This is a genomic window from Massilia aurea (assembly GCF_024753205.1).
Taxonomy (GTDB): Bacteria; Pseudomonadota; Gammaproteobacteria; order Burkholderiales; family Burkholderiaceae_D; genus Telluria; species Telluria aurea.
The window spans coordinates 519045-576715 of record NZ_JANUGZ010000004.1 but is presented as its reverse complement, the minus strand read 5'-3'; the positions used below and the strand labels follow the sequence as shown (position 1 = coordinate 576715).

44 protein-coding genes and 1 pseudogene (2 of these 45 cut by a window edge) are annotated in these 57671 nt (G+C 65.2%); 22 read left to right on the top strand and 23 right to left on the bottom strand.

What is annotated here, in order from left to right:
- Together NX775_RS17575 and NX775_RS17570 are read left to right on the top strand one after the other, a co-directional pair.
- A protein-coding gene (locus NX775_RS17575) for a TonB-dependent receptor (RefSeq protein ID WP_258837159.1) crosses the window boundary here: on the top strand, positions 1 to 1645 show its 3' portion. 857 nt of this gene lie to the left of the window's left edge; the window shows 1645 of its 2502 coding nt (coding positions 858-2502); its start codon lies off the left edge, out of view; it ends in the stop codon at positions 1643 to 1645.
- The gene (locus NX775_RS17570; protein ID WP_258837158.1) at positions 1645 to 3513 is read left to right on the top strand and encodes a phytase; all 1869 of its coding nucleotides are present in this window, start codon (positions 1645 to 1647) and stop codon (positions 3511 to 3513) included. The genes NX775_RS17575 and NX775_RS17570 overlap by 1 nt, the downstream gene beginning before the upstream one ends.
- Before the next feature lie 5 nt (positions 3514 to 3518).
- Here NX775_RS17570 and NX775_RS17565 read toward each other — a convergent pair.
- Positions 3519 to 3650 (bottom strand): annotated as a pseudogene (locus NX775_RS17565) (IS5/IS1182 family transposase); the annotation flags it as partial.
- 75 nt (positions 3651 to 3725) lie between these two features.
- Positions 3726 to 4694 carry a transcriptional regulator FtrA gene (ftrA, locus tag NX775_RS17560; RefSeq protein ID WP_258837157.1) on the bottom strand — a complete coding sequence of 323 codons (969 nt, stop codon included), beginning with the start codon at positions 4692 to 4694 and terminating at the stop codon, positions 3726 to 3728.
- Between the two features lie 95 nt (positions 4695 to 4789).
- On the opposite strand from ftrA, the gene NX775_RS17555 reads away from it, so the two are divergent.
- The gene (locus tag NX775_RS17555) at positions 4790 to 5197 is read left to right on the top strand and encodes a rhodanese-like domain-containing protein (RefSeq protein ID WP_258837156.1); all 408 of its coding nucleotides are present in this window, start codon (positions 4790 to 4792) and stop codon (positions 5195 to 5197) included.
- Positions 5198 to 5203: 6 nt separating this feature from the next.
- Positions 5204 to 5674 (top strand): GNAT family N-acetyltransferase, encoded by a 471-nt coding sequence (locus NX775_RS17550; RefSeq protein WP_258837155.1) that lies wholly within the window; start codon positions 5204 to 5206, stop codon positions 5672 to 5674.
- 41 nt (positions 5675 to 5715) lie between these two features.
- Here NX775_RS17550 and NX775_RS17545 read toward each other — a convergent pair whose 3' ends face one another.
- On the bottom strand, positions 5716 to 6006 hold the full coding sequence (locus NX775_RS17545) for a hypothetical protein (protein ID WP_258837154.1): 291 nt from the start codon (positions 6004 to 6006) through the stop codon (positions 5716 to 5718).
- A 214-nt stretch (positions 6007 to 6220) separates the two neighbouring features.
- On the opposite strand from NX775_RS17545, the gene NX775_RS17540 reads away from it, so the two are divergent.
- Both NX775_RS17540 and NX775_RS17535 read left to right on the top strand, forming a co-directional pair.
- Positions 6221 to 7099: an ABC transporter ATP-binding protein gene (locus NX775_RS17540; RefSeq protein ID WP_258837153.1), complete on the top strand. Its 879-nt coding sequence runs from the start codon at positions 6221 to 6223 to the stop codon at positions 7097 to 7099.
- 13 nt (positions 7100 to 7112) lie between these two features.
- Positions 7113 to 10715 carry an ABC transporter permease/M1 family aminopeptidase gene (locus tag NX775_RS17535; protein WP_258837152.1) on the top strand — a complete coding sequence of 1201 codons (3603 nt, stop codon included), beginning with the start codon at positions 7113 to 7115 and terminating at the stop codon, positions 10713 to 10715.
- Positions 10716 to 10745: 30 nt separating this feature from the next.
- Here NX775_RS17535 and NX775_RS17530 read toward each other — a convergent pair whose 3' ends face one another.
- The 3 genes from NX775_RS17530 to NX775_RS17520 form a co-directional block, all read right to left on the bottom strand.
- Positions 10746 to 11549, bottom strand: coding sequence for a LytR/AlgR family response regulator transcription factor (locus tag NX775_RS17530; protein ID WP_258837151.1), 804 nt, complete (start codon positions 11547 to 11549; stop codon positions 10746 to 10748).
- Entirely contained in the window at positions 11537 to 12526 is a 990-nt protein-coding gene (locus NX775_RS17525) for a sensor histidine kinase (protein ID WP_258837150.1), read from the bottom strand. The genes NX775_RS17530 and NX775_RS17525 overlap by 13 nt, the downstream gene beginning before the upstream one ends.
- A gap of 410 nt (positions 12527 to 12936) precedes the next feature.
- Positions 12937 to 14523 (bottom strand): MutS-related protein, encoded by a 1587-nt coding sequence (locus NX775_RS17520; RefSeq protein ID WP_258837149.1) that lies wholly within the window; start codon positions 14521 to 14523, stop codon positions 12937 to 12939.
- Between the two features lie 222 nt (positions 14524 to 14745).
- Between NX775_RS17520 and NX775_RS17515 the strand changes: the two genes are divergently transcribed.
- The 8 genes from NX775_RS17515 to NX775_RS17480 all read left to right on the top strand — a co-directional run bounded on the left by NX775_RS17515 (position 14746) and on the right by NX775_RS17480 (position 24815).
- Positions 14746 to 16530, top strand: a complete 1785-nt coding sequence (locus NX775_RS17515) for a YbhB/YbcL family Raf kinase inhibitor-like protein (RefSeq protein ID WP_258837148.1) — start codon at positions 14746 to 14748, stop codon at positions 16528 to 16530.
- A 145-nt stretch (positions 16531 to 16675) separates the two neighbouring features.
- The gene (locus NX775_RS17510) at positions 16676 to 17944 is read left to right on the top strand and encodes an efflux RND transporter periplasmic adaptor subunit (RefSeq protein ID WP_258837147.1); all 1269 of its coding nucleotides are present in this window, start codon (positions 16676 to 16678) and stop codon (positions 17942 to 17944) included.
- A gap of 16 nt (positions 17945 to 17960) precedes the next feature.
- Positions 17961 to 18674 (top strand): ABC transporter ATP-binding protein, encoded by a 714-nt coding sequence (locus NX775_RS17505; protein WP_258837146.1) that lies wholly within the window; start codon positions 17961 to 17963, stop codon positions 18672 to 18674.
- A gap of 9 nt (positions 18675 to 18683) precedes the next feature.
- Positions 18684 to 19991 (top strand): ABC transporter permease, encoded by a 1308-nt coding sequence (locus NX775_RS17500; RefSeq protein ID WP_258837145.1) that lies wholly within the window; start codon positions 18684 to 18686, stop codon positions 19989 to 19991.
- 34 nt (positions 19992 to 20025) lie between these two features.
- The gene (locus tag NX775_RS17495; protein WP_258837144.1) at positions 20026 to 21258 is read left to right on the top strand and encodes an ABC transporter permease; all 1233 of its coding nucleotides are present in this window, start codon (positions 20026 to 20028) and stop codon (positions 21256 to 21258) included.
- A 29-nt stretch (positions 21259 to 21287) separates the two neighbouring features.
- Positions 21288 to 22631 (top strand): sigma-54-dependent transcriptional regulator, encoded by a 1344-nt coding sequence (locus tag NX775_RS17490; RefSeq protein WP_258837143.1) that lies wholly within the window; start codon positions 21288 to 21290, stop codon positions 22629 to 22631.
- A complete protein-coding gene (locus tag NX775_RS17485; RefSeq protein WP_258837142.1) occupies positions 22628 to 23977 on the top strand; it encodes a sensor histidine kinase in 1350 nt (449 codons plus the stop codon). Before NX775_RS17490 ends, NX775_RS17485 begins: the two co-directional genes overlap by 4 nt.
- A 55-nt stretch (positions 23978 to 24032) precedes the next feature.
- The gene (locus NX775_RS17480) at positions 24033 to 24815 is read left to right on the top strand and encodes a spermine/spermidine synthase domain-containing protein (protein ID WP_258837141.1); all 783 of its coding nucleotides are present in this window, start codon (positions 24033 to 24035) and stop codon (positions 24813 to 24815) included.
- On the opposite strand, the gene NX775_RS17475 is transcribed toward NX775_RS17480, so the two are convergent.
- Together NX775_RS17475 and NX775_RS17470 are read right to left on the bottom strand one after the other, a co-directional pair.
- The gene (locus NX775_RS17475; protein ID WP_258837140.1) at positions 24784 to 25284 is read right to left on the bottom strand and encodes a hypothetical protein; all 501 of its coding nucleotides are present in this window, start codon (positions 25282 to 25284) and stop codon (positions 24784 to 24786) included. The two genes, NX775_RS17480 and NX775_RS17475, sit on opposite strands and share 32 nt — an antisense overlap.
- A 1-nt stretch (position 25285) precedes the next feature.
- Entirely contained in the window at positions 25286 to 25483 is a 198-nt protein-coding gene (locus NX775_RS17470; protein WP_258837139.1) for a hypothetical protein, read from the bottom strand.
- A 419-nt stretch (positions 25484 to 25902) separates the two neighbouring features.
- On the opposite strand from NX775_RS17470, the gene NX775_RS17465 reads away from it, so the two are divergent.
- Positions 25903 to 28326, top strand: a complete 2424-nt coding sequence (locus NX775_RS17465) for a TonB-dependent receptor plug domain-containing protein (protein WP_258837138.1) — start codon at positions 25903 to 25905, stop codon at positions 28324 to 28326.
- A gap of 403 nt (positions 28327 to 28729) precedes the next feature.
- On the opposite strand, the gene NX775_RS17460 is transcribed toward NX775_RS17465, so the two are convergent.
- The 10 genes from NX775_RS17460 to NX775_RS17415 all read right to left on the bottom strand — a co-directional run bounded on the left by NX775_RS17460 (position 28730) and on the right by NX775_RS17415 (position 41996).
- Entirely contained in the window at positions 28730 to 30265 is a 1536-nt protein-coding gene (locus tag NX775_RS17460) for a hypothetical protein (protein WP_258837137.1), read from the bottom strand.
- A complete protein-coding gene (locus NX775_RS17455) occupies positions 30262 to 32346 on the bottom strand; it encodes a DUF4175 domain-containing protein (protein ID WP_258837136.1) in 2085 nt (694 codons plus the stop codon). The genes NX775_RS17460 and NX775_RS17455 overlap by 4 nt, the downstream gene beginning before the upstream one ends.
- Positions 32330 to 33313, bottom strand: coding sequence for a BatA domain-containing protein (locus tag NX775_RS17450; protein WP_258837135.1), 984 nt, complete (start codon positions 33311 to 33313; stop codon positions 32330 to 32332). The genes NX775_RS17455 and NX775_RS17450 overlap by 17 nt, the downstream gene beginning before the upstream one ends.
- A 6-nt stretch (positions 33314 to 33319) precedes the next feature.
- On the bottom strand, positions 33320 to 34204 hold the full coding sequence (locus NX775_RS17445) for a DUF58 domain-containing protein (protein WP_258837134.1): 885 nt from the start codon (positions 34202 to 34204) through the stop codon (positions 33320 to 33322).
- A gap of 14 nt (positions 34205 to 34218) precedes the next feature.
- Positions 34219 to 35223, bottom strand: a complete 1005-nt coding sequence (locus NX775_RS17440) for an AAA family ATPase (RefSeq protein WP_258837133.1) — start codon at positions 35221 to 35223, stop codon at positions 34219 to 34221.
- Positions 35224 to 35226: 3 nt separating this feature from the next.
- Positions 35227 to 35850: a DUF4159 domain-containing protein gene (locus NX775_RS17435; protein WP_183554362.1), complete on the bottom strand. Its 624-nt coding sequence runs from the start codon at positions 35848 to 35850 to the stop codon at positions 35227 to 35229.
- A gap of 15 nt (positions 35851 to 35865) precedes the next feature.
- A complete protein-coding gene (locus tag NX775_RS17430; RefSeq protein WP_258837132.1) occupies positions 35866 to 37203 on the bottom strand; it encodes a TldD/PmbA family protein in 1338 nt (445 codons plus the stop codon).
- Between the two features lie 10 nt (positions 37204 to 37213).
- Entirely contained in the window at positions 37214 to 38851 is a 1638-nt protein-coding gene (locus tag NX775_RS17425) for a TldD/PmbA family protein (protein ID WP_258837131.1), read from the bottom strand.
- 163 nt (positions 38852 to 39014) lie between these two features.
- Positions 39015 to 40349: a TldD/PmbA family protein gene (locus tag NX775_RS17420; RefSeq protein ID WP_258837130.1), complete on the bottom strand. Its 1335-nt coding sequence runs from the start codon at positions 40347 to 40349 to the stop codon at positions 39015 to 39017.
- A gap of 12 nt (positions 40350 to 40361) precedes the next feature.
- Entirely contained in the window at positions 40362 to 41996 is a 1635-nt protein-coding gene (locus NX775_RS17415) for a TldD/PmbA family protein (protein ID WP_183554370.1), read from the bottom strand.
- Between the two features lie 352 nt (positions 41997 to 42348).
- Here NX775_RS17415 and NX775_RS17410 point away from each other — a divergent pair, with 352 nt between their 5' ends.
- Positions 42349 to 43134 (top strand): class I SAM-dependent methyltransferase, encoded by a 786-nt coding sequence (locus NX775_RS17410; RefSeq protein ID WP_258837129.1) that lies wholly within the window; start codon positions 42349 to 42351, stop codon positions 43132 to 43134.
- Between the two features lie 106 nt (positions 43135 to 43240).
- The gene (locus tag NX775_RS17405; RefSeq protein ID WP_258837128.1) at positions 43241 to 44821 is read left to right on the top strand and encodes a S1C family serine protease; all 1581 of its coding nucleotides are present in this window, start codon (positions 43241 to 43243) and stop codon (positions 44819 to 44821) included.
- 122 nt (positions 44822 to 44943) lie between these two features.
- Here the strand turns inward: NX775_RS17405 and NX775_RS17400 are convergent, their stop codons facing one another.
- The 3 genes from NX775_RS17400 to NX775_RS17390 all read right to left on the bottom strand — a co-directional run bounded on the left by NX775_RS17400 (position 44944) and on the right by NX775_RS17390 (position 50148).
- A complete protein-coding gene (locus NX775_RS17400; protein ID WP_258837127.1) occupies positions 44944 to 46575 on the bottom strand; it encodes a serine hydrolase in 1632 nt (543 codons plus the stop codon).
- The gene (locus tag NX775_RS17395) at positions 46572 to 48428 is read right to left on the bottom strand and encodes a M1 family metallopeptidase (RefSeq protein WP_258837126.1); all 1857 of its coding nucleotides are present in this window, start codon (positions 48426 to 48428) and stop codon (positions 46572 to 46574) included. Before NX775_RS17395 ends, NX775_RS17400 begins: the two co-directional genes overlap by 4 nt.
- A gap of 103 nt (positions 48429 to 48531) precedes the next feature.
- Positions 48532 to 50148, bottom strand: coding sequence for a CehA/McbA family metallohydrolase (locus tag NX775_RS17390; protein ID WP_258837125.1), 1617 nt, complete (start codon positions 50146 to 50148; stop codon positions 48532 to 48534).
- Between the two features lie 261 nt (positions 50149 to 50409).
- On the opposite strand from NX775_RS17390, the gene NX775_RS17385 reads away from it, so the two are divergent.
- The 5 genes from NX775_RS17385 to NX775_RS17365 all read left to right on the top strand — a co-directional run bounded on the left by NX775_RS17385 (position 50410) and on the right by NX775_RS17365 (position 56229).
- Complete coding sequence (locus tag NX775_RS17385; protein ID WP_258837124.1) at positions 50410 to 51303, top strand: LysR family transcriptional regulator; 894 nt, start codon at positions 50410 to 50412, stop codon at positions 51301 to 51303.
- A 93-nt stretch (positions 51304 to 51396) separates the two neighbouring features.
- A complete protein-coding gene (locus NX775_RS17380; RefSeq protein ID WP_258837123.1) occupies positions 51397 to 51801 on the top strand; it encodes a RidA family protein in 405 nt (134 codons plus the stop codon).
- Positions 51802 to 52003: 202 nt separating this feature from the next.
- Entirely contained in the window at positions 52004 to 54334 is a 2331-nt protein-coding gene (locus NX775_RS17375) for a GH92 family glycosyl hydrolase (protein ID WP_258837122.1), read from the top strand.
- A gap of 12 nt (positions 54335 to 54346) precedes the next feature.
- The gene (locus tag NX775_RS17370; RefSeq protein ID WP_258837121.1) at positions 54347 to 55336 is read left to right on the top strand and encodes a LacI family DNA-binding transcriptional regulator; all 990 of its coding nucleotides are present in this window, start codon (positions 54347 to 54349) and stop codon (positions 55334 to 55336) included.
- A complete protein-coding gene (locus NX775_RS17365; RefSeq protein ID WP_258837120.1) occupies positions 55333 to 56229 on the top strand; it encodes a PfkB family carbohydrate kinase in 897 nt (298 codons plus the stop codon). The genes NX775_RS17370 and NX775_RS17365 overlap by 4 nt, the downstream gene beginning before the upstream one ends.
- Positions 56230 to 56247: 18 nt before the next feature.
- Here the strand turns inward: NX775_RS17365 and NX775_RS17360 are convergent, their stop codons facing one another.
- On the bottom strand, positions 56248 to 57402 hold the full coding sequence (locus tag NX775_RS17360) for a sensor histidine kinase (RefSeq protein WP_258837119.1): 1155 nt from the start codon (positions 57400 to 57402) through the stop codon (positions 56248 to 56250).
- 185 nt (positions 57403 to 57587) lie between these two features.
- Positions 57588 to 57671, bottom strand: the final stretch of a protein-coding gene (locus tag NX775_RS17355) for a GH36-type glycosyl hydrolase domain-containing protein (RefSeq protein WP_258837118.1). 8184 nt of this gene lie beyond the right edge of the window; 84 of the gene's 8268 nt are visible here — the last part of the coding sequence; the start codon falls outside the window, past its right edge; its stop codon occupies positions 57588 to 57590.

Here is a 57671-nt window from a genome sequence, read left to right as displayed (position 1 = left end):
GCTCGAAGGTGAAACAGATACTGCCACCGTCGAGCGTCGCCTGCGCCAGCGCAAGTACACGCAAGAGATCCGCTCGCTCACCGCTTCGCTCGATCGCCGCATGGGCCAGTACTGGAAGCTGCATGCCGAAGCGGCGGCCAGCAGCGCCACCGACAAGACGCCGGGCGCGATTGCCGATGCGCGCTTCACCAATCTCGAGAGCTTCGATGGCATCGGCTTTACCAATCCCCGCATGCCGCACCTGATCGCGCCTGCTGGCGTGGCCGACGCCGCCAACTACGAACTCGATTCGTTCGCGCTCGAACGCGCCTCGGCCAAAGACAGCACCCGCCAGCTGCGCCTGGACCTGCAGCGCGACTTCGACGCCGGCGACTGGAACGGCGCCGTCAAGTTCGGCGCCAAGACCACGCGCCGCGACAAGAAGACCGACACCGAGGCCTGGGAATACGGCAGCGACGACCCGACCGACGGCGATTACTTCGGCGCCGGCCCGACCTCGATGAGCGCATTCGTCAATGGCTCGCGCCTGGACTACCCGTTCGGCAATCTCGGTTATGCCATTGATCCGGCCCTGGTGCGTGCGCGCCTGGCCAATCTGGCGCGCGACCCGGCCCGCGTGGCCGTCGATTCGGCGCTGGACGACTTCAAGCTGCAGGAAGACATCGACGCCGCCTACCTGCAAACGAGCCTGCGCCGCGGCGCCTGGTCGCTGCTGGCCGGCGTACGCGCCGAGCACACGCGCTTTAGCGCCGACGGCTCGCAAGTGGCCGACGACGACATCACACCGCGATCAAGCAGCCGTTCATACACCAACTGGCTGCCGGGCGTTCACCTGCGCTTTGACGTCGACCAGGCCACCAGCGTGCGCGCCGCATGGAGCAACTCGGTCGTGCGCGCCAACTTCGCCCAGCTGGCGCCGGGCGTGAGCCTGGACGGCGACGACGAAGCGACGATCGGCAACCCTGACCTGGCGCCGCTGCGCTCGCACAATCTGGACCTGGGCATCGAGCGCGTGATCGGCGGCGATGGCGTGGTTTCGGCCTATGTCTTCACCAAGGCCATCCGCGACTTCACCTACACCACGGATCTCGCCGGCAGTGGCGCCTGGGCCGACTACAGCAGCGCGATCTCGTACAAGAATGGCGACAAGGCCCGCGTGCGCGGCATCGAACTGGCGTGGCAGCAGCCGCTGCGCATGCTGCCCGCACCGTTCAACGGTCTGCTGGTCGGCATCAACGGCAGCATCACCAACTCGCGCGCCACGATCGACAGCGCCGATGGCGACGGTGGCCGCGCCGCGCGTACGATCCGCATGCCGGGCCAGTCGAACCGCGTCGGCAACGTGATGCTCGGCTACGAAGCCGGTCCGTTCAGCGCGCGCCTGGCAATGAACTACAAGTCGCCGTACCTGCTGGAGCTGGGCGAGGATACGCTGGACGCGACACAAGACCGCTTCGTCGATACCCAGAAGCAGCTGGACCTGTCGATGTCGTGGAAGCTGGACAAGCGCTGGCAGGTCACGTTCGACGCCAGCAACCTGAATAACGAACATTACTATGTGTACCTGGGCGACAAGTCGCGCAATGCGCAGCACGAACAATACGGCCGCACCTACAAGATCGGCCTGAAAGCGAGCATCTTCTGATGAACAAGACCGTTTCTCCGATCCTGAACGCCGTCCTGCTGGCCTGCTCCCTGGCCGCGCCGGCATGGGGCGCTGCACCAACGGTGCCGGCCACGCTGAACGACGCCGAAGAACTGGCCGCGCTGCCCGGCGGCGGCTGGCTGGCCTTGGACAAGCGCGCGCTGCGACTGGTCGGTGCCGATGGCCGTGAACGCGCCAGCCTGCCACTGCGTGGCGAACGACTCGACCTGCGCCCGCTGGATGGCGGCGCGCTGGCCATCGTCGTCGATGCCAACGCCGAACGCGCGCTGCCGGTGCGGATCGATGTCAAGGCCGGCACGCTGCGCGCACTGCCCGTGCTGCCGGACACGGGCTTCGGCATCGAAGCGGCCTGCCTGTACCGCGATGCGCAGCAGCTCGACTACGTGTTCCTCGTCGCGAAAGATGGCCAGGCGCAGCAATGGCTGCTGGGTAGCGGCGGTAGCGGGGGTAGTGGCACTAGCAACGAGCACCGTCTGGTGCGCCGCCTGGCGCTGCCATCCGGCGTCGAGGTGTGCCGCGTCGACGATGCGCATGGCACGCTGTTCGCGGCCGAGGAAGGTATGGGCCTGTGGGCGTATGGCGCCGATGCCGAAGGCCCGCCGGCCCGCGCCCCAGTGGCGCTGCAGGCGCCGCACGGTCGCTTGACAGGTGAACTGACGGCGCTGGCGGTGCTGCCGGGCGGCGTTGCCGCGATCGACGACAAGGGCGCACTGCTGACCTGGAAGCGTGACGGCAAGCGCTGGCGCGCGCTGTCGGCCCGCCCGCTCGGCGCGCAGCAACTGGTGGCGCTGGCGCCGGCGTCCGACAAGCTGGCCGTGCGCACGAAGCAAGGCTGGCAAACCCCGGCGCTGGCCTGGAAGGCCGGCAGTGCGCCGCCCAAACGTCTGCCGATCGTACTGCCCCGCATGCAGACCGAACCCGTCGCGCAGCTGGGCGATGCGGCCGACGATCCGGCGATCTGGATTCACCCGACCGATCCTGCAAAGTCGCGCATCCTGGGCACCAACAAGAAACAGGGCATGCTGGTATATGACCTGCAGGGCCGTCAGACGCAACTGCTCGCAGCCGGCCGCCTGAACAACGTCGACCTGCGCCAGGACGTGCGCTTCGGCGCGGAACGCTTTGACCTGGCCGTGGCCACCCAGCGCGACGAGCAGGCGATGGTGCTGTTTGCGATCGATGCACAGGGCGAGCTGCGCGAAGCGGCGCGCCTGCCCACCGGCCTGGGCGACATCTACGGCACCTGCCTGCTGCGCACGCCCGAAGGTGGGCTCGACGCGTTCGTCAACGACAAGGACGGCCGCTACGAGCACTACCAGATCACGCGCAGTGGCGGCCAGTTCGGCGCGCGGCTGGCACGCACGTTCAAGCTCGCATCGCAGCCGGAAGGTTGCGTCGCAGACGACCGCAGCGGTCTGCTGTTCGTGGGCGAAGAAGACCGCGGCCTGTGGGTGACGTCGGCGCGCGCCGACCAGCCGGCTACGCTGAAGATGATCATGCCGGTCGGCGAATGGCTGCACGACGATGTCGAAGGCATGGGCATCTACCACGGCGCAAAACGCAGCTATCTGGTGGTGTCGAGCCAGGGCAACAACAGCTACGTGGTGTTCGATGCGGCGGCGCCGTTTGCCATGCGCGGTGCGTTCCGGGTGGGTCTCGATGCGATCAACGGCATCGATGGCGCGTCCGAGACCGATGGACTCGACGTAACGTCGGCCAATCTGGGCGGCTCGTTCGCGCGCGGCATGCTGGTGGTGCACGACGGCTACAAGCGCATGCCGGACGGGGCGCAGAACTACAAGGCCGTGGCGTGGGACGATATCGCCAGGGCTTTGCAGCTCGACTAATGCTGCTAGACCGAGAACGCCTGACAAAACCGTTCGACATACCGCCAACAGATGAGCGAGCAGGCAAGTGAAAGGAACGCCTGATGGATGTCTGCTCGCCGCTCATGTCGTATGCGCAGTCTGCGAAAGCGGGGTAGTCTCGTATCTATCTCGGAAAGTCACAGGACGTTCTATTTCATAGTGCGTAGTGGGATGTAAGCATCCAATTGCACTTAACGCGACGTGGAAACACTGCTGCAAAACCTTTGCCGATACGCAAGCGGGCTGGTGGATACGAATCGGCGAAAATGCCGACGCAACGATTCTTCTGAGCCGAATCCCGCGAGTTCGGCTACCTGTGCCAGAGGCGTGTCGGGTACCTCCAGCAGGTCTTTGGCAATCGCCACCCGTTCTCGGATCAGCCAGTTGATCGGTCCCAGTCCGGTCGCGTCCTGGAACTGGCGCTGCAAAGTGCGCGGGCTCATCAAAGCACGTTGCGCCATTGAGGTGACCGTATGCGGCAGCGCCGGATGTGCGCGCAGCCAGTCCATCAATTTCGCTAGTCGACCGCCCACATCGTGCGCCATCGGGCGCGGCACAAACTGGGCTTGCCCGCCCTCCCGATGGGGCGCGACGACCAGCCGTTGCGCCACTAGATTGCCAACCTTGGCCCCATAGTCACGGCGTACCAGATGCAACAGCATGTCTAGGCCGGCGGCCGAACCGGCAGAGGTAATGATTTGTCCCGCATCGACATACAATGAGTCCGCCTGTACATCGATGGATGGATGACGTTGTGCCAGACGTTCGGCATAACGCCAATGTGTGGTCGCGCGCTTGCCGTCGAGGACCCCGGCCGCAGCCAGGATAAAGACGCCGGAGCAAATCGAGCACAGACGGGCACCGCGCTGGTAGGCCGCACGAATCTTGTCCAGCAAAGCGGCGGACGGTAATTCATCAGCATCTCGCCAGCCGGGAATGATGATCGTGTCAGCGCGGTCGAGCAAATCCAGAGTAAACGGGGCAAGCACCGAAATGCCGCCAGCAGCACGGATCGGCCCCGATTCAGCCGCGCAGACGGCGAACTCATACCAAGGCACCCCCAGTTCCGGACGATCGAGCGCGAAAAGTTCGACAGTGCACCCGAATTCAAATGTACAGAGCTGGTCATAGGCGAGTGCGACGACAAGATGTTTTTTCATGGCGCGATGTTACCGGATATTGACGTTTGCGCCACTACCGAGACAAGACGATGAGATCGATAATCTTCTTACACTAACTAACCTTGAGTTCGACGATGTCCATAGTCACTGATGTAGCTGCAGCACCAAACGCCATTGCGCTTGCCCACTTTGAATCAATTCTGCAATTCGAAACGGATTGTTGGGACGTCCACCATGCACTCTCCACTGGCACCCATGATTTCGTCCTGCTCGATGTGCGCGGACCAGATCAGTTTGCCGCTGCCCACATTGACGGAGCCAACCATCTTCCGCATGGAAAAATAATTAACGCAAAGCTGGCCCAGTATCCTGCTGAGACGGTCTTCGTTGCGTATTGCGCCGGCCCGCATTGCAACGGTGCAGCGCGCGCGGCAATCCGTTTGGCAAGGCTCGGACGCGCCGTCAAAATTATGCCAGGAGGAATTACAGGCTGGATCGACGAAGGATTTGCGCTGGTAAATTCGTCACCTGCAGCTGCCTGAGCAACGATGGAAGCCATTTACACGGTACGTCATGCGTGCATATCCGATACCACTGAGTTGCTCGTTCTGATGCGCGAGCTGGCACGCTTCGAGGGCTATATAGAGCAATTTTGCGTGACCGAAAATGATTTACTTGAGCGTGGCCTGTGCGACGGATCGAGCCAGCAATTTATTGCGTTTGTTGCAGAAGCTGGCAATGGAGAGATGCTCGGCTATGCATTGGTTTATATGGTGCCATTCACATTTGATTTGCAACCGAACCTCATACTGAAAGAGTTATATGTCAGGGAAACCAGGCGTGGCATAGGTATCGGCCATGCCTTGATGGCAGCGGTGCTAGCCTCTGCAAAAAAACTCGGTTGCGCGCGTTTGAAGTGGGATGTATTGCAAAACAATACGTCGGCGCAAGCCTTCTATCGAAGCATCGGTGGATTACCGGACAGCGATTGGGAAAGCTGGATACGAGTGCTTGCTTGAGGTAATCGCAACATTGCCTACATCCATGCCGCTTTCGGCGCTCAATTGTCAGCGACTCTGTTCCAATTGCGGTGCGAACCTTCTTCGCCATTCCCGACAGCTGATCGCGGTCGTTGCCGATGTTGGTTACCTCGTGTTCGACGATCAAGTGGTGCTTGTGTCAGCCGCGTCAGCTCCACCAAATAGCGGCCAATATTGGCCTCGATTTCAACGCCCATCGGCTCTAGACCCATTTGCAGAGAAATCAACTCTCTTTGTAATGCTGGTTCCGGCTGAAAGACCGCTTCTGGCGAAAGCGGTTGTTCGATAGAAGCAAAGCTCCTCATCGTCATTGTGCACAACCTGCGTTATGCCGTCCTGCGCGTTACCCGGATACCACTCATCCGCTTTTCCCACCGCTCATCCCGCCAACCTGCCATTCATTTCTATCCGCTAGCCGCTCATCCCCTCAATCTCCAAGCTGCTTTACGCAGCGTTTCTACGCTTGCCAAAGCTGCGCTCCGACGCGCGCATTTTTATCGCCACTGAATCAAACCCGGAACCGTCATGCTATCCATAAAAGACCTCGACAAAACCTACGCCAACGGCGTGCATGCGATCGACCACGTCAGCCTGGACATCCCCACCGGCATGTTCGGCCTGCTCGGTCCGAACGGGGCCGGCAAGTCGTCACTGATGCGCACCATCGCCACCCTGCAGGAGCCGGACAGCGGCAGCATCCATTTCGACGGCGTCGACGTCGTCGCCGACAAAGGCAGCCTGCGGCGCCGCCTGGGCTACCTGCCGCAGGACTTCGGCGTGTATCCAAAGGTCAGCGCGCTCGAACTGTTGAATCACTTCGCGGTGCTGAAAGGTTTGGTCGGGCGCGGCGAACGCAAGGAGATGATCGAAGGCCTGCTGCACCAGACCAATCTGTGGGACGCCAGGAAGCGCAGTGTCGCCACCTATTCGGGCGGCATGCGCCAGCGCTTCGGCATCGCCCAAGCCCTGCTCGGCGCGCCGCAGCTGGTGATCGTCGACGAACCTACTGCCGGCCTCGATCCCCATGAACGCAACCGCTTCCTGAACCTGCTGGCGCGTATTAGTGAACAGGTGGTGGTGATTTTGTCGACCCATATCGTCGAGGACGTAACCGACCTCTGCCCGCGCATGGCCATGATCGCCAAAGGCAAGGTGCTAATTCAGGGCCATCCGCAAGACGCGATCTCGCTACTGGGCGCGCGGGTCTGGCGCCGCACCGTCGAGCAAGACCAGCTCGATCACTACAACAGCAAATTCACCGTGCTGTCCACGCGCCTGATCGGCGGCAAGCCGCAAATCAATGTGTTCGCCGCCGAGCAGCCCGACAGCGGCTTCGCCCAGGTCGATCCGAGTCTGGAAGACGTTTATTTCCTGCAGCTGCGCCAGTGCGCGGCGCAGGCGTGAAAAGGAGCCTATCATGTGGCTGGAATTTTTCCGCTTCGACCTACGCTACCATCTGCGCCAGCCGCTGTTCTGGATCGCCGCCGCTGTGTTGGCGGCGCTCGGCTTCATCACTGCAAGCTCGGCCTCAATGCGCGTCGGTGGCTCGATTGGCAACCTCCACCTGAACGCGCCCGTCGTCATCGCCAACCAGCTTGGCTTCCTGAGCCTGATCGCCATGTTCCTGGTCGCCGTGTTCATCGCCGGCGCCATCCTGCGCGACAGCGACGCCGGCATGGCCGACCTGCTGTTCGCTACCCCGGCAAGTAAGCTCGATTACCTGGCGGGACGCTTTCTGGCTGGCTTCGGCGTCTGCCTGGCGGTGTTTGCACTGGTCACGCTGGCGATGATGTTCGGCTCGCGCATGCCGTCAATCGATTCCGAACGCATCGGCGTGTTCACGCTGTACCCGTACGCCTGGGCTTTCGCCGTGCTGGTCGTGCCGAATCTGTTGTTCGTGGCCAGTCTTCTGCTGCTGCTGGCGGCGCTTACCCGGTCGTTAGTGATGGTGTACGCCGGCGTGTTGGGTTTTACGGTGTTGTGGGCAATGGCGGCTACGCTGTCGAGCGGCGGCAACGGCGAATCACTGGGGGTGCTGCTAGACCCGTTTGGAGTGCGGGCTTTGGCCCAAATGACACGCTACTATTCGAGCGCCCAAGCCAACACCGAAATACCCCGGCTGGCCGGTGTGCTACTGCTGAACCGCGTGCTCTGGACGGGCATAGCCATCTGCCTGTTCGCCCTCACCGTGGCCTGCTTCAAGACTGGACGCACTGACGCCGCCAAGCGCCGCTTTGGCATGCGCGCAGCACCCGTTGCAATGGCCGCTCTGCCGGTTACGGCGCCAGCTGCGCTCATGCTCTGCTTTGCGCCCCGCTTCGACCGCGCGGCCCTGGCCGCGCAATGGTGGCAGGTGCTGCGCTTCGAAACGCGTGGTGTGCTGCGCGGGCTGCCATTCCTGATCCTGCTGGCGTTGGCGCTGGCCAACTTCATTGCCAACTACACCATCGGCGGCATGCGCTTCGACAGCGTACCTTACCCACTCACGCGTGTGATCCTGGAGGAGCTGGGCGGCAGCATCAACACGGTGCTGGTGCTGGTGCTGATCTTCTACAGTGGCGAACTGGTGTTCCGCGACCGCCAGGTAAATATCGCCGACATCGGCGACGCCCTGCCGCTGCCCGACTGGCTACTGTTTAGCGCCAGGCTCGGTGCGCTGAGCGCCGTCATCCTCGCCTTCCTGGGCGCGGGCACTACCACCGGCATCGCCATTCAGCTGGTCAAGGGCGGCGCGCCGATCGAGGCGGGGTTGTACCTGAAAGGCCTCATGCTCAACGCCGCTTACTTCGTCATCATGGCCCCGGCCCTGCTGGCGCTGCATATGCTGGCGGGCAACAAATACTTGGGCTACCTGCTCGGCGTCGCGCTCCTGATGAATGGAGCCATTCTGGCCGGCTTCGGCATCGAGCACCCGCTGCTGCGCTTCGCCGCGCTGCCCGAACTGAGCTATTCGGACATGAACGGCTATGGCCACTTTCTGGCCGGCTGGCGCTGGTTCGCGCTGTACTGGATGCTGGGTGCGCTCGCGCTGCTGGTCCTGGCCCAGGCAGCACGCACGCGCGGTCGCGACGACGGCTGGCGCGCGCGCCTGCGCCAGGCCTCACGCTGCTTGCGCGGCAGGGCCGGCGCCGCGCTGGCGCTGTGCCTCGTCGGCTGGGCAGGCTGCGGTGCCTGGATCTTCTATAACACCAATGTGCTCAATCAGACCCTGTCGGCCAAGGCTGAGCTCGACTTGCGCGCCGACTACGAACAGCGCTACCACCGCTTTCTGGCGCTGCCCAATCCCAGCCTGACCAATGTACGCGCCGAGGTCGACATTTTCCCGCAACAACGGCGTGTGGCAATCCACGGACATTACGTGGTGCGCAACACCACCGCGCAACCAATGCGCACACTGCGCTTCCAGCTCGATCCGCGCGCTGCCACCACGCTACTGGCGCTGCCGCCGCACACTGTCACGCTCGACGACGCGCGCCATGGCATGCGCGTGGTCGAACTGCGCCAGGCGCTGGCACCCGGCGCCAGCCTGGCCTTCAGCTTCACAGCCGACGTGCGCCACCAGGGTTTCACGGCGCACGGCAAGCCGGACGGCATCAACCTTAACGGCACCATGTTCACTTCGGAAGACTACTTCCCGAAACTGGGCTACGTGCAGGCCAATCAAATCAGCGACCGCATCGAACGCCGCAAGCGTGGCCTGGGTGAGGCGCAGCGCATGCCGGCGCTGGACGACCCGGCAGCGCGCTCCAGCAACTTCTGGAAGCTGTTCGGCTTTGACACAGGTTTGATCGACTTCGAAACCATCATTTCGACCAGCGCCGACCAGACCGCAATCGCACCAGGTCGGCTGGAGCGCAGTTGGGAACACGATGGCCGTCGCTGGTTCCACTACAAGATGGACAAGCAGATCCTGCCGTTCTTCTCGTTCCAGTCAGCGCGCTATCAGTTGCGCAAGGCCCACTGGCGTGGCGTGCCGATCGAGGTGTATCACGACCCCAAGCATCCGTGGAACGTGGATACCATGATCAACGGCAGCCGGCGCGCGCTCGACTATTTCACCGAGCACTTCGGCTCCTATCCGCACCAGGCGTTACGCATCACCGAATTCCCGCTGTACCTGGCGTATGCACGCAGCTTCCCGAACACGATCCCGTTCTCGGAGTCGCTCGGTTTCGTCAACGACCTGCGCGGCGCCGGCAAGGACGGCGACGATGTGGACCACGTGTTCTACGTGACAGCGCATGAAGTAGCGCACCAGTGGTGGGGCGAACAGCTGATCCCGGCCAACGCCCAGGGCAGCGCGATGCTGGTCGAGTCGTTGGCCGAGTACTCGGCGCTGATGGTGCTTGAGAAAGAATTCGGCGCCGAAAAGACGCGCCGCATCCTGCGCTTTGACCTCGACCAGTATTTCTCGGGCCGCGGCAAGGAGCTGCTGGAAGAGCAGCCTCTGTTCAAGGTCGAGGATGGGCTGTACATCCCCTACCGCAAGGGCAGCCTGGTGTTCTATCGGCTGAGCAAGGAGCTCGGCGAAGCCACGCTCAACGCAGTGCTGCGCGACTTCCTCGAACGCCATCGCTACCAGCAAGCGCCGTATGTCACCAGCCGTGACCTGCTGGTCGCGATCCGCGCCGCCGCACCGCCGGAAAAGCAGGACCTGATTACCGACCTGTTCGAGCGCATCGTGTTCTACGATAACCGCATGCGCGCCGCCAGCGCGGTGCGCCGCGCCGACGGCAAGTGGGACGTCACGATGACACTGCAGCTGGCCAAGATCGAGGCCGACGGCAAGGGCAGGGAAACGCCGCGCGCCTATGACGAGCCGGTTGACCTGGCCTTGTTTGGCGCCGCTGTTGGCGGCAAGGAACGCGTGCTATGGCGCTCCGGGCGGAAGCTGGCAGCGGGCGAATCGACGCTGACCGTGACGGTCAACGAGAAGCCGCTCGAGGCCGGCGTCGATCCCTGGCACCTGCTGATCGACCGTGATACGGGCGACAACCGCAAGGCGGTCAGCCTGCCGTGAGGCGCGATGCGGCCGGACTCACAGGCCGCATCATAGTCCGTTCAGTTGCCTGAACTGAGCCGCGCGGCGGCGCGACATCGCCACCTTGAGGTCGCCCGTCAGGGTCAACACCATTCCGGCGCCGGGACCGGGCGCGATGCCCTGCACGAAGTCGAGGTTGACGATTTGGCGCCGGCTGGTGCGCAGGAAGCGCTCTGGATCAAGGCGCGCTTCGAGCTGGTTCAGGGAGCGCAGCAACAGGGGACGGTTCCCATCAAAGTACACGCGCGTGTAGTTGCCTTCGGACTCGAACAGCATGATCTGCTCGAGCGCCACAAACCAGCAGCGCTCGCCATCCTTGATGAACACCTTGCCGTCAGCCGCGCCCCGCTCGTGGACCGGCTGCGCCTTGTCCTCTGCGTTGTCCTCTGCCTTGTCCTCTGCCTTGTCCCGTGCGTTATTCTGCGTCTGTGCCTGTTCCTGTTCCGTCACCGCCGCCCGCGTCTCCAGGCGTGTGCCAAGTTTGCGCAAAGCATGCGCCAGGCGTGCCGGCTCGATCGGCTTGAGCAGGTAGTCGAGGGCACTGACGTCAAAGGCGCGCAGCGCATAGCCGTCGAAGGCCGTGGTGAAGATCACGGCCGGCGCCGTGTCGAGCGACGCCAGTATGTCGAAGCCGCTCCCGCCAGGCATCTGCACGTCGAGGAACACCAGGGCCGGCGCCAGCGTCTCAATTGCTGCGCGTGCCTCGCGCGGATTCGCCGCTTCGCCAACGATCACCAGCCCCGGATGCGCCGCCAGGAGGCGCCGCATCTCGTTGCGCGCCAGGCGCTCGTCGTCGACGATCAGCGTGCGCATGAGCTTCCCTGCGGCAACACGACCTGCGCTACCACCCAGCCATCTTCTTCGCTTAGCGTACAACTGGCGCCGGGACCGAACAGCAGCGCCAGGCGCTTGGAGGTATTGGCCAGTCCAAGCTTGGTGGAGGCGCTGGCCTCCTGCAAACTGCCCTCGTTGGCCACGGTCAGGATCACCTGCTGTCCGCGGCGGCGCGCCGTGACGTTCAGGCGGCAGGGGCCGAGGGCCAGTTCGACGCCATGCTTGACGGCGTTCTCCACCAGGGTCTGCAGCGCCATCGGCGGCAGCATCTCGTCGTACAGTCCAGGGGCAATGTCCACCTCAGCCTGCAGGCGCTCTTCGAAGCGGTAGCGTTCAATGGCGAGATAGGCGTGCACCGCCGCCACCTCGTCGGCCAGGCGCACTGTCGGTGCCTGGCCGCTGCGCAGGCTGTGGCGCATCAGGCTGGCTAGTTGGCTTATCGCTTGCGCCGCGGTGTTATGGTCCTGATAGATCAGTGCACGGATGCTGTTCAGGCTATTGAAGAAGAAATGGGGATTGACCTGTGCCTGCAGCGCGCGCAGTTCGGCATCCTTGACACTCACCTCGAGCTCGAGCTTTTCCAGTTCGAAGCGCAGCGCGCGGCGGCGCGACAGAACCACCGCGTACATCAAGGTCCACATCAGGAACACGGCACTCCACAGCACGGACAGGCCAATGATGACGGCAGGGGCATCCTCGTCGTCGATCAGGATGCCATCGCGTATCAGGACATCGGCGCACACCAGGAACGCGACCTGCAGTACGCTCAGGACGACTACCCCGAGCACGATGTGCGGCACCGGCGCCGCGCCGTTGCGGTCGATCCAACCGCGCCTGCGCAGGAAGATGCGCCAGCAATGCGACAGGAACAGACCGTTGATCATCACCAGCACCTTCACCGCCGACATGCGCAGCATCGGCTCGAGCGCGCCCTGGCCTGAAGCGAGCACGCTCATCGTCGTCAATATGCCCCAACCCGCGCACTGGCAGAGCCAGTAATCGCGTCGGGAGTGGACAGACCTGGCCGCTGGGGTCGGGATTTCGCTGCTTGCCGGTGAAACAAAGGAAGAACGCTCGGGAGCTGCGATCGGCACGGTCATGACGTAGGGGCTACGTGGATGTAAAGATGCAAGACGTCAGGATAACATTGTTATAAGGCCATAAACCGGCCGTTGAGCTCGACATATCAGATCGCCAAGCCCGAAAAATCGCGGATTGTCTCGACTGCTTGAGATGCCACGCCCGCCCTGGCTGATGCGAGAACGAAGGTCCGCTCCTGGGCCGAAAGCTGCCGGTCAGTATGGCTCAGTGTACAAGCATGTTGCCGCCAGACGAAGCAACAGATTTTGTCATGCGTTCTAACCTGTCACGCCTGCTGCGCCGTCGGCGCGCCGGTCGCCGGCTCCAGCAAGTGGCCACTCAACCAGCGCGCCACTTCCGCCGCCCTGCCCTCGATCTGCGGGCCGAAACCCTCCCTGGCCAGCAGCGCAATCCCGTTCGGATTGCGCAGCACACCCTTCTGCAGCACCGGCCGGCCGCTGGTCGTATCGATGCAGATGGCGTCAAACCCCGCCTGCAGCAGCGGCGCAAGCACCAGATTGTGCGACGACACCAGCACCAGGTCGTGCCTCGACAACTGCTCGAGCACCGCAGCGGCGGCAGACACCGACTCAAGATGGTTCGTGCCGCGAAACACCTCGTCGATCAGGCACACGCCCGCCGGCTGGCCGGCTGCTTCGAGCAGTTCGCGGGCACGGCGCAACTCCGCCATGTACAGGCTCTCGCCGCCCAGCAGCGAATCCTCGTTCTGCATGCTGGCGCGTACCGGCACGGCGGGCAGGCGCGCCCGCGTGGCGTAGCAGAAGCCGAACGCACGCGCCGCGAGCAGGTTCAGGCCCACCATGCGCAGGAAGGTACTCTTGCCCGACGCGTTCTGGCCCGAGACGAATGCGCCGCGCTCATGCAGCGACAATGACAGCGGCGCCGGCTGCGCCATCAACGGATGCACGCCATCCTCCAGCAGCAGCTCACGCGCCCCGCCACGTTCGGCCCAGCACCAGCGCGGCATCGCGTGCAGGTGCCGCGCCAGTGCCACGTCGGCTTCCAGATTGGCGCACGCCAGATAGCACTCACGCAGAAACGCGCGCTGCCCGAACACGATGCGCGCCGTCCGGAAGTAATGCGCGATATTCCCGGCAGCGAACCAGTCGGCATACTGCCTGCCGCCCGGGATCATGCGCAGCGCGAACGGCCGGTCGAGGCGCACGTGCAGGCGCGCGGCGGTCGCGCGCGCCGCCACGAACGGTTCGGTCAACGCCCCGCCATCCTTGCCGAGCAGGCCAACGGTAGCAAGCAGCGCGCCCAGCGAGCGGATGGTGGCGGTCCAGGCCTCGATCTCCTGGTGATAGCGGATCTGCAGCGCCATCAGCGGCGTGAGTGCAGCCAGCGTCAGCATCCAGCCCAGCGGCAACGTCACCAGCGCGGCGACCGACACCAGCAGCAGGACCGGCAGCAGCCATAACCAGCGCGCCCACCACGGCGTCCCCGGCGGCGTCTCGCCAAACAGCAGCGCGCTCACGTCGACATCCGCATGGCGCAGCATCCGCAGTTGCGCGTCCAGCGCGGCCAAGTGTGCAGGGTCCGCGATCAGGCCTTGCAGGCGCATGCGCTGGGCGCTGCAGGCCGCATCGTCCACGCCCGCGCGCAGGCGCCGGTGCAGCACCTGGCGGCCGAAGATGCTGGCATCGGGCGCCAGCTTGTCCTCGAACGATGGCAGCAACAGGTCGTCCCAGGTCTGGGCATCGATGCTGGTGCGGTTGGGGCCATCCTGATCGTGCAGACGCCCGATGTCCTGTAGTGTGAAAAAGTGGTTCGGAGGCGGCACGGTCGATGGCGCCAGTGTGGCGATGGCGGAACGCCAGAGATGCTGCAGGTGGTCGAACGACGACGACAAGGTCAGTCCTGAAAAGAGCCGGCGGCGCCGGTTGCAAGGTGCATGTGTAGACGGCATAGGGAACTTGCAAGAAGGAAAACGTTCCAGTGGCGAAATTATCTTTTTTGCATAATGAACGCTCCTGCAGAGAATGTTCGTTTCCCAACATACCGAGGCGGTAAACACTGGCACGATGCCTTCTTGACCATCTCTATAACAATGTCCATGAAAGGCAGGCCCTCCATGAAACGCGCTTCGCTCGCCGCCGCACTATGCCTCGTGTTCGGCTCCGCCACCGCCCAGCAGGGCGATGGCACCCAGTTCTCCACCAAGATCAACGTCTGGAAGCCCAACAAGGTCGAAGCGACGCCCGAGCGGATCCGTGCACTCAAGGCGCCGCCCGGCTTCACGGTCAGTGCGTTTGCAACAGGCCTGAAAAACGCCCGCATCATCGCCGTCGCGCCCAGCGGCGACATCTATGTGAGCCGTCGTGACCAGGGCGACGTGCTGCTGCTGCGCGACACCAACAACGACGGGCGCGCCGACGGCGAGCCGATCACGGTGGCCAACCGCACCGGCGCGCATGGCCTGGCGATCCGCGACAACAAGCTGTATCTGGTGACGGTCAAGGAACTGTTCGTGGCCGACATCCAGAAGGATGGCCGCCTGGGCGAACTCAAGATGCTGATTGGCGACTTGCCGGACTCGGGCCAACACCCAAACCGCACGATGGCCTTCGGCCCGGACGGCATGCTGTACCTGAGCGTGGGCAGCACCTGCAATACCTGCAACGAAAGCAATCCCGAAAACGCCACGCTGCTGCGCATTTCGCCAGACGGCAAGCAGCGCACCATCTTCGCCAGCGGCCTGCGCAACCTGATCGGCTACGCCTGGCATCCGACGACGGGCGAGCTGTGGGGCTTCGACCATGGCATCGACTTCCTTGGCGACGACGTGCAGGCCGAGGAGATCAACAAGATCGAACTGGGTAAACAGTATGGCTGGCCGCACGTGTATGGCGCCAATGAGATCTACCCGCAAAGCACGCCCGTGGGCGAGATCACCAAGGAGCAGTGGAAAGCGCGCAGCACGCCGATGGTGCTCGGGTACACGGCGCACGCAGCGCCGATGCAGTGGGTGTTCGGCGCCGGCAGCGCGTTCCCGACCGAGTACCAGGGCGATGCCTTCGTGACGATGCGCGGCTCGTGGAACCGGGTGCCGGCATCGGGCTACGAAATCGTGCGCGTGCGCTACCAGAACGGCCAGCCGACGAAGGTCGAGCCGTTCGTCACGGGCTTCCTGACTGACGGCGGCAAGACCCACATCGCACGCCCGGTCGGACTGGCGATGGCGAAGGACGGTTCGCTCTTGATGGCGGACGATGCCAACGGCGTGATCTATCGGGTCGCCTACACCGGCGGCAAGGCTGGCGCTGTGGCCAGCACACCGGCAAAAGCCCCGGCAGGCCCGCTCGAACAGCAAACCAGCAAGGGCACCAACGTGCCGCTGGCGCTCAAGCGTCCCGAGACCGAGGCCAAGGGGCAGATGACGGTATCGTCGCCAAGCTTTGCGGCCAACGGCATGATGAACGAGCGCTATACCGAGTACGCCGATGGCGTCTCGCCGGCGCTGTCGTGGAAAGCGGTGGCCGGTGCGAAGTCGTACGTGATCATCGCGGAAGACCCGGACGCCAAACCGGCCCTGCCCTTCGTGCACTGGGTGATGTGGAATATCCCGGCCAATGTCACGAGCGTGCCGGAAGGCGTTCAGGAGCAAGCCCGCCTGTCGGATCCGGATGGCGTGCTGCAGGGCCTGACGACGCGCGGTTCGCCGGGCTACTACGGACCGAAGCCGCCACCGGGTGAAGCGGCGCACCGCTATCACTTCCAGGTGATGGCGCTTGACACGATGCTGGACGTGCCGTTTGGCGCCGACCGCGATCAGGTGCTGACCGCGATGAAGGGCCATGTGCTGGCCAAGGGCGAAGTCGTCGGCAAGTACGCGCAGAAGCAGAAGCCACAGAAGTAAACCCTGACCGGCGGCCGTGTCCGCGGTCGCCCGGACGGACACCGCGGACAGCGGTGTCCGCGACTGCCCTCCATACGAATCAATGACTTAATGTCTGGCACGGATCGTGCAATAACGACCATCACACCGTCGTTACTGGACCACCATGATCCCCGAGCCATCCCGGCAGGACACCACCCTGACGCCGCCCCCGGCGCAACGATTCAAGCGCCGCGCCTTGATGATCGGCGCGGCCGCTGCGCTTGTCGCCGTCAGCGCCACGCTGTACGCCGCCTGGAACAACAGCGAACATAGTGTCTCGGCCAGCCGCATCCGCATCGCCGAGGTGGCGCGCGGCACGCTGGTGCGCGACGCCGCCGTCAATGGCCGCGTCGTGGCCGCCGTCAGCCCTACCCTGTATGCGACCGCGCCGGCTACCGTCAACCTGAAGGTCGCCGCCGGCGACACGGTCAAGAAGGGCGACGTGCTGGCGCTGCTCGAATCGCCCGACCTGACCGATGCCCTGAAACGTGAAGTGTCGACCTGGGAGCAGCTCAAGGCCGAAGTCGCGCGCCAGCACATCCTGTCGCGCAAGCAGAAGCTGCTGGCCCAGCGCGAAGCCGACACCGCCGAGATCGACCGCCTGTCGGCCCAGCGCACGCTGGAGCGCTACGACAGCGTTGGCCAGATCGGCATCATCGCCAAGATCGACTACCAGAAGGCCAGGGATGCGGTCAATTCGGCCGGCATCCGCGCCCGCCACGCCAGGCAGGCCGCCGCGCTCGAAGGGGACGACGTCGAACTGGCGATCAAGACCAAGACCAATGAACTGGAACGCCAGCGCCTGTCGATGGCCAATGCCCAGCGCCGCGTCGACGAACTGACCGTGCGCGCGCCGGTCGATGGCTTCATCGGCACGCTCAATGTACAGCACCGGATGGTGGTCGCGGCCAACGCGCCCTTGATGACGCTGGTGGATCTGTCGCGGCTGGAAGTCGAACTGGAAGTGCCCGAAACCTACGCCGGCGACATGGGCCTGGGCATGCGCGCCGAGATTACCCTGCCGTCGGGGCGCGCCACCGGCACGCTGTCGGCGCTGTCGCCCGAGGTGGTCAAGAACCAGGTACTGGCGCGGGTGCGCTTCGATGGCGCGCAGCCGACTGGCCTGCGCCAGAGCCAGCGCGTCAGCGCGCGCCTGCTGATCGAGGAAAAACCGGACGTGCTGATGGTGCAGCGCGGCCCGTTTGTCGAGAACGAGGGTGGGCGCCATGCCTATGTAATGCACGACGGCGTCGCCGTGCGCACGCCGATCCGGATCGGCGCCACCAGTATCTCGGCCGTTGAAATCATCGACGGCCTGAAAGCCGGCGACAAGGTGGTGGTGTCGGGCACCGATGCCTTCGACAATGCCGCACGCGTCTCAATCAATCAATGAACCACGGAGCCAGACTATGCTGCGCATGACCAACCTGAGCAAGGTGTACCGCACCCACATGATCGAGACGCACGCGCTGCGCGGCTTCGCGATCCACGTCAGCCAGGGCGAATTCGTCACCGTGACCGGCCCCTCCGGTTCGGGCAAGACGAGCTTCCTGAACATCGCCGGCCTGCTCGAAGACTTCACGTCAGGCGAATTCATTCTCGACGGCGTGAACGTCAAGGGCCTGGACGACGCAGCGCGCTCGCGCCTGCGCAACGAAAAGCTCGGCTTCATCTTTCAGGGATTCAACCTGATCCCCGACCTGAACCTGTTCGACAACGTCGACGTGCCGCTGCGCTACCGCGGCTTCAATGCGCGCGAGCGCAAGGAGCGTATCGAGGACGCCCTCGGCAAGGTGGGCCTGGCCTCGCGCATGAAGCACTACCCGGCCGAACTCTCGGGCGGCCAGCAGCAGCGCGTGGCGATCGCGCGCGCACTGGCCGGCAGTCCGAAACTGCTGCTGGCCGATGAACCGACCGGCAATCTCGATACGCAGATGGCGCGCGGCGTGATGGAACTGCTCGAAGAAATCAATGCGGCCGGCACCACCATTTTGATGGTGACCCATGACCCGGAACTGGCCGTGCGCACCCACCGCAACGTGCACATCATCGATGGCCAGGTGTCGGATCTGGTGCGGCGCGCCCCGTCGCTGCACCAGGCCCATACCGACGTCACGGCATAAGGAGCGGCGATGCTCGGCTATTACCTGATGCTTGGCGTGCGCAGCCTGCGCCGCAATCCGTATCTCACCGTGCTGATGGTGCTGACGCTGGCGATCGGCGTGGCGGCCAGCGTGTCCACGCTGACCATCCTGCACGTGATGTCGGGCGACCCGATTCCGGCCAAGAGCGAGCGCCTGTTCGTGCCGTTCATCGACAACGGCGCGCGCAACGGTTACGTCCCTGGATCGGAGCCGATCGATATGCAGTCAACGTACCAGGACGCGATGAATTTGCTGCGCATCGCGCCTGCCGAACGTGGTGTGGCCATGTTCGCCACTGGTATGCCGGTCGAGCCGCCACGCGCCGGCAGCGCCCCGTTCCAGGCGTATGGCCTGGCGCCGACACGTACATTCTTCGCGATGTTCGACGTGCCGTTCCGGTACGGCCAGCCGTGGAGTGAAGAAGACGAAGCGCGCGGCGCCAATGTGGTGATCCTGAACCGCACCGTGGCCGAAAAAATGTTCGGCGAGGCCAACCCGGTGGGCCAGCGCCTGCGCATAGGCGGCGAACCGTTCACCGTGGTGGGGGTACTGGGCGACTGGAACCCGATGCCGCGCTACTACAAGCTGATCGGAAGCGGCCCGGCCACAGGGGAAGAATTCATGATCCCGCTGGCCACCGCCGTGCGCAAGGAACTGCAGCCTTACGGCAGCGTCAATTGCAGCCAGGTCCGCGATCCGGGCTATGCCAGCCTGCTGGCCTCGGAGTGCACCTGGATCCAGCTGTGGTTCGAGACCCGCTCCGGCGCCGATCGCGCCGACCTGCAGGGCGCGCTCGAGAATTACGCCAGCGAGCAGCGCAAGCTGGGCCGCCTGCCGCGCCCGGCGCCGGTCGAACTGTACGACGTCATGGCATGGATGGAAAAGCAAAAAGTGGTCGGCAACGACACCCGCTTGTCGGCCTGGCTCGCCTTCGGCTTTTTGGCCCTGTGCCTGGTCAACACGGTCGGCCTGCTGCTGGCGAAGTTCTCGGTACGCGCCGCCGAAGTGGGCGTGCGCCGCGCCCTGGGTGCGTCGAAGCGCGACATATTCCGCCAGTTCCTGATCGAGACGGGCGTGGTGGGCCTGGCCGGCGGCGTGCTGGGACTGGGGCTGGCCGTCGGCGCGCTGGCCCTGATCGGCATGCAGAGCAAGGACATGGCCGCCGTGGCGCGCATGGACTGGCAAATGCTGGCCCTGACCTTCGTGCTGTCGATTGCGGCTGCAGTGATCGCGGGCCTGCTGCCGACCTGGCGCGCGTGCCAGGTCACGCCTGCCATCCAGCTCAAATCGCAATGAACGCCGTTCACCACACCATCACGGGAGACTGACCATGGAAATCCGCCCCATCCTGTCGGCGCTCATGCGCAACAAGACCGGCCCCATTCTGGTGGCCATGCAGGTCGCCCTGAGCCTGGCGATCCTGGCCAACGCCCTGCACATCGTCAATGAGCGGCGCGCCGTGGCGGCGCGGCCATCGGGGCTGCAGGACGAAGCCGCGACCTTCTATTTTTCGCTGCGTCATCTGAACCAGGACACGCCGGAACAGATGCTCGCCTCGATCAGGCGCGAGCTCCAGGTGCTGCACGCGGTGCCGGGCATGGCGGCGGTGGCGCAGGTGTCGCAGATGCCGATGTCGAACAGCGGCGGCACGTCCAGCATCGCGGCCGATCCGCGCCAGGCGCGCGAAAGCGCCTACGCATCGACCTATTTCACGGGCGACTCGCTGGTCAGGGCTCTGGGCCTGCAACTGGTCGAAGGGCGCGATTTTTCCAGCCAGGACATCCTGGATGTGAACGAAACGACCAACGCCGGGGAGCCAACGCAGATGATCGTGACGCGCGCCCTGGCCAGCAAGCTGTGGCCCGGCGCATCGGCGGTGGGCAAGTCCCTGTACTTCGGTACCGGCGACAGCACGCCAAGCGCCCGGGTGATCGGCGTGGTCGAGCGCCTGGCGAGCGCCCACGCCGAGGTAGGCGAGCGTGGCGAATTTTCGATGATCATGCCCGCACGGCATTATGGCAGTGGGGGCGCGATGTATGCGATGCGCAGCGAACCGGGGCAGCGCGACCGCGTGATGCAGGCCGCCGAGCAGGCGCTGCGCGCATCGTCGGCCACCCCAATGATCCTGCGCATCAAGACGACCCAGGAAGACCGCAAGAACCGCTACCGCGCCGACCTTGCGTTGTCGTGGATGCTGGTGACGGTGAGCGTGCTGCTGCTCCTGGTCACCTGCAGCGGCATCGTCGGCATGGCCAGCCTGTGGGTAACCCAGCGCCGCAAGCAGATCGGCGTGCGGCGTGCCCTTGGCGCGCGCAAGATCGACATCCTGCGCTACTTCATCGTCGAGAACGTGGTGATCACGAGCGTCGGCGTGGCTGGTGGTGTGCTGCTGGGCGTGGGCCTGAATCAGCTCCTGGTGACGAAGCTCGACATGGCGCGCCTGCCGGTGGCCTACCTGATCGGCGGCGCGCTGATGTTCTGGGTGATCGGCATCCTGGCGGCGTATGGCCCGGCCTGGCGCGCAGCGCGCATCTCGCCGGCGCTGGCCACCCGCAGCCTGTGAGGGGGCGCGCGGGTGCTATGCTGGCGGCCATGCCCACCGTTCTTATCATTGACGACAACGCCGCCGTCGCCATGGCGCTCGACGTGCTGTTTTCGCTGCACGACATCGCTACGCTGCGCGCACTCTCGCCCGCAGAAGGCCTGGACTTGCTGGCGCGGGAACCAATCGACCTGGTCATCCAGGACATGAACTTCACGGCCGACACCACATCAGGCGAAGAAGGCGTGGCGCTGTTTCGCGCGATCCGCGCGCGCCACCCCGACCTGCCGGTAATCCTGCTCACTGCGTGGACGCATCTGGACGCGGCGGTCGACCTGGTCAAGGCCGGCGCCGCCGACTACCTGCCCAAGCCGTGGAACGACGAGCGCCTGCTGGCCAGCGTCAGCAACCTGATCGAACTGGGGCAAGCCAACCGCGCGCTGCGCAGCCGCCTGCAGCACGAACGCAAGGCGCGGCTGGCGCTCGAGCAGAACTTCGATCTGCGCGGCCTGGTCTGGCAAGACCCGGCCACCGAACGCGTGCTGCACCTGGCTTGCCAGGTCGCGCGCGCCGACGTGCCGGTGCTGATTACCGGCCCGAATGGCGCTGGCAAGGAGCGCATCGCCGACATCATCAAGGCCAATTCGCAGGTGGCTGACGGCCCGTTCGTGGTGCTCAATTGCGGCGCCCTGCCGTCCGAACTGATCGAGGCCGAGTTGTTCGGCGCCGACGCCGGCGCCTACACGGGCGCATCGAAAGCGCGCGAAGGCAAGTTCGAGGCGGCCAATGGCGGCACGCTGTTCCTCGACGAAATCGGCAACCTGCCGCTGGCTGGCCAGATGAAACTGCTGCGGGTGCTGGAAACGGGCCGCTTCGAGCGCCTGGGCTCGAACCGCGAGCGCCAGGTGCGCGTGCGCGTGATCAGCGCCACCAACGCTGACCTGGGCGCGATGATCCGCGCCGGCACCTTTCGCGAAGACCTGTTCTACCGCCTGAACGTGATCGAGCTGCGCCTGCCGCCGCTGGGCGCGCGCCCGGGCGACATCCTGCCGCTGGCCCGTTCGTTCCTGGCCGCCGGCAAGGCACTGCACCCGGCCAGCGAAGCGGCGCTGATGGCCTACCCGTGGCCCGGCAATGTGCGCGAACTGAAAAACGTGATGGCGCGCGCCAGCCTGCTGTCCCATGGCGATACCGTCATGGTGGCCGACCTGGGACTGCCGGCAGCGAGCACGCCGGCACCGGTATCAGGCCAGGAAGCGGAGCCGGACCGCGCCGCGCTCGTGGCGGCCCTGTCGCGTGCGGGCGGCGTGGTGGCGCAGGCGGCGGCCGACCTTGGCCTGTCGCGCCAGGCGCTGTACCGCCGCATGGAGCGGCTGGGCATCGCGCGGCCATGACGGGCAGCGCGCACCAGCCCAGGTTTTCGCTGGTCACGCGGCTGTCGGCGCTGGTGGGCACCCTGCTCGCGCTCGCGGTAATCGCTGCGCTGCTGCTGGATCACCTGCTGCCCGCCCGGCCGCTGCTGGTGCTGACCATCTGCCTGCTTGGGCTGGTGCCACTGGCCGTCATCACGCTGCGCGCGCAGCTGCAGCCCGTGCTGTCGCTGTTTCGGGCACTCGAAGGCACCGTCGACAGCTACCGTGACGGCGACTTTTCGTGCAGCCTGCACTGGCCATACAACGATGAACTGCGCGACCTGATTGCCGCCCACAACAACCTGGGCAACGTGCTGCGCGAGCAGCGCCTGGGGCTGGTGCAGCGCGAACTGCTGCTCGACTCGATGGTGCAGAACACGCCGGTGGCGATGCTGCTGGTGGCCGATTCGACGACGCCCGGCGGCGCCATCGTGTTCGCCAACATCGCCGCGCGCCAGTTGCTGGCGCAGGGGCGCAAGCTCGAAGGCCACAGCCTGCGGGCGGTGCTCGATGGCGCCTCGGCAGCCCTGCGCGACGCGCTGGCGCGCGGCGTCGATGGCCTGTTTACCGCTGGCGAAGGCGAGGCCGAAGAGGTCTATCACCTGGCGCGCAGCACCTTCACGCTCAATGGCCGGCGTCACGAGCTGCTGCTGCTGCGCCACCTGACGGTCGAACTGCGGCGCCAGGAAGTCCAGACCTGGAAAAAAGTCATCCGCGTGATCAGCCACGAATTGAACAACTCGCTGGCGCCACTGGCGTCGCTCGCGCACTCCGGGGCCGAACTGGTTCGGCGCGGCCAGCTCGAACGCCTGCCGCAGATCCTGGAAACGATTGGCGAACGCACGCGCCACCTGGAGAGCTTCATCTCGGGCTACGCGCGCTTTGCCAAGCTGCCCACGCCCCGCCTGGAAGCCTGCAGCTGGCCAGCCGTGGTCACGCGCCTGGCGGGTCAGGTGTCCTTTACCATCGCGGGCGAGCTGCCACCGGATGCAGCCTGGATCGACGCCGCGCAGCTCGAGCAGGCGCTGCTCAATCTGTTAAAGAACGCGCACGAGTCGGGCTCCCGGCCTGACGACGTGCAGTTGCAGATACGGCGCGTGCAGGACCAGGTGCGCATCGACGTGATGGACCGCGGCACCGGCATGAGCGACGCGGTGCTGACCCACGCGCTGGTGCCGTTCTATTCGACCAAGCGCGCCGGCACTGGCCTTGGTCTTGCGCTCGCACGCGAGATCGCCGAGGCGCACGGCGGGCGCATCCTGCTGGCCAATCGCGACGGCGGCGGCCTGGCCGTGACACTGTTCCTGCCGGCGCTGGCGGCGACCTGAGAGCCTGCATCGGCGGCTCTGGTAACATCGGCTTTGCCCTCCACTGCTTCGTGCCATGTCCGCCAAGTCACCCACCGTCATCGATCCGCGCTTCGCCCAGCCCGGCCATCCCCCTGCCACCATCGACGAATTCGAGGGCGTGCGCTTCCTGCACCTTGGCACCTCGTGGGTACAGGGCGCGATGCGGCTGGCCAAGCCGGACACGATCGAGCTTGAATACGTGCAGATGATGATGATGTGGACGCTGTTCCAGAGCGCGCCGCGCCACGTCGTGCAGCTTGGCCTGGGCAGCGCCGCGCTGACCAAGTTCACGTATGCCCGCTTTCCCGATGCGCGCGTGACGGCCGTCGAACTCAATCCCAACGTAATCGCGATCTGCCGCGCCCTATTCGGCCTGCCGGAGAACGATACGCGCCTGGACGTGCGCGAGCAGGACGCGATGGACTTCGTGCTCGATCCGGCCAACCACGGCAAGGCTGACGTGCTGCAGGTGGATTTGTACGACCAGGACGCGCGCGGCCCGGTGCTCGATTCGGAAGCGTTCTACCAGGGCTGCCTGGATTGCCTGGCGCCGGGCGGCGTCATGACCGCCAATGTGTTCGGCGACTTCAGCAACTACGACAAGAATTTCCTGAACATGGAACAGGTGTTCGACGCCGTCGTCTGGCTGCCCGAGGTGCACGATGCCAATGTGGTGGTGGTGGCGTTCCGGGACGCGCCGCAGCTGGACTTTTCAGTGCTCTACGAGCGCGCCGGCGAGATCAAGCGGCGCCTGAACCTGCCGGCCAAGAACTGGGTGAACGGCCTCAAGGAATGGATGCGCGACCATCAAGGCTGAGATGGCGCGCCGTGCCCGCCCGATGCCCCGGCTCGGGCGACGCTACACCCAGTTCGGACGCTGGCACCGGCGCACCCAGCACCGCGAACACGGTGCCGCATGACTCGCGCTCGAGCGCCAGCACGGGGAACACGCGTTCCAGGTTGGCGTACTTGGCCCAGGCGCCCGCACCGCGCGACTGCGTTGGCGGAATCGACATCGCGGCATAGCCGCGCGCGCCGCCCTCTACTGCTTCGATGCTGCGCCCGCGCGCTGCCCGTGCGTCGTCCAGTGGCACCGGGATGTCCGACGCGTCGAGACAGCGCACGCGCAGCTGCGCGCCCGGAAGTGGGTGGTCGTTGATCTTCTGGTTGGGCGCGTGCCACAGCTGCATCAGGACGATGCCGGTTGCGCTGTGGGCGTCCCAGGCGCTTTCGAGACTGCCGTAATGCTCGAGGCCATAGCGTTTGCAAAGCTGGGTGATATTCATGCTAATCGTTCCGTTGCCGTTGGCGCCGTTCCCGGACACGCCGGGCGGCGGGATCCTGCATGGCGCGCAGCAGGATCGCTCGTGAGACGTTGCAGCTTTCGAGGTACACCAGCCCTGCGTTGACGCCGCGTGTCTCGGCCAGGAATAACGCATATTCGGTGGCAAGCGCGGTTCGCTCGTCGGTTCGTCGCTGGATCATGGTGTGGCTGCCTGAGGTGGTCGGCGGATTTCGCCCGCGCGGCGCGCGGGCATGGTGAAATCCAGTCGGCGGAATGAACCGCCTGCCGCCGTGCCTGTTTGGCATGGTTAATGGCTATCGTAGCTTGTCGCGAGCCGCGCACATTTGAAAAACTTGTTAAATAACGTAACAATAAAACAATACTTTTCAAACATAATTTCTTATGGAAAAGTGCTTAATACTCAAAGCATTATTCGCTGCTCATGAAAGTATTGTTTAACGAGCAAACCTGTCTCATTTGTACGACGCATTTGCTCCGGAGACACGTTCGTACTTACTTATTTCACATGCTCGGTCGTCGGCACCCCAACCCCGTTGCTAAGATTAAATAATGCTCTGATAACAGGGCGACATAAAAATCGATGAAAAGGGGACAGAGGATGATGAAACAAACACTGCCACGACGCGCCCTGCTGGCGTCGGCCCTGTTGGCGGCGCTCGCACCAGCCAGCGCACAGGAAGCCGACAGCAATATGTCGCAGGTCGTGGTGCTCGGCTCGCGCACCCAGGCCAAGACGGCGCTCGATACCGCCGTGCCCGTGGGCCTGATCAGCACCAAAGACATCCAGTCGGCCGGTACGCTCGAACTGGGCAAGGTGCTGCAAGACCTCGACCCGTCGTTCAACTTCACGTCGACCTTCGTCAGCGACGGCACCGACATCATCCGCCCCGCCACGCTGCGCGGCCTCGGCCCCGACCAGCTGCTCGTGCTGATCAACGGCAAGCGCCGCCACCAGCAGGCGCTGGTCAATGTGCAGCAAACGATCGGCCGCGGCTCGGCCGGCACCGACATCAACGCCATCCCCTTGTCGGCGATCCAGTCGATCGAAGTGCTGCGCGACGGCGCCGCCGCCCAGTACGGGTCGGACGCCATTGCGGGCGTCATCAACATCATCCTCAAGAAGGGTGTCGGCAACGGCATCGTCAGCGCCAGCGCCGGCACGACCGACGAAGGCGATGGCGACACCTACTCGGCCAGCGCCAGCCGCGGCTTCGCGCTGGGCAGCGACGGCGGCTACCTGAACCTGTCGGTCGAAGCGCGCAAGCGCGACGAAACCAACCGCGCCGGCCTGGACACGGCGCGCGTCAATCCGCCGCGCGTCACGCAGCGCCTGGGCGACAGCAACGCCAAGGATTACTACCTGTGGATGAATTCGGCCCTGCCGATGGGTGGCGGCGAGCTGTATGCGTTCGGCGGCGCCTCGAAACGCAAGGGCGATTCGGGCGGCTTCTTCCGCCCGAAAGAAGATGGGCGCAACGTGCCAGCGGTGTACCCGGAAGGCTTCCTGCCGAACATCGTCACCACCGTGCAGGATGCCTCGCTCGCCGTCGGCTACCGCCACGACCTGGGCAAGGACTGGTCAGTGGACGCGAGCGTGAATCACGGCCGCAGCCAGCTCCAGTTCCACGAACGGAACTCGATCAACGTCAGCTACTGGTACGAGAACGGCGAATCGCCGCGTGAAGCTGACACCGGCACGCTCAAGTTTGAGCAGACCACGTTCAACCTCGACTTCAAGGGCCCGGTGAACCTGATGGGCGGCGAGCTGTTCGTCGCCGCCGGCGTCGAGTGGCGCCGCGACAATTACGAGATCGAGGCGGGCGACCCGGTCTCGTACCAGTACGGCCGCACCAACAACCCCGCCATCATCATCCGCGACCAGACCGGCGGCATCGCCGCATCGGGCATCCAGGGCTTCCCGGGCTACACGCCATCGACGGCGGTCGACCAGGGCCGCCATAACACGTCCTTCTACGTCGACCTGGAGCGCAAGTTCGGCCCGGATGTCTCGGTCGGCGCGGCAGTGCGCCACGAGCGCTATTCGGACTTCGGCAACACGACGATCGGCAAGCTCAATGCACGCTGGGACCCGAGCCGTTCGTTCGGCCTGCGTGGCAGCGCATCGACGGGCTTCCGGGCACCGGGCGTGCAGCAGAAGTTCTACAGCTCAGTCTCGACCAACCTGAATGCGGCCGGCGTGCTGACCGAAACGCTGACGGCGCGCGAAGACAGCGCCGTCACGCGCGCTTTCGGCATCGCACCGCTGAAAGAAGAAACGTCAAAAAGCGCCAGCATCGGCGTGATCCTGCGGCCAACCACCACGTTCTCGCTGACCGCCGACGTGTACCGCACGAAGATCGACGACCGCATCGTGTTCTCGAGCACGATCTCGCCAGAGTCGGGCGCCTGCGCAACGCCTGCCGCATGCCCGATCCGCGCCATCCTCGATCCGCTGCGCGTGGGCCAGGCGCAGTTCTTCACCAATGCGATCGACACCTCAACCACGGGCCTGGACCTGGTGGCACAGCAGACCATCCGCGGCCAGGGCTCGACCCTGGTGCTGTCCGGTCAGCTGGGCTTCAACAAGACCGAGGTCAAGGCGCGCAATTCGCAATCGCCCGTGCTGACCGGCGCGCAGCTGTTCGACGATGCACAGGTGACGCTGATCGAACGCGGCCAGCCGCGCAAGCACCATGTGGTCTCGGCCGACTACACGGCCGGTGCCTGGAACGTGACGGGCCGTGCGAACTACTTCGGCGAAGTACAGGGCCAGGGCTTCACGGCGCCATTCGTGCAGACGTGGGAAGCCAAATGGATCGTCGACCTGACGGGCCGCTACACGTTCAACAAGAGCCTGAGCCTGTCGGCGGGGATCAACAACCTGTTCGACACCTACCCAACCAAATGGGACCCGGTACGCGCAGCACCCTTCCCGCAGCTGGGCTTCACGTATTGCTGGGAGACCTGCCCATTCGGGATGAACGGCCGCACGGCGTATGTGAAGGCGGATTACACGTTCTGATGGGTTGATAGTTCAACAGCGGGGGTCAGGTCTGACATTCGGACACGACCTCTGCAAAACAGCGGGGGTCAGGTCTGACATTCGGACACGACCTCTGCAGAACAGTGGGGGTCAGGTCTGACATTCGGATACGACCTCTTCACTAGTCGCTCAATTCGCGCTCGAAAAAGTAAAGCGACGTTCGCCTTTATGATCGATTTCGGCACGGTAATTGCACAGTCGTCTGAAGACCCATCACTAAGGTTGGGGCCGTGTCCGAATGTCAGACCTGACCCCGGCTTTTTTCACGTGACCCCGGCTTTTTTCACGATCGATTTCGGCACGGTTGTTGCATAGCCGTTCTGAAGACGCATCGCTACGGCTGGGGCCGTGTCCGAATGTCAGACCTGACCCCGGCTTTTTTTCAGCGTCGCTCGCGCCACCACAGCAGCAGCATGGCCGCTGCAAACACGAGGGCGAATGGCCAGGATGGTGCGGGGCGTGTTGGTCCGTTCACCGGCTGGATCTGCGAACGGGCCGCGTAGCGTGCTGTTGCGGCGCGCCGCTCGGCTGCCTGCCATTCGGGCCAGTCGTTCTTCGCGTACACGTAGATTGCATGCGGGCCGGCGTTCAGGTCCTGTAGTTGCAACCATCCTGCCTTTTGCGGCCACAGCGCTGCGCATGATGCATCGGCGCGGTCTGCGCGACGCTGCCAGCCCAGCGACTGCTTCAGATCGGGGAGCGTCAGCTGGCCACTGACGCCGCGCGCGCAGAGTTCCAGGCGCTGGCCTGCCAGCGGCATGTCGCCTGGTGCCAGCCATTCGGTCTTGTGCCGTTCTTCGACACCCACGCGGTCCAGCACGCCCTGCCACCACAGTGCCAGTGCTCGTGGCTCGGCGATCGCGTGGCGATGCCATTCGGTGACGCCAAGCCAGGCGATGCGGCCCTGTTGCCAGTCGCGGGTCCAGACCATATTGTCAGTGCCGCGCCATGGACCGGCGTCGCGCGATGCGGGCAGCAGCGAGGCCACCGGCATCTCCAGTGGCGCATCAATCTTTGCGCCCAGTGGCTGTGCGCGCAGCGGCAGTTGCAGCGTGCGTGACCAGACGCCTGGATCGTTCGCGTTGCCGCCCAGGACCAGCAGCGGCATGCCCTTGGCCACGCGGTCCAGCAGCGCGGTGCGTTCGCCGGACGCCATCCGCTCGAAGCGTGCGGCGTCGATCACCATCAGGTTGGGCGAGGCCATCTCGGTGCGCGGCGCCTCTGTGCGCGTGATTGCGCGGCCCAGCGTGACTTGCCAGTCGAGCAGCGCGCCACTGCTGGTCAGCATGTCGTTCAGCACGCGCAGGTCGAACGATGGCGCGCCGAAGCGGCCGACGACCTGTAGCGGCGTCGGCGCGTGCACGGTGAACGGGACCGGTCCCTCTGCAATCACCTTGTCTTTGGCGTCGAGCAGCCGCGCCTTGAGCACGACGCGTTCGGCCACCGGCGGCATCCAGTCGACGCGCAGGTCACCGGTGCCGCGCACTTCTGCGAGCGGCTGGCCATTCTCGGCCAGCAGCTGCAGCCGCGCGTCGATCTTGTCTTCGCGCTTGATGGTCAGCGTGAACTGGCGGCCCAGTGCCACCTGACTGGGGAACTCCAGCCGCAGCGCGCTGCCGCGTGGCGCCTCCCAAGCCAACGGCCGCGCCGGCAAATCGTTCCATTCGGCGGCGCGCAGGCCGTCGCCTTTCAGCGTCAGGCTGCTGATTCCCTCCAGCGACGCTGGTGGCGCAGCCGGATCGATGGCCAGCGTGCGGCCGCCCTCGCCCGGCATGCGCAAGTCCAGCGCGAACAGGCCCAGGCTCGCGGCGGCGACAACGACCAGCAGCGCATCGAGCCACTGGCGGCGGCGCAGATACAGGCCGGCGCTGACGATGCCTGCGACTACGATGGCGGCGATGAGCCACTGCTGGTTCATGGCTTGGTCGCTCCATCAGCCGACTCGCGCCAGCGGCGCGCGAACGCCGTATCGACACTGGTCTTCGCCTGCAACAGTACTTGCCCCTGCCCCGCGCCGGAACGCAACCAGGCGCGCAGCACCGGGCGGCAGGCGATGCAGCCGTCGGCCACGTCCTGGATCGCACGCTGCGCCGCCAGGCGCTGCTCGTCCTCGACCAGGCGCGTGCGCACCCAGTCGTTCGCGGTGCGCATCCACAGCGCCGGCAGCGCGGCCTCACCCGACAGCGCCTGCACCAGCGTGCGCAGTTCTTCCGGCAGCGCCGCCGCCTGCTCTGCCTGCGTGCGGCGGTAGCTCGCGGCGCCGTCCATCTCGCCGGTCATGCGCTTTTCTTCCTTGATCGGTGGCGGCGTGAAGGCGGTCTTGTGCAGGTAGATGCGCTCGGCCTGCTGCAATTCCTTGATCGCTTCCAGGGCCTTGTGCTCGGGGGCCAGTGCGCTTTTCGGCGTGACCGCGCGCAGCGATTTTTCGGCGTCCCACATCGCGACCAGCACGCGCCGCAGCACCTTCTTGGTGCCTTCGTCGTACATCGTCGCATTCTCGGCTTCGTCGTGCGCGTGGCCGTAGGTTGCCAGGATCTGCTGCGTCTCGTTGACGATGCCGCCCTTGCGCTGATTTGGCTCGCCATGATCGTGGTCATGGCCACCGGGCGCGTGGTCGTGGCCCTCGTGACCTTCTTCTTCGTCAGGCTTCTCGGCAGCGCGCGGCGCCTTGGCCGCTTCTTCGCCGAACAGCGTCGACTCTTCACCCAGGAACTGGCCATAACGGCGGCGCAGCTGCGCCTGGTCGTCGCCGATCCGCTCGCTGCGGTCACGCACGTCGGCAGCGGCGAGCTTCGTGCTGCGCATGTCGGCGATCAGCTGTTCGGTGTCGATGATGATCTGACGCTGGCTGCGCAGCGATGCCGGCTTCACCAGCGACGGCATCGCCGCACTTTCTTCGGCTTCCTGCTCCGGCGCCGGGCGCCGCACCGTGTAGGTGGGCGATTGCACGGTCTGCGCGCGGCCCGCGTTGTCGGTCGCGCGGACGAAAAAATACAGCTCGTCGCCCGGCTCCATCGCCAGCTCGCTCAGCGCCCACGTCTTGGACCAGTTGCGCAGCTTCGGATTGCTCGACGCCGGCAACGGCATCTCGCGATCCGTAAAACGCACGTTCTCGCCGCTGCCCTGCGCGAGCGTCATGTGCAGCGTCGCGCGGGTGATCCGGTAGTCGTCCTTCACCTGGACCGTCATCGTGGTGCCCGTCGCGTTGTCGCGCAGGTCCTGGATCATCTGGGTCGGCGCACTGATCGTGATCTCGGGCGGCGCATCGGGAATCACGCGCAGCGTGTGGCGCGCGCCGCGCCAGCGCCAGACGACCGATTCGGTCGCCGTCCAGCGCGCGCACTGTTCACCGGGTTCGAGTGTTTCACCGTTACCCAGCTCGATTTTATTGTTGCCGCCCGTGCCACCGGTCAGGCACCACGTCACGACGGTCTGCTCCGGCACCTGCAGGTCGCGCGGCGCCGATTCAGATGCCGCCACGCCCGTGTAGGCCGGCGGCGCGAGCTTGAGCGTCAGGCCGGCCAGCGTGGCGGCGGTCGCACTGCTGACGGGGCTGGGCGGCGTGACCGTGCCATCTTGCGCCGGCCGCGTGGTCGCGTACCACACCATCCCCGCCAGCACCGCGCTCACCAGCAGGATCGGCAGACCGCTCGAAACATGCTGGCGCGCGATCTGGCGCAGTTGCTGGCGCGAGACGGCCGCATCGAGCCGCGCAAACAGGCGCTGCTGCTGCAGGCGCGCGATCGGCGTGTCGGCGGCGTCGAGCAAGGCCGCGCTGTCTTCCATCTCGGGCACGGCGCCATCGAGCCACGCCGGCCATTCATACGCCACGCGGCGGCGCAGCTTGACCCAGTCCAGCGCGCACCAGCCGGCCCAGGCCAGCAACCCAGGACCCGACGGAATGACCAGCCAGGGCAAGGCCCCGCCGATCCAGAGCGGCATGCGGCGCAGCTGGGCTGCGCGCCATACGCGTTTGGTGATCTCAACGCCTCCGTGCATGCGCGAGACTCCTTTCAAGGACGAACAAGCCAACCAGGATGGCCAGCAGGATGTCGCGCAATGCGCCGCTCGGCGCCGGTGCGTTGGCGCCTTTCGAGGCGGCGAACGTTTGCGACGGCAAGGTGTAGGGGCGCGGCCCGATGTGCAGCTGCTGCCAGGTGTCGAGCAGCGCACGTGCGGCGTCGACATCCTGTGGCGGCCATGCGGGGTGATGCCACAGGCGGCCACGCACGCTGTCGGCGTACTGCAAACCGTTCAGCGTGCGTGCCTTCGCCAGCTCGGGGAACGCCGCCGGGTTGGTCACCCACCACAGCGCCGCGCGCAGCGTGGCAGGCGGCGCCTCGGCGCGGTCCCAGATGATCAGGTCCGTCCTTGCGCCCGGCGCCTCATCCACGACGATCTTCTCGACACCATCCTGCGCCGCGAACAGGCGGCGCCAGGCTTGCGGGCGCTCGCTGGAGATAACTACATGCCGCTCGACGTTGGCTGGCGCAGTCGGCTGCGTGCGCACGGTCACCTCGCGGCCAAACACCGGCTTCGTGGCCGGCATCGGCACGTCACCCAGCACCAGCAGGCGCGCGTCGCCAGTCCATTCGCGTTCATGCGTGTGCAGCCAGCTCAATGCCTGCGCCGCCGGCAGCGTCACGCGCTCGGCCTTCGTCAGGCCAACCTGCGCCGCTTCGCGCTCGACCCAGACCGGATCGGCGCCGGCGGTTACGACCACCGTGTCGCCACGCCACGGATAGACGGGATCGGCCAGCCACGCAATCAGGCAGGCCAGCAATAACATTCGGACCAACAGCAGCAGCGGATCGCTCCAGCGCCACACGCGCGTCTGTTTCGGCTCGGTGCGCGGCAGGAAGCGTGCGGTGGCCATGAGCGCGGCCTGGTTCTGCACGCGCTTGCGCCGGTGCCACCAGACCGGCAGCAGCAATACGGGAAGCGCAAACCACCAGAGTGCATTCATGGGCGATTACCTCGATGGCCGGCGCAGCCAGCGCCGCAGCACGTCGCCCGGCGCCTGTTCGATGGCGGCCAGCGTCAACGGCATGTCATTCCTGCGGCACTGGGCCGTCACCCGATCGAAGTGTTCCATGCGGTTGCGGCGGTAGCCTTCCTTCAGGTCGGCGCCAAAACGGAACACCCCTTCTTCATGCTCGGGGTCACGGTACGCCTGCGTGTCCGGGAAGCTGGCGTCGATCTCGGCCTGCGTCTGCAGGCACAGCACGCGCACGTCGTGGCGCATCTGGCGCAGCCGGGTCAAGGCCAGCGACAGCGGCGACGGCCAGTCGAGCAAGTCGCTCGCCGCATAGATCGCGCTGGGCGAGAGGGCAAAGTGCAGGCTGGCCTTGAGCGTTGCGGCGTCCGGCAACTGGCCGGCAGGCGTGGCGCGCTGCAACTGCGCCAGCACGCGCTGCAGATGGCGCGGGCCGCGATTGGCGGGCGTGAACGTCACCTTGCCGTCGCTCAGGATCACCAGGCCGAACGCATCGCCCTGGCGCTGCGCGATGGCGGCGACGCAGGCCAGCAGCGTGCGTGCACAGGTCAGTTTATCGATGCCCTCAATGCTGCGGCTCGGTTCGGCCATCGACGCACTGGCGTCGAGGATCAGCCAGACGGCCACGTGGCTGTCGCGCTCTGCCTCACGCACAAAATAACGGTCGGCACGCGCGGCCAGCTTCCAGTCGACGCGGCGCCACTCGTCACCCGGCACGTACGAGCGGTACTCGGAAAACTCGACACCGGCCCCGCGCTCGCGCCCCGCGTGGATGCCGTGCCCGAGTCCGGCCAGCACGTGACGGATCACGAGATCGAGCCTGGTCGTGTGCGCGATCAGCGCCGGGTTCACGGACGACATTTTGCGATCGCCAATTACGCTACCTTGATCTCGCGCTGCAGCGCCTGCAACACGTCTGCAATGGCGATGCCATCGGCTTCGGCCTCGAAGTTGCGCAGCACGCGGTGCGCCAGCACTGGCAGCAGCATCGCGCCGATGTCGTCTCGCGTCACGGCCAGCCGACCCTGCATCAGCGCGCGTGCTTTCGACGCCAGCACCAGCGCCTGACCGGCGCGCGGCCCGGCGCCCCAGCCGATGTGCTTTTTCACCGCATCGACCGTGGTCTCGCTCGGGCGCGTGGCGCGTACCAGGCGCGTGGCATAGCGCACCAGATGGTCACCAATCTCGATGTCGCGCACCAGCTGCTGCAGGCGCAGCAGCGTGGCGACATCCATCACCGGCTCGGCGTCCTGCAAGCCGGCATGCGTCGTGCGCGAGACCATCAGCACTTCTTCGTCTTCGGTCGGGTACACGACATCGATGCGCAGCAGGAAGCGGTCCAGCTGCGCTTCCGGCAGCGGATACGTACCAGCCTGCTCGATCGGGTTCTGCGTCGCCAAAACAAAGAAGGGCCGTGGCAGCTTATGCGTCTGGCCGGCGAAGGTGACCGACCGCTCCTGCATCGCCTCGAGCAGCGCCGACTGCGTTTTTGGGGGCGCGCGGTTGATCTCGTCGGCCAGTAGCACTTGCGTGAACACCGGGCCAGGCTGGAAGCGGAATGCGCGCTGGCGCGTGGCCTGGTCTTCCTCGAGGATCTCGGTGCCGACGATATCCGACGGCATCAGGTCGGGCGTGAACTGCACGCGCCTGAACTGCATGTCGGTGGCCTGCGCCAGGGATTTCACGAGCAGCGTCTTGCCCAGCCCCGGCACGCCTTCGACCAGCGCGTGGCCACCGGCCAGCAGGCACGTGACGAGCAGGTTGACGACGTCTTCCTGGCCGATGATCACGCGCGCCATGCTGGCTTTGAGCTCGCCCACTTTCGCCGTCAGTGCAGCGATTTCCTGTTCGTCCCACGCTATCGAATTACTGTCAGCCACTGGTCATGCTCCCAACGCATATTGAATGATGTTCACTGCAAAGCGGGTGTTGTCCACCGCCAGAAATCGCTTGTTGCGAAAGTCGTAGTCCCATTCGCAGCCATAGTCCTTGTTCGAGTACAGCACGCGCACGCGCCCGCCAATCTCGATCGCCTTCAGGTACTCGTGCACCAGATCGTCTCCCCAGCCATTGAGCTCCATGCCGGTCGTGGGGGGGCCGTCCTCGAACTTGAAGAAGCACGAGTACAGCGGGTGCTTGTTCGGGATTTTCTTCAGCGCGTTCAAGCCGAAGATCTTCGCCATCTCGGCCTCGAACGACTTGGCAAACAGGCCGTCGATGTCGTGGTTGCAGTCGTCCACAAAAACAAAACCGCCGCCACGCACGTACTGTTCGAAGTTGCGCCGCTCCGCAGGGGTGAACTGCACCAGCTTGTGGCCGGCCAGGTAGCAGAACGGGGCCTGCAGCATCTTCGGGTCGGACAAGGCCACCATGCGTTCCGTCGTATCGACCCGCAGCGTGGTGTACTCCACCAGCGAGTTCAGCACGTTGCTCGGCATGCGGACATCCACGTCCCAGTTGCCCGATTCGTACATCAGGCGCGTGAAGTAGAAGTCAAAACTGGCCATGGTTGCGCCCGACCGTCAGACCGCGTCCGACAGCGACGTGAAGTTGAAGTCGCGCACCTTCATCGGCGGCAGCACCATCTGGAACGGCACCTCGTCGCCACCGATGATCTGCGGCTTGCCCAGTTCATCGATGTTATTCAGGATCGTGACCGGGCTCTCGTTGAAGCGGAAGTTCTTGAGCGGGTACTTGATCTTGCCGTTTTCGACGTAGAACGTGCCGTCGCGGGTCAGGCCGGTGAGCAGCAGCGACTGTGGATCGACCATGCGGATATACCAGGTGCGCGTGACGACGATGCCCTTCTTGGTCCCCTCGATCAGCTCTTCCAGCGACTTGGTGCCGCCCGCCATGATCATGTTGCCGTGTTCCGCGGTGGCGCGCTTGCCCGTCTTTTGCGCCCAGTAGCGCGAATAGTCCAGCGAGGCGATGCGGCCATCCTTGATCAACTGGGTGCGCTCGCGCGGCAGCAGCGATTCGTTATCCCATGGCGCAACCGGTACGTCCTTGTCCCATGGGTCGGCCCAGACATTGACCTGGCTGTCGAACAGCTTGTCGCCCAGGCGGTTGCCCCCGCCCTTTTTGGCCAGGAAGCTGCGGCCTTCATCGGCCGAACGGGCCGAGAACGCGCTGAACATATTGCCCAGGATTTCCGATGTCGCCGCCGGCTCCAGGATCACCGTGTAGCGGCCCGGTTCCAGCGCGCGGGCGTCGACCGAACGCAGCGCCTTTTCGATGGCGACCTCGGATGCTTCACGCGCATCGAAGCGCGCCGCATCGACGGCGGCGCGGGTGACCCAGCCCGACCCGCGGCCGTCTTCGGTGCGCGCGGTGAGGCTGAACGACAGGTCGGTGAAATCCTGGTGGCCGAACACGCCGTTCGAATTGGCGATCGTCGAAAAGCGCGTGCTGTCGGTGAAGAAGCCCGCCGTGACGAGTTTCTTGGCGCGCGCCATCTCGATGCTGGTGGCCGCGACCGAAGCGCGGAAGTCCGGGTCGATCGCCGCGGTGGCCGGCACGAAGGTGCTGCTGGCGCGGTAGGCCTGCCTGGAGATCGCCGGCATGAACTCCGGGTTTTCCGGCGACAGGCGCGCCAGTTCTTCGGCGCGGCGGACGGCTTTTTCCAGCGACTTGTCGTCGAATTCGTTGACGGTCGCGGTGCCGCTGCGTTTGCCGAAGGCCACGCGCACGACGAGCTGCATGTCTTCGGTCAGGCCGGCGGTCGAGACGCTGTTGCGCGCAAAGCGCACGTTGCCCACACGGCTGCCTTCGATCGACACGGTGCACTCGTCGGCTTTCGACATGGCGAGCACGCGGTCGGTGATGCGTTTTGCTTGGTCCTGATTGAGCGCTTTCATCTTGATTTCCTCAGCCGATCTTGCGTGCGGTGTTGATGACATTGATGCCGTTGAAGCGCGTGGTGCTCGACCCGTGCGACACGGCGCTCACCTGGCTTGGCTGGCCCTTGCCATCGAAGAAGGACCCGCCCATGCGCCAATCGCGCTCGTCGCAGATCGCCGTACAGGCATTCCAGAATTCCTGCGTGTTGGCCTGGTAGGCCACGTCTTCCAGCGGGTTCGTGATCTTGCCATTCTTGATCTCGTAATACAGCGTGCCGCCGAACTGGAAGTTGTAGCGCTGCTGGTCGATCGAGTACGAACCGCGGCCCAGGATATAGATGCCCTTCTTGACGTCGGCCACCATCTCATCCGGGGTGAGCCGGCTCTTGCCCGGCTCGAGCGACACGTTCGGCATGCGCTGGAATTGCACCGTGCTCCAGCTGTCGGCGTACGAGCAGCCGTGCGATTCCTTCTCGCCGATGATGTGGGCCTGGTCGCGCGTGGCCTGGTAGTTCACCAGGACGCCGTTGCGGATGATGTCCCACTTCTTGGCCGCGACGCCTTCATCGTCGTAGCCGATCAGGCCCAGCGAGCCTGGCGTGGTGCGGTCCGCCACAAAATTGACGCGCTCGGCGCCGTATTTGAACGCCTTCGTCTGCCACTTGTCGAGGCCCGCGAAGCTGGTGCCCGCGTAGTTGGCTTCGTAACCGAGCACGCGGTCCAGTTCCGTTGGGTGGCCGACGTTTTCGTGGATCGTCAGGAACAGGTGTTCGGGGCTCAGAACCAGGTCGTACTTGCCCGGTTCGACCGACTTGGCCGACAGCTTTTCGCGTGCCTGCTTGCCGGCCATGCGGGCGTCTTCAATGATGTCGTAGGCGTTCTTGTACAGGCTCGTGACGCCGCCGGCGGCGCGCACCTTGTTCTCGGCGCGCGCGTCGAAGTATTCATAGCCCATCGACGCCGGGGCGCCCAGCCCGCCGCGCGAGCGGAACTTGCCGCTCTTCTTGTCGACGGCGGTGGCATTGATCGGCGCCCACAGGCGGTGGATGTCCTGGTCGATGTACGAGCCGTCGGTCGAGGCAAAATACTTTTGCTGGTTGATCTGGAAGAGCGACGCGGTCATGAAGTTCGCGCCCGCATCCAGGCCCGCCTTGTTGGCGGCGATCAGCATGTCGGCCTTTTCCTTGACCGGAATCGTGCGCCAGTCCTTCTTGAGCGGCGTGGCCCATGCCACTTCACCGACGCCCTTGACGGGCGCCAGGCGCACCGGCTCGGTCTGCAGTTTGGCGTTGGCCTTGGCAATCGCCACGGCCTGGCGCGCGGCGCCGGCAACGCCGTCGGTCGTCATGTCGTTGGTCGAGGCGAAGCCGTAGGCGCCGCCGGCGATCACGCGCACGCCGACGCCGCTCGATTCGGTGTTGTTGATGCTCTCGACGTTCAGGTCACGCGTGATGACGAACTGGTTCAGGTAGCGCCCGATGCGCACGTCGCAGTACGACGCGCCGGCTTGCGTCGCCGCGTTCATCGCGGTGTCGGCCAGGGCTTTCTTGGCGCTTGCCGCCATCGGGTTGAGCAGGTCTTCGGCCGCGATCGCGTTGCCAAAGACCGGAATGAAGATGGCGCCAGCGGTGCCGGCGCCGATATGCAGGAATTGTCGACGTTCCATGAGTTATCCGTTTACGTTTGCGCTCGCGTGAGCGCCTGCACGTCGTTCCCGCGGAGGCGGGAACCCAAGCTTGCATGCATTGCGACTGCTCTGCGGACTTGGATCCCCGCCTTCGCGGGGATGACGTGCGGAAGGTGCGGGCCTGGCTCCAGGCTACTGATACTTACACCGCGTCCGACAGCGACGTGAAGTTGAAGTCGCGGATCTTCATCGACGGGATCAGCATCGAGTAGCGTGCTTCATCGGCGCCGATGACCACCGGCTTGCCGATTTCCTCGATATTGTTCAGCATCGACACCGGGCTTTCGTTGAAACGGAAGTTCTTGATCGGGTGCTTGATCTTGCCATTTTCAACGTAGAACGTGCCGTCGCGCGTCAGGCCCGTGAGCAGCACCGATTGCGGATCGACCATGCGGATATACCAGGTGCGCGTGACCAGCACACCCTTTTTGGTATTGGCGATCAGTTCTTCGGTGGTCTTGTTGGTGCCGGCCATGATGATGTTGCCGGCCGCGCCCACTGCGCGCTGGTTCTTTTGCTGCGCCCAGAAGCGCGAGTAGTCCAGCGCATTGATCTTGCCGTCCTTGACCAGCTCCACGCGCTCGCGCGGCAGCATGTTGTCGTCCCACGGCAGCACCGCGACATCCTTGTCCCACGGGTCGGACCAGATATTGACCTGCTGGTCGAACAGCTTGTCGCCCAGGCGGTTCTTGCCGCCGGCTTTCGACAGGAAGCTGCGGCCCTCGTCGGCGCGGCGCGCATCGAAGCCACCCAGCATGAAGCTGAGCAGATCGGACGTGGCGGCCGGTTCCATGATGACCGTGTAGCGGCCCGGTTCCAGTGCCTTGGCGTCGACCGAGCGCAGTGCTTTCTCGATCGCGATTTCGGCCGCTTCGCGCGGATCGAATTTTGCGGCGTCGCGCGCCGAGCGCTTGACCCAGCCCGAACCGCGGCCGTCTTCGGTGCGCACGGTCAGCGTGAAGTCGAGCGAGCTTGCGTTCTGGTGGCCGAACAGGCCATTCGAGTTGGCGATGGTCTGGAAGCTGGTGCGGTCGGTGAAGAAGCCGGCCGACACCAGGCCGCGCTTGCGGCAGCCTTCGATCGCATAGGCCGCAGCCTGCGCGCGGTATTCCGGATCGATGTCGGCGGTCTTCTGCACGAACGTATCCGATGGCTTGTACGCGGTCTTGGCGATGGCCGGGATGAATTCCGGGTTGTCCGGCGCCAGGCGCGCCAGGTCCTCGGCGCGGCGCACCGCGCGCTCGATCGACTTGTCGTCGAATTCGTTGATGGTGGCGGTGCCCTGCTTTTTACCGAAGGCGACCTGCACCTGGATGCGGGTGTCGTCGGCCAGGCCGGCAGTCGAGACAGCGTTGCGCGCGAAGCGGATATTGCCGATCCGGTTGCCCTCGATGTTGACAATGCATTCATCGGCTTTGCTCAGCGAGAGCACGCGGTCGGTGATGCGTTTGGTTTGTTCCTGGGTCAAGATACTCATGTGCGCCCCTGCTTAGCCGATCTTGCGAGCGGTGTTGATCACATTGATGCCGTTAAAGCGCGTGGTCGACGAACCATGCGAGACGATACTGATCTGCGGCGGCTGTCCTTTGCCGTCGAAGAACGAGCCGCCCATGCGCCAGTCGCGTTCATCGCAGATGGCGCTGCAGGCGCCCCAGAATTCCTGGGTGTTCGACTGGTACGCCACGTCTTCCAGCATCTGGCCGATCTTGCCGTCCTTGATTTCGTAGAACAGCTGGCCGCCAAACTGCGAGTTGTAGCGCTGCTGGTCGATCGAGAACGAACCGTCGCCGACGATGTAGATACCCTTCTTGATGCCCTTGACCATTTCGTCGGGCGTGAGCTTGGTCTTGCCCGGTGCGAGCGAGACGTTCGGCATGCGCTGGAACTGGACTGTGTTCCAGCCATCCGCATACGAGCAGCCATGCGATTCTTTTTCGCCGATGATGTGGGCCTGGTCGCGCGTGGCCTGGAAGTTGACCAGGATGCCGTCCTTGATGATGTCCCAGCGCTTGGACTTCACGCCCTCGTCGTCGAAACCGATGGCGCCCAGCGAACCTGGCGTGGTCTTGTCGGCGAAGATGTTGACGATCGGGGAGCCGTACTTGAAGGTCTTCGATTGCAGCTTCTCGAGCGTGGCGAAGCTGGTGCCGGCGTAGTTGGCTTCGAAGCCCAGCACGCGATCGAGTTCGGTCGGGTGGCCGACGTTTTCGTGGATGGTCAGCCACAGGTGCTCGGGCGCCAGCATCAGGTCGTACTTGCCCGGCTGGACCGACTTGGCGGTCAGCTTGCGCTTGGCGTCGCGGCCTGCGGCGCGGGCGTCTTCGATGATGTCATACGATTCGGTGTACAGCGTGGCGATGCCGCCGGCGGCCTTGATCTTGTGCTCGGGCCGCGCGTCGAAGTACTCGTACCCCTTGCCCACCGGGGAGCTGAGGCCCGCGCGCGAGCGGAACTTGCCGCTGGCCTTGTCGACCGCGGTGGCCGAGAACGGCGCCCACAGGCGATGCACGTCCTGATCGATGTACGAGCCGTCGGTCGAGGCAAAATACTTTTGCTGGTTCACCTGGAACAGCATCGACTGCATGAAGTTCGCGCCGCCTTCCATGCCGGCCTTGTTCGCGGCGATCAGCATGTCGGTCTTCTCGGCGATCGGCACGGTGCGCCAGTCTTTCTTGATCGGGGTGCTCCACGAAACGTCGCCCACGCCCTTGACTGGTGCGAGACGCACCGGTTCGGTCTGCAGCTTGGCGTTCGCCTTGGCGATTGCCACGGCCTGGCGCGCCGCGTTGGCGATGCCATCGGTCGACATGTCGGACGTCGCGGCAAAGCCGTACGCGCCATTCACGATCACGCGCACGCCCACGCCGGCCGACTCGGTGTTGGCCACGTTTTCGACGTTCAGCTCGCGCGTGGTGATGAACTGGTTGAGGTAGCGACCGATGCGCACGTCGGCGTAGCTGGCGCCGGCCTTGGTGGCGGCGTTGAGCGCGACATCGGCCAGCGCCTTCTTGGCGGCCACTGGCATGCTGCTGGTGAGCTCTTCGGCAGCGATGGCGCGACCGAAAGGCAGCAGCATCGAGGCGGCTGCCCCGCTGCTGAGATTAAGAAAGGTACGGCGTTCCATGAGATCTCCTGAATAACCTTCGTCCGGGCAGCGGTTCCGCGAACAGCTCGGGCCGCTCTTGTAATTACAGCTCTTATGCTTTGGTTTTATGACAGATGAAAACGTGACAAACCGCTCAACCATAGCAGTAAGTTAAGCTTTTGAATAGGCAATTGTTGTGCCACCTCAATGCACAAATATGTACGTACTTTGCGTAGAAGCTCGCGCACCTTGCAGGCCGCCATTACTGGCGAAAACGCCCTGCGCCTATGCATATGTGACGAACGCTTGACTGTGCGCCGCGCCTCCCGGATCATCAGCGCAGCGACGACGGCGCACCGCCCGTCGTCAACCATCACGGAGACCTCGCACGATGAAACGACTGATCCTGGCCGCAATGCTGGCAACCGGCATCGCCGGCGCCGCGCACGCGGACGACGCCCTGAAATCCGCCATCGCCGGCGAGCACCGCGCCGCCGCCAACAAGGCGCGCGACGCGTTCCGCCACCCTTACGAAACCCTGACCTTCTTCGGCATCAAGCCGACCATGACGGTCATCGAACTCTCGCCGGGCGGCGGCTGGTACACCGAGATCCTGGCGCCCTACCTGCGCGAGAACGGCAAGCTGATTGGCGCTGCCGGTGCGCCGGAATCGCGCGGCGGCAAGGCCTATCGCGAGAAGCTCGCCGCCGACGCCAAGGTGTATGACAAGGTGATGCCGGTGGTGTTCGAGCCGCCGACGCGCTTCGAGCTGGGCGCGCCGAACAGCGCCGACATGGTCGTCACCTTCCGCAACCTGCACAACTGGCTGGGCGCGGGCGACGAAGCCGTGGTCACGACGCTCAAAGAAGTCCACAAGGTCCTCAAACCAAACGGCGTGCTGGGCGTGGTCGAGCACCGCCTGCCAATCAAGATGACGCAGGATGCCAAGGCATCGAGCGGCTACATGCACGAAGCGTACGTGATCCGCATGGCCGATCTGGCCGGCTTCAAGCTGGCCGCCAAATCCGAAGTGAACGCCAATCCGAAAGACAAGGCGGATCATGAAAAAGGCGTCTGGACGCTGCCGCCGGTACTGGCCAACAAGGACAAGGACCGCGAGAAGTACATGGAGATCGGCGAGAGCGATCGCATGACGCTCAAGTTCGTCAAGAAGTAAGCAGCCTGCATGACCTGGGAAGGCCGAGGCCTTCCCCGTATTTTCTTTTGCGGCGCACGTGTATATTCTTCCGGTTGATAGCCCTCCCGCGCAACCGAAGGAAACCATGAAGACTTTGCGATTCGCCGTTCTCGCGCTGGCCGTCTCCGGCGCGCTCCATGCTCAGGAATCAGTACCGCTAGACGCCCAGCCGGCCTCCGCCACTGCCGTTCCCACCCCCGCCGTCCCTGCCGCAACGCGCACCACCACGCCCGCCCCCGCCCTGCCTGCCGTTGAAAACTCGGTCGTCAAGATTTTTGCGACCGTGCGCCGGCCCGACCCGTACAAGCCCTGGACCAAGTCGGCCCCTGCGGCCATCACGGGCTCCGGCGTCATCATCGAGGGCAAGCGCATCCTGACCAACGCCCACGTGGTGGGTTACGCCAGCCAGGTCGAGGTGCAGGCCAGCCAGTCGGGCGACAAGGTGTCGGCGAAGGTCATCGCGCTGGCGCGCGGGCTCGATCTGGCGGTGCTGGAGCTCGACGATCCCTCGTTCTTTGACAAGCGCCCGCCGGTGCCACGCGCCGCCGTGCTGCCGGACGTGCGCCAGCAGGTATTCGCCTACGGGTACCCGGTCGGCGGCAATTCGCTCTCGACCACCACCGGCATCATCTCGCGCGTGGAATTCGTCAACTACGGTGCGTTCAGCTCGGGCCTGCGCATCCAGATCGACGCCCCGATCAACCCGGGCAACAGCGGCGGGCCGGTGATCGCCGGCGAGCGCATGATCGGCCTGGCGTTCGCCAACGTGACCAATGCGCAGAGCATCGGCTACGTGATCCCCAACGAAGAAATCGAACTGTTCCTGCGCGACGTGGCCGACGGCACCTACGACGGCAAGCCGCTGCTGCATGACAGCGTGCAGACGCTCGAAAGCCCGGCGCTGCGCCAGTACTTGAAGCTCGATAAATCGGTCGAGGGCGCGGTGGTGCACCGGCCGTACCGCACCGACGCCGCCTGGCCGCTGAAGGAGTGGGACGTCATCACGCACATCGGCGAGCATGCGATCGACAACCAGGCGATGGTCAAGCTGGGTTCGAGCCTGCGCGTGCGCTTCCAGTACCGCATCCAGCAGGTGGCGAAGAACGGCAAGGTGCCGATGTCGATCATCCGGGGCGGCAAGCCGATGAAGGTCGAGGTGCCGGCCACCGGCGCGCGTCCGCTGCTGATCCCGGACCTGGACGGCGGCTATCCGTCGTACTTCATCTACGGCCCGGTGGCGTTCTCGCGCGCCACCAGCGAATTCATGGCCTTTGTCAGCGGCAGCGCGCCGGGGATGAATGCGTATGCATTCAACGCCAGTCCGCTCGTGACGCAGCGCGGCGATTCACCCACGCCCGAGCGCGAAGAGCTGGTCGTGATCAGCGCGCCGTTCTTCCCGCACAAGCTGGTAAGCGGCTATAGCAACCGCTTCGGCTCGGTCGTGGAATCGGTCAATGGCAAGCCGGTACGCAGCCTGGCGCATCTGGTGGCACTGCTGCGCGACCTGAAGGACGAGCAGGTGGTGCTGAAGTTCGACCAGCGCTATGGCGAGACGATGATCCTGCCGCGGCAGGCAACGCTGAATGCGACCGAGGAAATCCTGTCGGACAACGGGGTCCGGTCGCAAGGCTCGGACGACATGATGAAGGTGTGGCAGAAGAAATAGGTCGGTGGCGGGCGCAGGACTGGGATTCCCGCCTTCGCGGGAATGACGTGGCAGAGGTAGCGTAGCACGTCGTTCCCGCGCAGGCGGGAACCCAAGTCAGCAGCGCAGCCACCCAAAAGAATTCACTTCGCCTTCTTCACAGGCACGAACATCAAATCCTGGAAGTCATAGCTGAAGTCCGTCTCGGTCGACACGGGCTTCATGCGCAGCCGCTCGATCGAACCATCCGGCTCCAGCGAGAACGTCGCATACGCATCCGCGTTGAAGTTGCGCTCCTTCCAGCGCACGATGAAGGTGTCGTGCTGGAAGTGCTCCATCTCGCCCGTCAGATCCGGCGTGCGCGCGAACGACATCACCAGCTTGCTGCCGGCGCGTTTGATCGTCGCCTTGCCGTACCAGGCGTCTTCGTACTCGCCCTCGTAGCCGGCCAGCGCCAGCGACGGTTTCGACGCTTTTGCGCGGCCCGTGCTTTCACCCTTCACGCGGGCCGCTTCCTTCGCACTGGCCTCATTTGCGATGTCAGCGATGCGACCGATCCAGTCGGTCGGCGCGACGCCCAGATAGCCGTCGAGCAGGCGGTATTGCAGCGCATTGAGCGACGGTCCGCTTTCGGCGTTGGTGAAGATCGCGATGCCGAGCTTTGCTTCCGGCACCAGCAGCACGCGCGAATAAAAGCCCTGCAGCGCGCCGCCGTGCATCGCCACCAGCTTGCCCTGATAGTCGCGCAGCTGGAAGCCCAGGCCATAGGCCATGAAGTTGGGCCTCGTCGCCGCCAGCGACGGCTTGGGCTGGCTGACCGTCATCGGCGTTTGCGCCGTCCACATTTCGCGCGCCTGCTTGTCGGACCACAGGCGTGCTTCCTTGCCGCCCGCCCCCGCCGGCAGGCGGCCGTTATCGAGCAGCACGTTCATCCAGCGCGCGATGTCTTCGGCATTGGTGTTGATGCCCACCGCGCCGACGGCGTTCGCCACCGGCATCGGCTTGACGACCGCCGCCTTGCCATTGATCTTGCTGTGCGGCGCCGACACGTTCATGCCGGCCGTGTGCGCGGCCAGGCTGGTGGTGGTTGCATTCATGCCGACCGGATCGAGGATCCATTCGCGCATCGTCGTGCCCCAGTCCTTGCCGGACTTTTGCGCGATGATCTTGCCGGCCACGATATAGAGCAGGTTGTCGTAGGCGTAGCTGCTGCGAAAGCTCGTTGCCGGCTTGATGTAGCGAAGGTTGTGGATGATTTCGTCGCTGGTGAAGGTGGTCGTCGGCCACCACATCAGGTCACCGGCGCCCAGACCCAAGCCGCTGCGGTGCGTGAGCAGGTCGCGCACGGTCATCTCGGCCGTTACGTAGCTGTCGTACATGCGAAAGTCGGGCAGGTGCTTGATGACCGGGTCGTCCCAGTTCAACTTGCCCTGGTCGACCAGCATCGCCAGGCCGGCGGCAGTAAAGGCCTTGGAGTTCGACGCGATCTCGAACAGCGTCTTGCCATCGACCGGTGTCGGGTCGCCCAGCTTGCGCACGCCGAAGCCCTGCGTGACGACGACCTTGCCGTCCTTGACCACCGCGATGGCGATGCCCGGCACGTCGAAGGTTTTCAACACGCGCTGGACATCGGCATCCAGGTTGTAGGCGGGGACTGCGGCCGTGGTGGTTGGCGCTGCCACCGTCTGCGCGACGGCCAGGCCGGCGCCGCAGAACGCGACCAGCACCGCGCCGGCGATGTGTTTCAACAGTCCGCTGGAAGAACGCGTCATCATGGCTTGCCCATCGCTTTGTCGACGCTCGATTGCGTCTCGGGGTGGTAACGCTCGCGCGCCTTCTTGTAGACGCCCTCGGCCCAGGTGCGGTCCTCGGCCTTTTCGCGCAGCGCGGCGTACAGCGGCACCACGAACTTCTGGCGGCCCACGCTCATCAGGAATGCTTCCATGTCCGGGCGCACGTCGCGGTAGCCGGCATGCACCGCCGCGCGGTAAAAGCGAAACGCCACTTCGTTGTTAGTCGACTTGGCCAGGCCATAGGCGCGGTCGAGTTCTGCCAGTTTGGCAGCGTCGGCCTTCTTGTCGATATCGTTCAAAAACTTCATCCACTCGACGGCATTCCAGTCCTTGGCGTTCAACTGCGCGGTCGATACCGTGCCCTTCGTCCAGCCGTCGATCGCGGCATTGAGCTTGGCCAGGCGCTGCGACACGGCGCGCTGCCCGCTGGCCGGGATGCCCGGGCCATGGATCCATTCGTCGAGTTCCGCGTCGCTCATGATCCTGGGGTTCTTCGCCAGCAGCTGCGCGCGCAGGTAGGCGATGAACTGCTCGTTGGTCACGCTCTGGAACGCGTGCTGGTCGAACCAGCCGCGCAGGAATTGATCGAACGCGGCGCGGCCGGCGCGCTGCTCGAGCGTGTGCAGGAACCAGGCGCCCTTCGGGTAGGCCAGCGAGGTGTCCGGGTAATCGGCAGCGTTGGTGTCAGCCTGGCGCGAGACCAGTGCCTGCTTCGCTGGCGGCAGCTCCTTGAGCATCTCGAGCGCTTCTTCCTGCTCGAGCTGCAGGTTCATCAGCGCGACTTCCTTGCCGTAGATTTCTTCCAGAATGCGGGTGGTGACGTAGGTCGTGAAACCTTCGTTGAGCCACCAGTGCTTCCAGGTCGCGTTGGTCACCAGGTTGCCCGACCAGCTGTGCGCCAGTTCGTGCGCCACCAGGTCGACCAGGCTGCGGTCGCCCGCGATCATGGTCGGGGTCAAAAAGGTCAGGCGCGGATTTTCCATGCCGCCGATCGGGAACGATGGCGGCAGCACCAGCATGTCGTAACGCCCCCAGCGATACGGGCCGTACAGCTTCTCGGCCGCGGCGACCATCTTCTCGGTATCGGCCAGTTCGTACTCGGCCGCCTTGATGCGCTGCGGCTCGGCGTACACGCCGGTGCGCCCGCCCAGCGTGCGTGCTTCGAGCTCGCCGATGCCGATCGCCAGCAGGTACGATGGAATCGGCTGCGGCATCGTGAATTTCCAGCCGCCCTTGCCGGTTGCCTTCATGTCGTTATCGGCGCTCATCACCACCCGCAGGCCTTCCGGCGCCTCGATGCGCGCAGTGTAGGTAAAGCGCACGGCCGGCGTGTCCTGGATCGGCACCCACGAGCGGGCATTGATCGCCTGCGACTGGCTGAACATGAACGGGTACTTGCCCGACATGGTCTGCACCGGCTGCAGCCATTGCAGTGCGGTGGCCGTCGGCGCGGTGCGGTAATGAATGCGTACCTTGGTCTGGCGGGCCGGCAGCTTGATCTGCAGGGGCTGGCCCTTCTCTTCATCGAACTTGCCGAGCGTGTAGTCGGCCTTGCGCCAGGCTCCCTTTGCGTCCTGCGCTTCGATCTTCGAGATCGTCAGCTCGCGCGTGTCCAGGTCGAGCGTCGTCGCTTTCTTGTCGATCCAGTTCAGCGTCAGCTCGGCGTAGCCGCCCAGGCTTTTCTTCGCGAAGTCGGCCTTCAGGTCCAGGTGCAGGGCCGTGGTCTTGACCTGATCGTATTTGGCGTAGCTGAGGGGATCGAGCGCGAACGCATAAGCGCTCCACGCGCCCAGGAAGGCTGCGGTGGTAGCGCGCAGCAGGGTGCTTTTGTTCATGGTCTCTCGCGAATAATGACAGCCCGGCCGGGCTGAAGGCGGGAGCAGAATAGCATGGGCGTCAGGCCGGCGAAAGCGCCTGCTGAAACGCGGCGAGCCGCTGTCAGTACGCCGATTCCGCCTGCATGACCCACACCGGCGCGGACCACAGCACGTTGCCGTCGTCCTGCGTCACCTTCGCATAATAGAAGTGCGCGCCCGGCGCCGGCGTGATCGTGGTTTCTGCCTGCTGCGACAGGCGCGTGACCTCGCCGTTGCGGCCCGGGACGCCTTCCATGATCGCCACTGCCGCGACCTGCCGGCCAGCGGCGCTGGCGAAATTCACCGTCAAGGTGAGCGGCCCGCGGTTGGTGAACTGTTCGCCCATCACGTGGCCGTTGGCCGTCAACACCAGCTGGGACGCCTTGTCCATCGTCGCGAACACGCGGCGCGCCCTGAGCGCCTCGACCAGACTGGCGCGGTTCAGCGCGACGCCCGTTGGCAGCAGCACCCCGGTGCGGTTGCCGTACGACGCGCCCCAGTTGGCGCAGTGGTTGTCCTGGTTGGTGCTGAAGGCCAGCCGGTAGCCCGCTTCGAGCAGGCGGTTGCAGGCGCCTTCGAAATTGCTGCGGCGGGTTTCGGTCTCGGTCACGTTGTTCGAGAACGCGCTGGTATTCATCACTTCGCACAGCACCATCGCGGCGCCGCCATCCTCGGTATAGGCGAGCGGCACGCCGCTTACCTGGAACTGGCCCGTTGGCGCCGGATGGTTGAACTGACCCACCCAGCCGCGCTGGCGCATCAGCGCATACAGCGCCGCGTAATCGCTGCGCGGCGTGATCGTGTCGGCGAACGGCGCTCCATTGGCGTTCGTCTCCCAACCCAGCAACTCGTCGCTGTTGAAGATATTGATATGGCCGCCCTTCTCGATGACGCCCCACTCGAGGCCATACAGCGCCAGAAAGCCCGGATGCTGCGCCGAGAACGTGCTGGCGGCAGCCAGCCCCGCGCGGTACAGGGCACGGGCCGCGGCCGGGTCGGCATCGGGTGCGCTGCCTGGCGAGCCGTCGAACATATGGTTATGTTCCGACGCGACGAGGATGTCCAGGCCACGGTCACGGGCATAGGCAAAGGCAGCGGCCGGCCCGTATGGCGCCGACTGCGGCCGCTGGGCGCTCCGGCAGCTGGCGACATCGGCGCCGCCGTCGCTGTGGTTGGTCTGGCTGTGCAGGTTGCCCAGCCAGACGGTATAGGGCAGCGCGCCCGGAGCCGGCGCCGCCCCCGGCATGAATGCGCCGGGCAGCGGTGCAAAGGCGGGCGTGGCCAACCCGCGCGGCGTGCCGACTGCGATCTCCCACTCCTGGTCGATCGCATCATGTGGCGCGCGTTGCACCAGCGCGCGCAGGCGCACGCGGTAGATGCCGTCCGGCGCCGGCTGCTTGCCCAGGAGCCCCGACCAGGGCACCGTCACCGTGATCTCGTCACCGGTCAGCGTCACTTGGCCGCGCCACTGCAGGACGGTCTGCCCGCCCGGCGCGCGCAGGTCGACGCGCCAGTCGACATCGACCGGCTGCGCCAGGCCGGGATACGCGAACGTCAGCGTGAACGTGCGTGAAGCCAGCGCGCCAGCATGGAATGGCGTGTACAGCGTGGCGTCGAACTCCTGGTGTTCGGCAGGACTGGCGCTGGCCTGGCTGCAGCACAACGACAGGGCAAGAATGGTCAGATATGCAGTTTTCATGATGACAAGCTTGCAACTTGCCCGCCCTGTCACCTTGCGCCATGCGTGCTACGGTTGTCATCCTGATCATGTTCATTGATGAGTTTCAAGCTTACACAGCCGGGGTCAGGTCTGACATTCGGACACGACCTCAGCTTTAGCCACTTCTAATGGTGTCTTGTCCAGGACTGCATGGCCCGGGTCCAGCTAGTTCCGACTACTTGACTGTCGAGATCGTGTCCGAATGTCAGACCTGACCCTCGCTTTTCGTTATATTGCGGCATGGTCGACCAACTCGATATCTCCCACCTGCGTACGCTCGACGCGCTCGCGCGCTTTCCCACCATCTCGGCGGCGGCCGAGCACCTGGATGTGTCGCAGCAGGCGGTCAGCCTGCAACTGAAGAAAATCCGCACCATCCTGGGCGACCCGCTGTTTGTGCGTACCGGCCAGGGCATGGCGGCCACGCCGTACGCCAGGCTGATCGCGCCGCATATCGCCCAGGTGCTGGCCGGCCTGCATGCGATTCCGCTGCCATCGAGCGTGCGGCCGGAAGACGTCGAGCGCACGCTGGTCATCTCCGGCACCGACTACACGCAGAAGGTGATCGTGGCCGACCTGGTGCGCGACCTGCGCCACGCGGCGCCGAAGGTGAAGGTCGCGGTGGTCGACCTCGAAGTGAGCGCCCTGACGCGCAAGCTGCACCAGGGCGAGATCGATGTGATCTTCACGGCCGAGGGCATTGCCGCCCCGGGCCTGGTGTCGATGCCGCTGTTTCTCGAGCAGTACCGCTGCGTGACGGCCGACCGCGCGCTGGCCGGCGCGGGAACGATGTCGCTGGCCACCCTGGTGACGCACGACTTCATCGTCACCAATCCGGGCGGTGCCAGTTTCACGGGGTCGGCCGACGGCTGGTTCGCGCGCCAGGGTCTGCAGCGGCGCGTGGTGGCATCGGCGCCGTCGTTCTTCATGGCCCTTGAGTACCTGAAGGGATCGGCGATGGTGGCCTTCATGCCGGCGCGCCTGCTGCCATGCGACGGCATCCACGAGATCGCGCTGCCCAAGTATCCGCCCGGTTATGGCGTGGTCGCGGCGTTTCACCTGACTGCGCAGAACGATCCGTTCATGATGTGGATGCTGGAGCGCGTCAGGGTGCGGCTGGCGGCGCGCCCCTAGCACTGCTTGTATCGGCTACAAGCGGCGCCCGATTGCTGCGCGGGGCGGGCCTGTCTATGCTGGCCGATTCCTTCACCTGCCCAGGAGCGCCCCATGACCATCGAACGCATCAATCCACCTGCCCTGTACGACGGCGCGCCGCACGGCCTGTCGCACGCCACGATCGACCATGACACTGGCCTGGTGTTCGTGTCCGGCCAGGTCGACTGGGACCGGGACTACCAGGTCAGGCACACCACGCTGGCCGCGCAGACCGAAGGCGCGGCGCGCAACCTGATCACGGTGCTGGACGCGGCCGGCTCGTCGGTCGAACAGATCCTGCAACTGCGCGTCTACGTGCGCGGCGAGATCGGCGAGCACCTCGACACCGTGGCGCCGATCCTCGTGCAGCACCTGGGCTTACCGCGCCCTGCCTTGACCGGCATCGGTGTCGCTTCGCTCGCGTCACCAGATACGCTGGTTGAAATCGAGGCCGTCGCGAAGATCGTTCGGCGCTAACCCGCCAGTTTGTTTAGTAAACTGGCTAAACAGCCGAGTAAAATCCGGTAATCATTGCCGGGAAACCTGACTCCACTTATAACCTGTACACAGGCTCGAGCGCGCGCGTTGATGACATCGCCCGCGCGCTGGATGTGCCTATGGCGCAGCGTATCAAGAACAGGCGGCGGGCTGTGCGCTCCCGCCACGTGTGGAGACACCAATGACAGCTCGTTTCAAGACCCGATCCCTTTCCTTCGCAGTCCTGTTGTTTAGTGCGGCGCCCTTGCAGGCGGCCGAACCGGGCTCCCCGGCCGCGGCGGTGAACGTCTTCATCGGCACCGGCGGCGACGGCCACACCTTCCCGGGCGCGAGCCGCCCGTTCGGGATGGTGCAGCTCAGTCCCGACACCCAGCACCGCCACTTCCGCCAGAGTTATCCGTGGGCCGCCGGCTACAACCACGGCGACGGCTCGATCCTCGGCTTCTCGCACACGCACTTCTCGGGCAGCGGCCACTCGGACCTGGGCGATGTGCTCCTGATGCCCTACAGCGGTGAGACCAAGCTGGAGCCGGGCTACCCCGAGCGGCCATTCTCGGGCTACCGCTCGCGCTTCTCGCATGACCAGGAACAGGCCGAACCCGGCTACTACGCGGTGCGCCTGAAAGACCATGACGTCGACGTCGAGCTGACCGCGAGTGAACGTGTTGGCCTGCACCGCTACAAGTTCAAGGCCGGCGAGCCAGCCAAGGTGCTGCTCGACCTGCGCACCAGCATCTACAACTACGATGGCAAGAACCTGTGGTCGCGCCTGCGCATGCGCGACGCCAGCACCGTCACCGGCATGCGTGAAACGCGCGGCTGGGCGCCGGGCCGCCAGCTGTACTTCGCGATCCGGTTCTCGCGTCCGATCGACACGCGCCAGCTGCTCAACCGCGAAGAAGCCGTCGAGTACAAGGGCTTTGCCCAGCCGGGCAAGACGCCGGGCGACCGCGCGCTGGTCGAAGGCAAGGCGCTGATGGGCGACTTCAGTTTCGGCGTGCCGGCCGACGGCACCCTGCTGGTAAAGGTCGCGCTCTCGCCCGTCAGCGAAGACAACGCGATTGCCAACCTGGCTGAAATGCCGGGCTGGGATTTCGACGCCGAACGCCGCCGCGCCGGCAAGGCCTGGGACGAGGCGCTGGGCGCCGTCAAGGTCGAGGCGCCGGCGCCGATGCGCACGCAGTTCTACACGGCGCTGTACCACACGATGCTCGCGCCCTCGCTGTTCATGGACCTCGACGGCAGCTACCGCGGCCCGGACAACGCGGTGCACAAGGCCAGGGATTTTCGCTTCCACTCGACGTTCTCGCTGTGGGACACCTACCGCGCGCTGCACCCGCTGCTCACGATCGTCGCGCCCGAACAGCGCAGCGCCGACTTCGTCAACTCGCTGATCGCCTCGCAGCAGCACAGCCCCTACGGCGTGCTGCCGGTATGGCAGTTCCATGGCCTGGAAACCTGGACCATGATCGGCTACCACGCGGTGCCCGTGATCGCCGACGCCTACATGAAGGGTATCCGCGGCTTCGACGCCGACAAGGCGCTGGCCGCGATGACCGCCAGCGCCGAATACGGCCCATACGGCGGGCTCGAACACTATATGAAACTGGGCTACGTGCCGATCGACCTGGAAAAGGAAGCGGCCTCCAAGACCGTCGAATACGCGTACGACGACTGGACCATCGCGCGCATGGCCGAGAAGATGGGCAAGAAGGATGTCGCGGCGCGCTACTACCGGCGCGCCCAGAACTACCGCAACGTGTTCGACAAGGACACGGGCTTCATCCGCGCCCGCAAATCCACCGGCGAATTCCGCACCCCGTTCGATCCGGCGCAGTCGAACTTCGGCAGCGACTACACCGAGGGCAGCGCGTGGCAGTATTCCTGGTACATGCCGCACGATAATGCGGGCCTGATCGGCTTCCTGGGCGGCGACGCGAAGCTCGTGGCCAAGATGGACGAAGTCTTCGACGCGAAGGTCGACGAGAACCTGTACGCGCACATGGAAGACATCTCTGGCCTGATCGGCCACTACGCCCACGGCAACGAGCCGTCGCACCACGTCGCCTACCTGTACAACTACGCGGGCGCGCCGTGGCGCACGCAGGAACGCCTGGCCAATATCATGGCCACGCAGTACAGCGACAAGCCCGATGGCCTGTCGGGCAACGACGATCTGGGCCAGATGTCGGCCTGGTTCGCGTTCACCGCGCTGGGCTTTTATCCGGTCGCCCCGGGAAGCAACGAGTACGTAATCGGCCGCCCGTTCCTCGACAAGGCGACGCTGAACCTGCCCAACGGGAAGCGCTTCACCGTGCGCGCCGAGAACCTGTCGGCCACCAACGGCTATGTCGGGCACGTGACCCTCAACGGCAAGCCGCTCGCGCGCACCTTCCTGCGTCACCAGGACATCATGGCCGGCGGCGAGCTCGTATTCACGATGCAGGCCACGCCGAACAAGGATTGGGGCACGGCGAAAGAGGCCCGCCCGTACACGCAGACCGCATACTGACCGGCTCTGGACATGGCCGTGACGATCCGCGACATCGCCCGCGCCACCGGCTACTCGATCGGTACGGTCTCGCGCGCGCTGAAAAACCAGGAAGGCCTGGCCGACGAGACGCGCACGCGCATCTGCGCCACGGCGCGCGAGCTGGGGTACGACATCGGCAATCTGCGCCAGCGCGAGATTCTCCGCGTCGCCTTTTTGCTGCACCGCCAGCACAACACGCAAGCGGCCAGCCCGTTCTACCTGCCGGTACTGCACGGGGCCGAGGATGCTTGCCGCAAGCACGGCATCGCGCTCTCGTTCGTCGTGGTCGGTCCGGCCGAGCCGATGCTGGATCTGGTGCGCCTGCACCAGCCGGACGCGTTGCTGTGCGCCGGCTTTTTTGAGCCGGAACTGGTGGCTGCGCTGCGCGACACCGGCAAGCCGCTGGTACTGCTCGACATGCGCCTGCCCGGCTACCGCTCGGTCAATCCCGACCATGCGCTGGGCGGCTACCTGGCCACGCGCCACCTGCTCGCGCTGGGGCGGCGCCGCATCGCCATGCTCACCGGGCCGCTGTCGCACCACAGCATCCTTGAGCGCTATCGGGGCTTTCGCAAGGCCCTGTTCGAGGCGCGCATGCTGGCCGATCCCGACCTCGAAATCCAGCTACCCAGCATTGGCGACACGCAGGACAATCTGCACGGGGCGGTCGACACCCTGCTGGCGCGCGAACCGCGGCCCGACGCGCTGTTCTGCTACAACGACAGCACCGCACTGGCGGCCATGCGCCACTGCATGGCGCGCGGCCTGAGGGTTCCGCACGACATCGCGATCGTCGGCTTCGACGACATCAGCGCCGCCGCGGCCGCGGTGCCGCCGCTCTCGAGCATCAATATCGACAAGGATCTGCTGGGCCGGATGGGCGTGGACCTGTTGCTGGACAAGAGCGCCACGTCCGGCCTCGAACAGACACTCACGGTGCGGCTGATGGTCCGCGCAAGCAGCACCGGAGAGGCGCGATGACCGGGCCCGCAGCCATCCTCTGCGCGGGTGAGGCGCTGGCCGATCTGCTGCACCAGGACGGCGACACATGGCGCAGCCACGCCGGCGGCTCGACCTGGAACGTGGCGCGGGCACTGGCTGCGCTGGGTGTCGCCAGCGGTTTCGCCGGCGCCATCAGCCGTTGCATGGCCGGCGATGCGCTGTGGCGCGCCAGCGAAGCGGCGGGCCTGGACCTGCGCTACCTGCAGCGGGCCGCCACGCCGCCGCACGACATCATCAGCGGGGACGTTGCAGCGAACCTGCATTTCGATGTGACGATGATGCCGCCCGGCTGGCCACACGAGGTGCAGTGGCTGCACTTCGGCGGCACCAGCCTGGCGCGTGGACCGCTCGACCTCGCGCTGATCGCATTGGCCGAACAGGCGAAAGCGCATGGGCTGCGCATCAGCTATGACCCGCACTGGCGCAACCTGATGGGGCCAGCCTACGACGCGACGCTGCAGCGCATGACCGAACTGGCCGACGTCATCAAGGTGTCCGACGACGTCCTGCGCGCGCTGTTTCGCAGCCACGACACGCTTGGCTCGCTGGGGCGCCTGCGCGCGCGCAATCCGGCAGCGCTGGTGCTGCTCACGCGCGGCGCCGGCGGTGCGTCGCTGTATCACGGCGCGCAGACATGGCATGCACAGGCGCCCGTCATTGACGTGATCGACGTGGTCGACACGCTGGGCGCGGACGATGCAGGGATGGCCGGACTGATTTATTCGCTGCAGCAGTGGCCCGATGCAAGCATGGCCGCGCACCTGGCGTTTGCGGTGGCTGCGGGCGGCGCCGCAGGCCGGGTGGCGGGGGCGCACGCGCCCGACCTCGGCGCTGTCCGGGCGCTGCTAGGCAGGGTCGCAGTCATCTGCTGAACGCGCCCTGCGACGGGATCACGCCGAGGCGGCGCACTGGGCGCTGCCGCCCACGAAAGGACGGCAGTCGACGGGGATGTCGATCAGGAACGTCGTGCCCAGCTCGGGCGAGCTGTCGACCGAAACGCTGCCGCCGTGGCTTTCGCCCACGGCCTTGACGAACGGCAGACCGATGCCCCAGCCGGTGGCCGAGAACGGCCCTGTTTCGCGGCGCAGGTACTCGAAGATCCGGTTGTGCTGCTCTTCAGGAATCGCGTTGCCTTCGTTGTGAACGCTCACCATCAGGCGTCCGCGCGTCTGGTGCGCCATGATGCTGACGGTGCCGCCGTCGCCATACTTGATCGCGTTGTTGACGAGGTTTTCCAGTGCGCGCCAGAGCGAGGCGCGGCACCAGTGGCCCGTAACCGGCTCGCCGGACACGTCAACGACAACCTGCGTGCCATGCTGGCCGTGCCCGTATTGCTCACCCAGTTCGCGCGTCAGGCCCAGGATATCGAAATGCGTCAGGTGCAACGGGATCTTCGCCGCGCCCTGGAACGTCAGCGCGTCGAGCAGCTCGGCCATCATCTCGTTGAGCCGGTCGGCGTTGGTGCCAATGCGGGCGGCGACGTTTTTCACCTGCGCCCAGTCGGCCGTCATCGACATGAGCTGCGCGCCATGCGCGACCACCGACAACGGCGTGCGCATGTCATGCGACAGCGCGGCCGCCATCTTGTGCCGCAGGTCTTCATGGATCTGTGTAAACGAGCGCACTGCCTCGCGCATGGCGGCATTGATCGACGCGTCGATGATGCGCCAGTGGTCGTCGTCCAGGACCACCCTGCCCTTGGCCACGACCCCGATCGACTCGCGCAGGATCTGGTATTCGTGGACAACCTGATCGGGGCCGAACGGCGTCATGCGGGCGCGCTCGGTGCCGTGGACGCTGGCCGAATTGTTGCCGCTCGCAGCCTGCGTGCGCGGATGGTCCGGGCTCAGGGCTTCGGCGATATTGTCGAAAAACGCCGGCAGCGTGTTGGTCAGCACGGGCCGCAGCAGATTCTGGGCGCCATCGACGCGCGCGCGCACTTCCCGTTCCCAGCGGTCCATGACGGCGTCGCGGATGGAAATGAATTGCAACCCGGTGGGCGAAATACCGTGGCGGTCAACATTCTGGTCAGTGGCTAGTGTCATGCGGTCGTCAGTGTCAGGGCCGTGCGCAGCATGCGCGATCGGTCACGAATAAGGGAAGATCAACGGCGATCAGGGGCCGTTCCCGAATTATATAGCGCAAGCCAATTCGCACCGCGCGGCCGGCCTCCGCACCCGGCGATTTTCAGCGCCGGCTGTGGCTGGGCCGCCACGCCCGCGCGCTGGCCCTAGGCGCCGGCCGGCGTCCCCGCGATCCACAGCTCCACCCGGTGATCGCGCCGGTCATCCTGCAGTTCGAACGTCCAGTCAGG

Excerpts from the sequence above, each read along its gene's own strand:
- NX775_RS17570 (WP_258837158.1), top strand. The coding sequence starts at position 1,645 with ATGAACAAGACCGTTTCTCCGATCCTGAACGCCGTCCTGCTGGCCTGC.
- ftrA (WP_258837157.1), bottom strand. The coding sequence starts at position 4,694 with ATGAAAAAACATCTTGTCGTCGCACTCGCCTATGACCAGCTCTGTACA.
- NX775_RS17555 (WP_258837156.1), top strand. The coding sequence starts at position 4,790 with ATGTCCATAGTCACTGATGTAGCTGCAGCACCAAACGCCATTGCGCTT.
- NX775_RS17550 (WP_258837155.1), top strand. The coding sequence starts at position 5,204 with ATGGAAGCCATTTACACGGTACGTCATGCGTGCATATCCGATACCACT.
- NX775_RS17545 (WP_258837154.1), bottom strand. The coding sequence starts at position 6,006 with ATGACGATGAGGAGCTTTGCTTCTATCGAACAACCGCTTTCGCCAGAA.
- NX775_RS17540 (WP_258837153.1), top strand. The coding sequence starts at position 6,221 with ATGCTATCCATAAAAGACCTCGACAAAACCTACGCCAACGGCGTGCAT.
- NX775_RS17535 (WP_258837152.1), top strand. The coding sequence starts at position 7,113 with ATGTGGCTGGAATTTTTCCGCTTCGACCTACGCTACCATCTGCGCCAG.
- NX775_RS17530 (WP_258837151.1), bottom strand. The coding sequence starts at position 11,549 with ATGCGCACGCTGATCGTCGACGACGAGCGCCTGGCGCGCAACGAGATG.
- NX775_RS17525 (WP_258837150.1), bottom strand. The coding sequence starts at position 12,526 with ATGAGCGTGCTCGCTTCAGGCCAGGGCGCGCTCGAGCCGATGCTGCGC.
- NX775_RS17515 (WP_258837148.1), top strand. The coding sequence starts at position 14,746 with ATGAAACGCGCTTCGCTCGCCGCCGCACTATGCCTCGTGTTCGGCTCC.
- NX775_RS17510 (WP_258837147.1), top strand. The coding sequence starts at position 16,676 with ATGATCCCCGAGCCATCCCGGCAGGACACCACCCTGACGCCGCCCCCG.
- NX775_RS17505 (WP_258837146.1), top strand. The coding sequence starts at position 17,961 with ATGCTGCGCATGACCAACCTGAGCAAGGTGTACCGCACCCACATGATC.
- NX775_RS17500 (WP_258837145.1), top strand. The coding sequence starts at position 18,684 with ATGCTCGGCTATTACCTGATGCTTGGCGTGCGCAGCCTGCGCCGCAAT.
- NX775_RS17495 (WP_258837144.1), top strand. The coding sequence starts at position 20,026 with ATGGAAATCCGCCCCATCCTGTCGGCGCTCATGCGCAACAAGACCGGC.
- NX775_RS17490 (WP_258837143.1), top strand. The coding sequence starts at position 21,288 with ATGCCCACCGTTCTTATCATTGACGACAACGCCGCCGTCGCCATGGCG.
- NX775_RS17485 (WP_258837142.1), top strand. The coding sequence starts at position 22,628 with ATGACGGGCAGCGCGCACCAGCCCAGGTTTTCGCTGGTCACGCGGCTG.
- NX775_RS17480 (WP_258837141.1), top strand. The coding sequence starts at position 24,033 with ATGTCCGCCAAGTCACCCACCGTCATCGATCCGCGCTTCGCCCAGCCC.
- NX775_RS17475 (WP_258837140.1), bottom strand. The coding sequence starts at position 25,284 with ATGAATATCACCCAGCTTTGCAAACGCTATGGCCTCGAGCATTACGGC.
- NX775_RS17470 (WP_258837139.1), bottom strand. The coding sequence starts at position 25,483 with ATGATCCAGCGACGAACCGACGAGCGAACCGCGCTTGCCACCGAATAT.
- NX775_RS17465 (WP_258837138.1), top strand. The coding sequence starts at position 25,903 with ATGATGAAACAAACACTGCCACGACGCGCCCTGCTGGCGTCGGCCCTG.
- NX775_RS17460 (WP_258837137.1), bottom strand. The coding sequence starts at position 30,265 with ATGAACCAGCAGTGGCTCATCGCCGCCATCGTAGTCGCAGGCATCGTC.
- NX775_RS17455 (WP_258837136.1), bottom strand. The coding sequence starts at position 32,346 with ATGCACGGAGGCGTTGAGATCACCAAACGCGTATGGCGCGCAGCCCAG.
- NX775_RS17450 (WP_258837135.1), bottom strand. The coding sequence starts at position 33,313 with ATGAATGCACTCTGGTGGTTTGCGCTTCCCGTATTGCTGCTGCCGGTC.
- NX775_RS17445 (WP_258837134.1), bottom strand. The coding sequence starts at position 34,204 with ATGTCGTCCGTGAACCCGGCGCTGATCGCGCACACGACCAGGCTCGAT.
- NX775_RS17435 (WP_183554362.1), bottom strand. The coding sequence starts at position 35,850 with ATGGCCAGTTTTGACTTCTACTTCACGCGCCTGATGTACGAATCGGGC.
- NX775_RS17430 (WP_258837132.1), bottom strand. The coding sequence starts at position 37,203 with ATGAAAGCGCTCAATCAGGACCAAGCAAAACGCATCACCGACCGCGTG.
- NX775_RS17425 (WP_258837131.1), bottom strand. The coding sequence starts at position 38,851 with ATGGAACGTCGACAATTCCTGCATATCGGCGCCGGCACCGCTGGCGCC.
- NX775_RS17420 (WP_258837130.1), bottom strand. The coding sequence starts at position 40,349 with ATGAGTATCTTGACCCAGGAACAAACCAAACGCATCACCGACCGCGTG.
- NX775_RS17415 (WP_183554370.1), bottom strand. The coding sequence starts at position 41,996 with ATGGAACGCCGTACCTTTCTTAATCTCAGCAGCGGGGCAGCCGCCTCG.
- NX775_RS17410 (WP_258837129.1), top strand. The coding sequence starts at position 42,349 with ATGAAACGACTGATCCTGGCCGCAATGCTGGCAACCGGCATCGCCGGC.
- NX775_RS17405 (WP_258837128.1), top strand. The coding sequence starts at position 43,241 with ATGAAGACTTTGCGATTCGCCGTTCTCGCGCTGGCCGTCTCCGGCGCG.
- NX775_RS17400 (WP_258837127.1), bottom strand. The coding sequence starts at position 46,575 with ATGATGACGCGTTCTTCCAGCGGACTGTTGAAACACATCGCCGGCGCG.
- NX775_RS17395 (WP_258837126.1), bottom strand. The coding sequence starts at position 48,428 with ATGAACAAAAGCACCCTGCTGCGCGCTACCACCGCAGCCTTCCTGGGC.
- NX775_RS17390 (WP_258837125.1), bottom strand. The coding sequence starts at position 50,148 with ATGAAAACTGCATATCTGACCATTCTTGCCCTGTCGTTGTGCTGCAGC.
- NX775_RS17385 (WP_258837124.1), top strand. The coding sequence starts at position 50,410 with ATGGTCGACCAACTCGATATCTCCCACCTGCGTACGCTCGACGCGCTC.
- NX775_RS17380 (WP_258837123.1), top strand. The coding sequence starts at position 51,397 with ATGACCATCGAACGCATCAATCCACCTGCCCTGTACGACGGCGCGCCG.
- NX775_RS17375 (WP_258837122.1), top strand. The coding sequence starts at position 52,004 with ATGACAGCTCGTTTCAAGACCCGATCCCTTTCCTTCGCAGTCCTGTTG.
- NX775_RS17370 (WP_258837121.1), top strand. The coding sequence starts at position 54,347 with ATGGCCGTGACGATCCGCGACATCGCCCGCGCCACCGGCTACTCGATC.
- NX775_RS17365 (WP_258837120.1), top strand. The coding sequence starts at position 55,333 with ATGACCGGGCCCGCAGCCATCCTCTGCGCGGGTGAGGCGCTGGCCGAT.
- NX775_RS17360 (WP_258837119.1), bottom strand. The coding sequence starts at position 57,402 with ATGACACTAGCCACTGACCAGAATGTTGACCGCCACGGTATTTCGCCC.